Source organism: Cupriavidus sp. 05L310 (genome assembly GCF_056398185.1).
Map to the genome: position 1 here is coordinate 1 of NZ_JBFTOX010000023.1, position 57,671 is coordinate 57,671.

General features: G+C 64.8%; 48 protein-coding genes. 28 read left to right on the forward strand and 20 right to left on the reverse strand.

All coding sequences use genetic code 11. The features are described 5' to 3' along the window. Positions 1-239: 239 nt before the first annotated feature. The 8 genes from AC1DS6_RS17805 to AC1DS6_RS17840 all read right to left on the reverse strand — a co-directional run bounded on the left by AC1DS6_RS17805 (position 240) and on the right by AC1DS6_RS17840 (position 8,849). Positions 240-1,007 (reverse strand): SDR family oxidoreductase, encoded by a 768-nt coding sequence (locus AC1DS6_RS17805; protein WP_477102849.1) that lies wholly within the window; start codon positions 1,005-1,007, stop codon positions 240-242. Between the two features lie 52 nt (positions 1,008-1,059). Further along, a complete protein-coding gene (locus AC1DS6_RS17810; protein WP_441626080.1) occupies positions 1,060-2,196 on the reverse strand; it encodes an ABC transporter substrate-binding protein in 1,137 nt (378 codons plus the stop codon). Between the two features lie 240 nt (positions 2,197-2,436). Next, positions 2,437-2,949 carry a DUF1269 domain-containing protein gene (locus AC1DS6_RS17815; protein ID WP_441626082.1) on the reverse strand — a complete coding sequence of 171 codons (513 nt, stop codon included), beginning with the start codon at positions 2,947-2,949 and terminating at the stop codon, positions 2,437-2,439. A gap of 244 nt (positions 2,950-3,193) precedes the next feature. Further along, complete coding sequence (locus AC1DS6_RS17820) at positions 3,194-4,636, reverse strand: acetate kinase (protein WP_477102850.1); 1,443 nt, start codon at positions 4,634-4,636, stop codon at positions 3,194-3,196. Positions 4,637-4,742: 106 nt separating this feature from the next. Further along, a complete protein-coding gene (locus AC1DS6_RS17825) occupies positions 4,743-5,984 on the reverse strand; it encodes a hypothetical protein (RefSeq protein WP_477102851.1) in 1,242 nt (413 codons plus the stop codon). A 10-nt stretch (positions 5,985-5,994) separates the two neighbouring features. Then, complete coding sequence (locus tag AC1DS6_RS17830) at positions 5,995-6,690, reverse strand: C39 family peptidase (RefSeq protein WP_045236394.1); 696 nt, start codon at positions 6,688-6,690, stop codon at positions 5,995-5,997. Then, entirely contained in the window at positions 6,687-7,142 is a 456-nt protein-coding gene (locus AC1DS6_RS17835; protein WP_441626088.1) for a hypothetical protein, read from the reverse strand. Before AC1DS6_RS17835 ends, AC1DS6_RS17830 begins: the two co-directional genes overlap by 4 nt. A gap of 198 nt (positions 7,143-7,340) precedes the next feature. Beyond that, positions 7,341-8,849, reverse strand: a complete 1,509-nt coding sequence (locus tag AC1DS6_RS17840; RefSeq protein ID WP_441626090.1) for a hypothetical protein — start codon at positions 8,847-8,849, stop codon at positions 7,341-7,343. Between the two features lie 660 nt (positions 8,850-9,509). Between AC1DS6_RS17840 and AC1DS6_RS17845 the strand changes: the two genes are divergently transcribed. From AC1DS6_RS17845 to AC1DS6_RS17860, 4 genes are read left to right on the forward strand one after another with little or no spacing between them, the layout of a single operon-like run. Then, complete coding sequence (locus AC1DS6_RS17845; protein WP_045236396.1) at positions 9,510-10,289, forward strand: GntR family transcriptional regulator; 780 nt, start codon at positions 9,510-9,512, stop codon at positions 10,287-10,289. Positions 10,290-10,339: 50 nt separating this feature from the next. Further along, positions 10,340-11,368: a tripartite tricarboxylate transporter substrate binding protein gene (locus AC1DS6_RS17850; RefSeq protein WP_441626094.1), complete on the forward strand. Its 1,029-nt coding sequence runs from the start codon at positions 10,340-10,342 to the stop codon at positions 11,366-11,368. Beyond that, positions 11,365-12,672: a 3-isopropylmalate dehydratase large subunit gene (locus tag AC1DS6_RS17855; RefSeq protein ID WP_477102852.1), complete on the forward strand. Its 1,308-nt coding sequence runs from the start codon at positions 11,365-11,367 to the stop codon at positions 12,670-12,672. The genes AC1DS6_RS17850 and AC1DS6_RS17855 overlap by 4 nt, the downstream gene beginning before the upstream one ends. After that, a complete protein-coding gene (locus AC1DS6_RS17860; protein ID WP_441626098.1) occupies positions 12,669-13,181 on the forward strand; it encodes a LeuD/DmdB family oxidoreductase small subunit in 513 nt (170 codons plus the stop codon). Before AC1DS6_RS17855 ends, AC1DS6_RS17860 begins: the two co-directional genes overlap by 4 nt. An 18-nt stretch (positions 13,182-13,199) precedes the next feature. Here the strand turns inward: AC1DS6_RS17860 and AC1DS6_RS17865 are convergent, their stop codons facing one another. After that, positions 13,200-13,895, reverse strand: coding sequence for a phosphoribosyltransferase (locus tag AC1DS6_RS17865; RefSeq protein WP_441626248.1), 696 nt, complete (start codon positions 13,893-13,895; stop codon positions 13,200-13,202). Positions 13,896-14,458: 563 nt separating this feature from the next. On the opposite strand from AC1DS6_RS17865, the gene AC1DS6_RS17870 reads away from it, so the two are divergent. After that, positions 14,459-14,641: a hypothetical protein gene (locus AC1DS6_RS17870; protein ID WP_035875250.1), complete on the forward strand. Its 183-nt coding sequence runs from the start codon at positions 14,459-14,461 to the stop codon at positions 14,639-14,641. A 59-nt stretch (positions 14,642-14,700) separates the two neighbouring features. On the opposite strand, the gene AC1DS6_RS17875 is transcribed toward AC1DS6_RS17870, so the two are convergent. The 3 genes from AC1DS6_RS17875 to AC1DS6_RS17885 form a co-directional block, all read right to left on the reverse strand. Then, positions 14,701-14,877 carry a CsbD family protein gene (locus tag AC1DS6_RS17875; RefSeq protein ID WP_477102853.1) on the reverse strand — a complete coding sequence of 59 codons (177 nt, stop codon included), beginning with the start codon at positions 14,875-14,877 and terminating at the stop codon, positions 14,701-14,703. A gap of 407 nt (positions 14,878-15,284) precedes the next feature. Continuing rightward, positions 15,285-16,931 carry an EAL domain-containing protein gene (locus AC1DS6_RS17880; protein ID WP_477102854.1) on the reverse strand — a complete coding sequence of 549 codons (1,647 nt, stop codon included), beginning with the start codon at positions 16,929-16,931 and terminating at the stop codon, positions 15,285-15,287. Further along, positions 16,928-18,982, reverse strand: coding sequence for an ATP-binding protein (locus AC1DS6_RS17885; RefSeq protein WP_477102855.1), 2,055 nt, complete (start codon positions 18,980-18,982; stop codon positions 16,928-16,930). The genes AC1DS6_RS17880 and AC1DS6_RS17885 overlap by 4 nt, the downstream gene beginning before the upstream one ends. A gap of 379 nt (positions 18,983-19,361) precedes the next feature. On the opposite strand from AC1DS6_RS17885, the gene AC1DS6_RS17890 reads away from it, so the two are divergent. After that, positions 19,362-19,955, forward strand: coding sequence for a response regulator (locus AC1DS6_RS17890; RefSeq protein WP_477102856.1), 594 nt, complete (start codon positions 19,362-19,364; stop codon positions 19,953-19,955). Between the two features lie 142 nt (positions 19,956-20,097). Further along, complete coding sequence (locus AC1DS6_RS17895) at positions 20,098-20,541, forward strand: nucleoside deaminase (RefSeq protein WP_276286936.1); 444 nt, start codon at positions 20,098-20,100, stop codon at positions 20,539-20,541. A gap of 272 nt (positions 20,542-20,813) precedes the next feature. Here AC1DS6_RS17895 and cynS read toward each other — a convergent pair whose 3' ends face one another. Further along, positions 20,814-21,257, reverse strand: coding sequence for a cyanase (cynS, locus tag AC1DS6_RS17900; protein WP_035875095.1), 444 nt, complete (start codon positions 21,255-21,257; stop codon positions 20,814-20,816). A gap of 63 nt (positions 21,258-21,320) precedes the next feature. Then, on the reverse strand, positions 21,321-21,449 hold the full coding sequence (locus AC1DS6_RS17905; protein WP_255350710.1) for a hypothetical protein: 129 nt from the start codon (positions 21,447-21,449) through the stop codon (positions 21,321-21,323). Positions 21,450-21,960: 511 nt separating this feature from the next. Between AC1DS6_RS17905 and AC1DS6_RS17910 the strand changes: the two genes are divergently transcribed. From AC1DS6_RS17910 to AC1DS6_RS17995, 18 genes are all read left to right on the forward strand, one after another. Continuing rightward, the gene (locus AC1DS6_RS17910; protein ID WP_441626110.1) at positions 21,961-22,152 is read left to right on the forward strand and encodes an AtzG-like protein; all 192 of its coding nucleotides are present in this window, start codon (positions 21,961-21,963) and stop codon (positions 22,150-22,152) included. After that, on the forward strand, positions 22,149-23,561 hold the full coding sequence (locus tag AC1DS6_RS17915; RefSeq protein WP_441626112.1) for an AtzE family amidohydrolase: 1,413 nt from the start codon (positions 22,149-22,151) through the stop codon (positions 23,559-23,561). Before AC1DS6_RS17910 ends, AC1DS6_RS17915 begins: the two co-directional genes overlap by 4 nt. Further along, complete coding sequence (locus tag AC1DS6_RS17920; RefSeq protein ID WP_477102857.1) at positions 23,558-24,265, forward strand: GntR family transcriptional regulator; 708 nt, start codon at positions 23,558-23,560, stop codon at positions 24,263-24,265. The genes AC1DS6_RS17915 and AC1DS6_RS17920 overlap by 4 nt, the downstream gene beginning before the upstream one ends. Before the next feature lie 659 nt (positions 24,266-24,924). After that, positions 24,925-25,257 (forward strand): hypothetical protein, encoded by a 333-nt coding sequence (locus AC1DS6_RS17925; RefSeq protein WP_441626116.1) that lies wholly within the window; start codon positions 24,925-24,927, stop codon positions 25,255-25,257. A 319-nt stretch (positions 25,258-25,576) separates the two neighbouring features. Continuing rightward, positions 25,577-26,614: a GDP-L-fucose synthase family protein gene (locus AC1DS6_RS17930; protein WP_477102858.1), complete on the forward strand. Its 1,038-nt coding sequence runs from the start codon at positions 25,577-25,579 to the stop codon at positions 26,612-26,614. Between the two features lies 1 nt (position 26,615). Further along, positions 26,616-27,677 carry a glycosyltransferase gene (locus tag AC1DS6_RS17935; protein ID WP_441626120.1) on the forward strand — a complete coding sequence of 354 codons (1,062 nt, stop codon included), beginning with the start codon at positions 26,616-26,618 and terminating at the stop codon, positions 27,675-27,677. A 38-nt stretch (positions 27,678-27,715) separates the two neighbouring features. Continuing rightward, positions 27,716-28,978, forward strand: a complete 1,263-nt coding sequence (locus tag AC1DS6_RS17940; RefSeq protein WP_477102859.1) for a WcaI family glycosyltransferase — start codon at positions 27,716-27,718, stop codon at positions 28,976-28,978. Positions 28,979-29,810: 832 nt separating this feature from the next. Next, positions 29,811-30,710 (forward strand): response regulator transcription factor, encoded by a 900-nt coding sequence (locus AC1DS6_RS17945; RefSeq protein ID WP_441626124.1) that lies wholly within the window; start codon positions 29,811-29,813, stop codon positions 30,708-30,710. Between the two features lie 211 nt (positions 30,711-30,921). Next, on the forward strand, positions 30,922-31,854 hold the full coding sequence (locus tag AC1DS6_RS17950) for a glycosyltransferase family 2 protein (protein WP_441626126.1): 933 nt from the start codon (positions 30,922-30,924) through the stop codon (positions 31,852-31,854). 265 nt (positions 31,855-32,119) lie between these two features. Continuing rightward, entirely contained in the window at positions 32,120-33,328 is a 1,209-nt protein-coding gene (gene gmd / locus AC1DS6_RS17955; protein ID WP_441626128.1) for a GDP-mannose 4,6-dehydratase, read from the forward strand. Continuing rightward, positions 33,321-34,313, forward strand: a complete 993-nt coding sequence (locus AC1DS6_RS17960) for a GDP-L-fucose synthase family protein (protein ID WP_441626130.1) — start codon at positions 33,321-33,323, stop codon at positions 34,311-34,313. The genes gmd and AC1DS6_RS17960 overlap by 8 nt, the downstream gene beginning before the upstream one ends. A 49-nt stretch (positions 34,314-34,362) precedes the next feature. Continuing rightward, positions 34,363-34,941, forward strand: coding sequence for a putative colanic acid biosynthesis acetyltransferase (locus tag AC1DS6_RS17965; protein ID WP_441626132.1), 579 nt, complete (start codon positions 34,363-34,365; stop codon positions 34,939-34,941). A gap of 277 nt (positions 34,942-35,218) precedes the next feature. After that, positions 35,219-36,481: a class I SAM-dependent methyltransferase gene (locus AC1DS6_RS17970; protein ID WP_477102860.1), complete on the forward strand. Its 1,263-nt coding sequence runs from the start codon at positions 35,219-35,221 to the stop codon at positions 36,479-36,481. Positions 36,482-36,736: 255 nt separating this feature from the next. Then, on the forward strand, positions 36,737-38,146 hold the full coding sequence (locus tag AC1DS6_RS17975) for a hypothetical protein (RefSeq protein ID WP_477102861.1): 1,410 nt from the start codon (positions 36,737-36,739) through the stop codon (positions 38,144-38,146). 334 nt (positions 38,147-38,480) lie between these two features. Continuing rightward, entirely contained in the window at positions 38,481-39,626 is a 1,146-nt protein-coding gene (locus AC1DS6_RS17980; protein ID WP_441626138.1) for a glycosyltransferase, read from the forward strand. Positions 39,627-39,759: 133 nt separating this feature from the next. Next, on the forward strand, positions 39,760-40,848 hold the full coding sequence (locus AC1DS6_RS17985) for a glycosyltransferase family 4 protein (RefSeq protein WP_441626140.1): 1,089 nt from the start codon (positions 39,760-39,762) through the stop codon (positions 40,846-40,848). 410 nt (positions 40,849-41,258) lie between these two features. Continuing rightward, positions 41,259-42,569, forward strand: coding sequence for a glycosyltransferase (locus AC1DS6_RS17990; protein ID WP_477102862.1), 1,311 nt, complete (start codon positions 41,259-41,261; stop codon positions 42,567-42,569). 51 nt (positions 42,570-42,620) lie between these two features. Beyond that, positions 42,621-43,763, forward strand: a complete 1,143-nt coding sequence (locus AC1DS6_RS17995) for a glycosyltransferase (protein ID WP_441626144.1) — start codon at positions 42,621-42,623, stop codon at positions 43,761-43,763. Between the two features lie 188 nt (positions 43,764-43,951). On the opposite strand, the gene AC1DS6_RS18000 is transcribed toward AC1DS6_RS17995, so the two are convergent. The 3 genes from AC1DS6_RS18000 to AC1DS6_RS18010 form a co-directional block, all read right to left on the reverse strand. Further along, positions 43,952-44,656, reverse strand: a complete 705-nt coding sequence (locus tag AC1DS6_RS18000) for a glycosyltransferase family 2 protein (RefSeq protein WP_477102863.1) — start codon at positions 44,654-44,656, stop codon at positions 43,952-43,954. A 164-nt stretch (positions 44,657-44,820) separates the two neighbouring features. Beyond that, positions 44,821-46,176, reverse strand: a complete 1,356-nt coding sequence (locus AC1DS6_RS18005; protein ID WP_441626148.1) for a lipopolysaccharide biosynthesis protein — start codon at positions 46,174-46,176, stop codon at positions 44,821-44,823. 184 nt (positions 46,177-46,360) lie between these two features. After that, positions 46,361-47,125 carry a ChbG/HpnK family deacetylase gene (locus tag AC1DS6_RS18010; protein ID WP_477102864.1) on the reverse strand — a complete coding sequence of 255 codons (765 nt, stop codon included), beginning with the start codon at positions 47,123-47,125 and terminating at the stop codon, positions 46,361-46,363. Between the two features lie 263 nt (positions 47,126-47,388). Between AC1DS6_RS18010 and AC1DS6_RS18015 the strand changes: the two genes are divergently transcribed. From AC1DS6_RS18015 to AC1DS6_RS18025, 3 genes are read left to right on the forward strand one after another with little or no spacing between them, the layout of a single operon-like run. Further along, positions 47,389-48,567: a polysaccharide biosynthesis/export family protein gene (locus AC1DS6_RS18015; protein ID WP_441626152.1), complete on the forward strand. Its 1,179-nt coding sequence runs from the start codon at positions 47,389-47,391 to the stop codon at positions 48,565-48,567. An 11-nt stretch (positions 48,568-48,578) separates the two neighbouring features. Next, entirely contained in the window at positions 48,579-49,043 is a 465-nt protein-coding gene (locus AC1DS6_RS18020) for a low molecular weight protein-tyrosine-phosphatase (protein ID WP_441626154.1), read from the forward strand. Continuing rightward, positions 49,040-51,301, forward strand: a complete 2,262-nt coding sequence (locus AC1DS6_RS18025) for a polysaccharide biosynthesis tyrosine autokinase (RefSeq protein WP_477102865.1) — start codon at positions 49,040-49,042, stop codon at positions 51,299-51,301. The genes AC1DS6_RS18020 and AC1DS6_RS18025 overlap by 4 nt, the downstream gene beginning before the upstream one ends. Positions 51,302-51,484: 183 nt before the next feature. Here AC1DS6_RS18025 and AC1DS6_RS18030 read toward each other — a convergent pair whose 3' ends face one another. The 3 genes from AC1DS6_RS18030 to AC1DS6_RS18040 form a co-directional block, all read right to left on the reverse strand. Continuing rightward, the gene (locus tag AC1DS6_RS18030) at positions 51,485-53,347 is read right to left on the reverse strand and encodes a serine aminopeptidase domain-containing protein (RefSeq protein WP_477102866.1); all 1,863 of its coding nucleotides are present in this window, start codon (positions 53,345-53,347) and stop codon (positions 51,485-51,487) included. A 100-nt stretch (positions 53,348-53,447) separates the two neighbouring features. Further along, positions 53,448-55,781 (reverse strand): polysaccharide biosynthesis tyrosine autokinase, encoded by a 2,334-nt coding sequence (locus AC1DS6_RS18035; RefSeq protein WP_441626250.1) that lies wholly within the window; start codon positions 55,779-55,781, stop codon positions 53,448-53,450. A gap of 85 nt (positions 55,782-55,866) precedes the next feature. Further along, positions 55,867-57,333 (reverse strand): mannose-1-phosphate guanylyltransferase/mannose-6-phosphate isomerase, encoded by a 1,467-nt coding sequence (locus AC1DS6_RS18040; protein WP_441626252.1) that lies wholly within the window; start codon positions 57,331-57,333, stop codon positions 55,867-55,869. Between the last annotated feature and the right edge of the window lie 338 nt (positions 57,334-57,671).

A 57,671-nucleotide genomic window follows, 5' to 3' on the forward strand; every position in this document is an offset into this window, starting at 1 on the left:
CACTATCGACCGGTTCAGCGGCGGCATCATCTGCTCCACCACCCATTCCCGATGCTCGGTTGCATATCGTGTCATCACCTATTCGCACACCGCCCTCCATTTTGCTTCACTAAGGAAACGGAGGCGACAAGTATCCTGACATGGAGGGCAAGACAAGAAAGTAGGTCGCCCCCCGCAGGGGGGTGAAACCGCCTTTGACTTTTAAGCCTTTGAAGTTGAAGTTGAAGTTAAGGCATCCATCAAAAATGCGCCAAATACCCCCCATCCACCGCCAACACATGCCCAGTAACATAAGAAGCCGCCGGCGAAGCCAAAAACACCGCCGCCCCCGCCACCTCCTCCGGCTGCCCCCACCTCCCCAACGCAGTCCTCTGCCGCAACCACTCGGCAACGCTAGCGTCATCGACCATAGGCTGATTAGGTTCGGTAGCAAAATACCCCGGCGCAATGGCATTGACAGTCACACCATCCCGCCCGAGATCCGCCGCCATTGCCCGGGTAAGCGCATCCAGCCCCCCCTTGGTAGCGGGATAGAGCACGTCATTGGCACGCGCCACCTGCCCCGCGATCGAGCTGACATTAACGATGCGTCCATAGCCGCCGCGCCGCATCAGTTGCGCGGCGTGCCGGCACAAGGCATACGGCGCCACCAGGTTGGTCTCCAGCATCTCGCGCAGATCCGCCGCGTCCAGATGCGCCATATTGCTGCGCTTGCGCGCGCCGGCGTTGTTGACCAGGATATCGAGGCGGCCGTGCACGGCGTCGACGTGGGCAAAGGCAGCGTCGACCGCCGCTTCGTCGGTAATGTCTAGCACCAGTGGCTCGGCGCTGCCGCCGTGCCGGGCGAGCTCGGCCGCGGCGGCATGCACGCGCTCGGCATTGCGCGCCGCAACGATCACGTGCGCGCCGGCTTGCGAAAGGGCGGCGGCAATCGCCAGGCCCAGGCCTTGCGCGCCGCCGGTGACCAGCGCCACGCGGCCTTGCAGGGAAAAAAGTGAGGTAGCCATCCGGCGACTATACCGCAGCGCGCCGGCGGGGCGCTGCGGCCGGACCCTTCGCTCAGCGGATCAGTTTGCCCGTCGACGACACGATCGACATCTCCACGAATGACGACCCGGTATGCCGCGTCGGGCTATAGCTGATCAGGATCCCGCCCAGGTCAAAGTCGCGCAGGCTCTCCAGCGCGCCGACCAGCCGCTCGCGGGTCAGATCCGGCCCCGCGCGACGCAAGCCCTCCACCAGCACCTTGGCCGACATAAAGCCCTCCATGCCGGCATTGCTGGGCTCCACGCCTTGCTGCCGGGCCTGGCTGCGATATTCGCTGGCAATGCTCATCTGGCTGGAATTGGTGCCCGGCACCACCTGCGTGATGATCAGCCCGCGCGCGTCCTCGCCCAGCTCCTTGATGAAGGAATCGGCCGCGTTGTTGGACAGCGTGACGAACTGCGCCTGGCTGCCGCCGCGGCGCAGTTCCTTGATCAGGCGCGCGGCCTCGGAGCCTGAGCCGATCACCAGCACGGCCTGCGGATTCGCCTTGTTGATGGCGGTGACGCCAGCCTGGATATCGCCCATTGGGCGGGCAAACGAGGCGCTTGCGGCAGGCTGTACGCCGCGCGCCTGCAGCGCGGTGCTGAAGCCCTCGAACACGTCCTGGCCAAAGCCGTCATTGGCGTAGAAGATGGCGATGCGGGTCATGCCCGTGGTGGCAAGATGGTTGATCGCGCGGGCGACTTCATCCTGGTATTTGGCGCGCACGTTGAATACGTAGCGGCTGACCGGACGATGCAGCGTGATGGCGCCGGTAAGCGGTGCCACCAGCGGCACCTTCTCGGCCTGGATGATGGGCAGGATGCTTTCGTTCTGCGGCGTGCCGCGCACCATGAAGAGCGCGAACACCTTGTCCTCCTGGACCAGCTTGCGCACATTGTCGGGGGTGCGCTTGGCATCGAAGCCGTCGTCGTAGGTCACCAGCTCGATCCGGCGGCCTCCCACGCCGCCGTTGGCGTTGACCGTCTTCAGGTAGACCTGCGCCCCGGCGATCTGCTCCTTGACCGAGCCCGCCACCGGCCCTGTCACGCCGGCCGACTGCCCGATCCGGATCGCGGTCTTGCTGACCCCCGGCTCCGCCTGCGCCACCGGCGCGCCCAATCCCAGCGCCGCGGCCAGCAGGCCGCACGCGATCCATTTTGTTTTCATCTCCGACCCCTCGTTCGCTTACGAATCTTTTGCTTTGTCATGCGCGCCACGAATGGGCGCGGCGACAAGCAAATTACCTCAAAGCGGCGCCATTCTGCAAATCGCTGTTGCAAAAGTCATCACAGCGGCATCGAACGGCAGCTCGGGAAGGAATCGGGTATGGCAGGGAAAAGCAGGGTCGGAGCGCACAAGGGCAGGCGGCCCGCAGGCCGCCATGCCCCCGCATTGGCCGGTCCCCGTTCAGGGGAAGGCGGGTATGGCCGGGTCCATCCCGGCGAAGCGGGCTTCCGGATGGGACTGTTGCAGCAGCGCTTCGATTTCCTCAACGCGGCCACGCGGTACGTCCACCATCAGCAGGATCTTGCCTTCCTCAATGTCTTTCTCGAAGGTCTTGTGCCGGCTGTTGGGCGCTGAGCAGCCGATCATGCTGGACGCCCAGGCGCCGAACACCGCGCCGAGCACTGCCAGCACACCGACCAGGCCCCATTGCGGGGTCTCGCTGACGATGGGAAACAGGGCGACCAGTGCCCCGGCCACGATGCCGATGCCGCCGCCAACCATCAGGCCCATTTCCGCAGCATGCACGATGTCGGAAGTCTGGAACAGGTTGGCTTCATGCAGGCCAGTCATATCGGCGCCATCGCGCGCGATGAAGTGGATATGACTGTTCTCGACGCGAGCCAGCAGCAGATCGTCCATGGTGCGGCGGGCGCTCGCCAGATCGGGCAACAACCAGAAGATGCGTTTGCGCATGACTCTCTCCTCGCTTCAGGCCGTTTCGCGGCCATTTCGGGTCATCCCGGCAGCGGTGTGCATGCGGAGTCGCCTTCACGCAGTCACGGAAAACATGGAGGTGGAGGTGCATCCGTATCCGCCCAGGGGACGGGGTAACTCATTTGTACGCCAGTCGCGCGGCAAGCGCAAGGCGATGACCACGGCATGCCTACCGCGCATCACGTGGCGTCTCATCCGTCGAATTCGCGCATGTCACCAGCCCTCAGAAAGTGATTGGCAGGCGCACCGTGACCTGCAGATCCGGGGTATCGCGCGTCAGTCCCGCGCCGACCGATACATTCAGCGTATAGCGGCTGTTGAAGCGATACGAATAACCCACCAGCAAGGTGCCCTGCGTGATGCGCACCGAGCCGGGCACGGTCTGGCCATTTTGCTTGGTCGGCCAGATGATGCTCTGGTCGTAGCCGATACTGAACGACGCATGCTCGTTGAGCGACAGGCCCATGCCGAAGTTAAAGCCAAAGATATCGCCCGGCGCGATCTTGCCGAGATTCTCCTGCTGCCCGTTGAGCACGGTGCGGCTGACATTGTCCCGCGCGAAGTTGTGCAGGTAGCTGAAGGTACCGAAGAACACCGCCGGATCGGTGGGCAGCAGCCACGTAATGCCCGGCTGTATCGCCTGGAAGCCGGTGCCGGTGGGCAGCCCGAGCGGCAAGCCCGTGCCGGTTGTATTGCCCACGCAACGTGTCACGCAGTCGGTCACGACGTCGAAGGGGCTTTTGCCGGTATTGGACTTGTAGCGCAGCCAGCCGATGAAGTACGGCATTTTCTCGTTGCCGTAGTTGAGCTGGTAGCGCACGGTGGCTTCCACGTCGCCCAGGCCCTGGCCACTGGCATTAAAGACGTTGTCGACCGCTGTGCCGGTAAAGACTTCGCGGCTGATGGTGGAGCCCGAGGTCTGCACGTAGGGCACCTTGACCTCGAGTTCGAGCCGCTTGGTCACGCCATAGCGCAGCGCAGCCTGCTCGATATAGGTTGAGGTCTTGACCTCGCGGACATCGATCAGCCCGATCAGGATGGCGGGAATGATCGTGTAGCCGACCAGCGCCACACGGTTGTTCGACGAATAGCCATACTGAAAGCTCGGCTCGAGCACGAACTTGCCCGCGGGCGTGAGTACGCCAGGCTGGTCGAAAATCGGTGCAATCGCAGGTGGAGCGGTGTCGGCCTCGGGCGGTTTGCCCACCGGCTGCTCGTCGCCGGCCTGCGCAACCTGGCTGTCGGCTGCTGGCTGTGCCGGCGTTGCGCCTTGCTGCGCCTGCGTGGCGCCTTCCTGCGGCACATTGGCGGTATTAGGCAGGGCTTGCGTGCCTGCCGCGCCGGCGGCGGCCGCCGCGGCATTGGTGGCGGTGTCGCCGGGTGTCACGCCGCCGGTGCCTGGCGCGCGCTGGCCGCCGCGCTTTCTCGCCAGCACTTCGGGACCCAGCACACTGCGCAACTCGCGGATGGTGGCCTCTTGTTCCGCCATTGCCCGCTTCATCTGCTCCAGTGTCGCGGCCTGCTCTGTCACCTCGCGCTTGAGCGCATCCAGCTTCGCCGCCGTTGGTCCCTCGTCAGGCGGGGTCTGGCCGTGTGCCATCCCGCCCAGCAACAGCAATGTCGAGCACCCTGCCTGCCGGATGCCGCGCAGCGACTTTTTATTCATTTCGCCTTCCTCCCCCGGACGGCGGACTGCTTCGTACAGGAGTCCGCAACCTGCTTAACGCATACTGCCCCTCTCGTTGCACGTACTACCAATCGCCTGCAGGTATTCAGTGCCGGCTCGCGGCACTCTGCAATGCACTGTTCAATGCTGAATTAGCCACCTGGGCGCGGAATGCCTGCAGGGTGTTCACGCCTGCATTGATGGTCACCAGGTTCTGGATCGACTGGTTGTTCAGCGAGTTTTGAATCACCGTGGCAGGTGTGCCTGCCAGCATGCTGGAGGCGACGCTATTGCCCGGCCCGTTTTGTATCAGGCTTAGTGCGCCGTTGGTTGTCACCACGGCGCCACCAGCCGCTATCGCCGTGGCTGGCAGGCTGGTCACCGATGCGCCCGGACTGCCGGTCGCGCTGGCGCTGGTGCCTGTACTGCTACTACTGCTTCCCGTGCTGCCGCTGCCATTCGCGCCGGTCGCGGTTACCGGGTTGCCGGCCAGCGCGTTGTTCACGGCTGCGCTGGCCATGGCCGCCGCACCTGCAGCCCCACCGAGCGCCGTGGCCAGGCGGCTGGCCTGGTCGGCGGTGATGCGGCTCACATCGGGAATAGTAAGGCTGGTTGCCACCACCAGGGCACCGTTGATGTACACGGCGCGTTCGATACCGAACGAAACTTGCAAGCCGGCGCCCACGTCGAACCCGCCACGCAAATCGTCAAGCCGCTCTTGCGCGACCGGCTTCCAACTCGCCATGGTGCTGCGCGCGGCATGTGTGGGCGATGTTCCGGCAGTCGCCAGCGTCACGGCAGGCGTTGCCGGGGCAGCGGCGCCGGCTGCATCTGGCGACTGGCTCGCGGCGGCGAAACCGCCCCGCAGGTCTTCCAGCCGTTCCGGCGCTACCGGCTTCGGCGCGCCCGCGCTGCTGCGTACCGCAAGCCGGCGTGGCGCGCTGGCGGCAGCCAGGACGGGATTGCCGGTTTCGGCCTGCCGCTCCACCGGCGGCGCCAAGTCGGCAGCATCGGGGGCATCGGCCGCGCCGAGGGTGGCGCGGCCATCTGCCGGACGGTCAGCCGGCTCCGCCACGGCGAGGGGGTCTTGCGAGACCGGCGTCCGGCCGGCCATGCTGCCAAGTGCCGCAGCCAGGTAAGGGTTGTGGGTTTCCGCCTGCATTGCGGGCGGTGCCGTGAAGCCGGCAGGGTCGGTCGCACCGAGCGTGCCGAGCGCCTCGATCCCCGTGCCTTCGTCGGCCCGCACCGGCCCGGCGCAGGCAAGGCCCGCGCCGAGCAACATGACGGCAGTGGCCGAACCGGCGCTACTGCGGCGATGCTGCGCGGACTTTGAGGATGTCTGGAACATGGTACGTTCCTTAGAAGTCGCTACCGCCATGCGAAGGCATGACGGTGAAGAACAGACTATCCCGGTTGATACCCATCGAATAAGGGCCGCTCGGCGCTACACGCCAGTCGGCCGCCAGGTTGAAGCGAGCGGATTCCTCGCGGTTGTGGATGACGAACAGCAACTGGCTGTCCCAGATCCGCTCAAAGTGCTCACGCGACAGCGCGCGCGTGCCAAGCGCCGGGTCGCCGACCAGCACACGGTCGCCGTGCACCCCCTTGACCACGACAAAATGGTGATACCCGTTCTCCACCACCAGGACGATGGCGGGGATCTGGGTTTCCTCCAGCTTGGACAGGGGCAATTCATAGCCATCGGCAAGAAAGCCGCGCGACTCCAGGAAGCGCTTCATGTCCAGCAGCGAGAACCCCTCCTGCCGGATCTTGGCCTGGTCGCCGTTGACATACATGTTCTGGAACACCGTCTGCTCACTGACCGGAAAGCCATACTGGTAAGTGAGCAGCGTTGCTACCGCGGCAGAGCCGCAACTGAAGTCGTATTGCTGGCGGATGGTGGTCTTGTACCGTGCCTCCTTGAGGCTGGTCACCCGCACGTTGTAGTAGTTTCCGCCATCGCCTGGCACGTATATGTAGTCGGCCCACGCCACGGACACGCCGGCCGAAGCCAGCAAGAGCGTAGCCTGCAGAAGCAGCTTTCGCAGCATCATGGCTTGAACTGGATATTGACGATGGTAGCGTTCTGGATCAGCACGTTGGCGCCCGAGTTCTGGATGACAGTGGGCAGACCCGCGGCGCTGGCGAAAGAGCCTTCGGCAATGCTGTTGGAGCCGCTGATCATGCGGTTCACGCTGTTATCCGCCACGGTGCCGCCGAGGCGCATGTCGTTGACCACCAGTTCGGATCCGCCGCGGATACCTTCGAGCTTGTCGCTGGCGACGGGTTTGCCGAGATCGGCAAAGATGCCGCGCCGAGCGCCACCCACCACGGCAGCGGGAGTCTGATCCGGCGCCGCCGCGCTGGTGTTCATGGCGGTTCCGGTGTTGGCCGCAGGCACTGCGGCTGATGGCCCGGCGGGCTGCGGCCCGGCAAAGGCTTGCAGGCCAGGCCAGACCAGGATTGCTGTCGTGACCAGGGTGACAGCGGAGCGGACCGATCGCATGTTGGTGTCTCCTTCAGCCTCTTGCGTGCCGTCCCCATCCAGACGATCACACCGGAAGCGAGTGGACGCTTCGTCGAATGGGCACCCCGGCAGCGCACGATGCGCCGGGATGCCCTGAGTTGCCGGAGTCAAGCTGTGCCGGCGGGACGTGCGCGCGGGCCATCCACCCGCAGCGCACACCACCACCACGCACGCGCCTTACTTGCCGACCGCCAGGTTGGCCTGGACGTTGACGCTTTGTTGCACCAGCGAAGCGAAGCCGCTGTTTTGGTTGGCGATCATGATGCCCGCTGCCGACTGACCGACGCTGGTCATGGTGTTGGACATATTGAAGGTGCCAGCATCGACGTAGTTGGTGCCGCCGGCGCCGCCAGCTCCACCCACTGCGCCATTGCCGGTACCGCCAGTGCCGCCATTGCCCACGCCGCCAGCGCCACCGGCGCCGGAAGCCGCGCCAACCGCGCCAGCGCCTGCCGTTGCGCTGCCGTTGGTGGCCTGGGTGGTAGCACTGCCGTTGGCTGCGCTGCCGCCGCCGCCGCCGCTACCGGCCAGGCTGGTTTGGGTACCACCCGCGCCACCCGTGCCGGTGCCTGCGCCGCCGGAAGCCGTTGCCGCGCCGCCTGTGCCCGCACCACCTGCACCGCCAAGCCCGGTACCGGCACCGCCGGTCGGGCTGGATGCGCCGGATGTCGCCGCACCGCCTGCACCGCCGGTCGCGGTACCTGCGCCTGCCGTGGCTGTGGTCGTGCCGCCAGTGCCGGCACCGCCTGCACCTGCCGTGCTACTGCCACCGCCGCCACCGGCGCCAAAGCCCCAGCGGCCACCGTTGCCGCCGCTGCCGGCAGCCGATCCGCTGCTGCCGCCCTTGCCGGCACTCAGGCTGCCGGCGCTACCGCCGGCGGCACCTGCGCTGCCGCCCTTGCCGGAGCCTGCGAGGCTGGCACCCAGCGAGTCGCCGCCGGAGCCCTTGGCACTGCCGCCGCGGGCACCCACGCCGACGCTGGCGCTAAGCGCATCGCCGCCAGAGCCCTTGCCGTTGCCGCCGTCTCCGGCCCAGCCGATGGCCTTGCCGCCATTGCCGCCGTCACCAGCATTGGCGCTGCCGTTGCTGGCAGCACCCGCGGTGGCGCTGCCGTTGCTAGCGGAACCGCCGCTACCGCCGCTGCCGCCGTTGCCGCTGTTGCCACCGTTGCCGCCAGAGCCACCGTAGCCGGCGCCGCCATGACCGGAACCGCCCTTGCCACCGGCGCCGCCATTGGCGTTACCGTTGTTGGTGGCGACATTGCCGATGTTGCCAATCGAAATGCCGCTCACCGAGCCCGAGAGCTTGCTGATGGCAATTGCCTTGCTGGTATTGAAGGAGTTGGTGAAAGCGGCGTTGGCCGTGCCGCCGTTGTTCGCGCCGGCATTGCCATAGCCTTCATCGAAAGTGACCCGGCCCCGGTTATCGGCGTTGTTCTTGGTTGTGGTATTGGTGGTGTTCCTGGTAGAAGTTTTGGTGGATGTCCTCGAGTGATAGCTGTTGTCTTGCGAGGCCGATGAGTTTTCGTTCGCCGCCGCGCCGCCGCCGGACTGGGTGGAAGTTGCAGTGGCTGTCTGCGTGGTACTGCGCGTTTCCTCGCCATTGTTGTTCGTCGGGTTAGCCATCGCCTGACCGCCTGCCCCAAGGGCCAAAGCAATCGCCGACGCAAGTAAGGTCTTTTTCATACAAAGCTCCCAGGAGAATTTCACAGCGGCTCAGCCTCTCGCCAGCGCTCGGGGAGAACGATGGCTGGAGGCCCGGGTCCGGCACTCGGCCAAACCAGCCTCTCTTTCCGCATAATCGGTGCCAGGCAAATGTCTCAAACTTGTAAACCCTTGCAATACAAGGGCTACAAAGGCATGCCCTCAACCTTTATCTGGCTTGCAGAGGACGCGCGGCGGTGCCGCCGCTGTGAACCGCACACGACATGTCACATGGCTGTGACAAGGCCCGACGCGCTACATGGCAGAGAGTTCCCCATGGCAGCGAAAACTCCGCCTGCTATCAGGCCTTTAGCGCGGTTCCCAAGGAAAACCCTAGGTTGCCCATGCTGTATCACGAGTGAAACACACGTCCCGCCGGTGCACTGGTCGTCGCTCGTCGCCACGTTCCCTACTTCGGATGAGACGCTGCGTGATAGCCCCGCGCGTCCGCCCCGGCGCGGTGGAAAGAAGACATTGCGAGGGATCAACACGCCGAATGCTGCATATCCGCTGCATGCACGCAACGCCCCAGGGCCATTCGGGGATCGAATAACGCACAACTGGCGACATGACTAGGCTCTATGTCTGATTTAAAGTACATTAAGGCTATCTGAGACTTGTCACCTATTCGCAAGGGAAACCATGAGTGAAGCCGTCGTTCCCCTGTATCACCAGATTTACGTGGTACTACGCCAACAGATTGTGGAAGGCCGTTTCGGTCAAGGCCCTTTGCCGGGCGAAATCGACCTCGCCAAGCAGTTTCACGCATCGCGCGTGACCATGCGCCGCGTCTTCGACCGCCTGGTGCAGGAAGGCCTGGTACGCCGCCATCGCGGCCTAGGCACATTCGTCAATCCGCACCCGATCAAGCCGGTTACGGTCGGCGACCGCCCCGGCAGCCTGCTCGACAACATCATCGACATGGGGCAGAAAACCTCGGTCAAGGTTATATCGATCGACGACGTCCACGCCACCCCGGAAGTCGCCGAAGCGCTCGGGCTGCAACCGGGCGACCCGGTGGTCAAGGTGGTGCGCGTGCGCCACTATGGCAGCCGCCCGCTATCGCATATCACCACCTATCTTCCTGCCGACCTGGGGCGCGGCCTCAATCGCAAGGATCTCGAAAGCACGCCGATGCTGCGCCTGCTCGAAGGCTCGGGCGTGCAGCTGGGGCGCGCCAGCCAGACGCTGTCGGCCCGGCTGGCCGACGTGGTGGTAGCGCCATTGCTTGACGTGCCCGTGGGCGGCGCGCTGCTGGCGGTGCGCCGCGTGGTGCTGGACAAGGCTGGCCGCCCGGTGCAGTTCCTGCTCGGCCAATACCGGCCGGACCGCTATGAATACCGCATGGAGCTCTCCCCCGCGGGCGGCGACAGCGCCAATGTCTGGGTGGAAAGCGAAGCGCGAACAGGGCTGCGCGAGTAAGAAAAGCGAGCGATACTGCACGTTCACGATCTTTCCAGAAGGAAACCGCGATGCCTGCTCCCAGCACGGGCCGACCTTTCTCCCATGCGCTTGCCACCCCCTCGCGCCGCAAGGCGATGTACGGCCTGCTTGGCGCCGCCGTCAGTGTTGCGCTGCTAGCGCACGCGCCGGTAGCGCGCGCCGAGATCGCCGGCGGCAAACCCATCCGCATCCTGGTGGGGGCGCCCGCCGGGGGCACCACGGATACGCTGGCGCGCACCATCGCCCAGGAGATGTCCCGCGAACTGGATCAGTCCGTGGTGGTGGAGAATCGCCCGGGTGCGGGCGGCAATATCGCCGCCGACCAGGTGGCCAAGAGCGCGCCCGACGGCACCACCCTGCTGATGAGCTTCACCAGCCACACCATCAACGCCACGCTGTACAAGAAGCTGCCCTTCGACCCGATCCAGGATTTCACGCCGATCACGATGGTGGCCACCGTCCCGAGCGTACTGGTGGCCACGCCCAGCCTGCCTGCCAACAACATCCCGGAACTGATCCAGCTGGCCAGGAGCAAACCCGGCAAGCTGAACTTTGCGATCGGCTCGGTGGGTTCGTCGGTTCACCTGGCTGGCGACATGTTCAAGATGATGACTGGCACCTATATCGTCAACATTCCTTACAAGGGCACCGCGCCCGCCATCACCGACCTGCTATCTGGCCATGTCGACCTGATGTTCGCAAGTACCTTCAATGTGCTGCCGCATGTCAAGACCGGCAAGCTCAAGGTGCTGGGCGTGACCAGCGCCGCGCCGCTGCCGCAGTTCCCCGGCGTGGCGCCGATCGGTGCCACCGTCAAGGGATTCGAGTCGAGCGCCTGGTTTGGCCTGTTCGGCCCCGCCGGCCTTACGCCCGACGTGCTGCAGGCGCTTTACCAGGCCGCCCGCAAGGGTCTCGACACACCCGCGGTGCGCAAGCGCCTGGAGACCGACGGCGCGCAGCCGGTCGGCAATCCGCCGGAAGCCTTTGCCGCCTTCGTGCGCAATGACGTGAAGCACTGGGCCAAGGTGGTCAAATATTCGGGAGCCACGCCGGAATGAAGCCGCTAGCCGGGCCCGCCCACGCACCCGCCACGCTGGCGCAGAAGCTGGTTGCGCGGGCTGCCGGGCTCGATGCGGTCACGCCGGGCACGGTGGTGACATGCCGGGTCGACCTTGCCATGTCGCACGATTCGAGCGGCCCGCGCCGGGTGGCGCCGCTGCTGCGCGAGCTGGGGGCGAAGGTCTGGGATCCGGAGCGCTATGTCATAGTGACCGACCACTACCTGCCCGCGGCCGATCCCGAGGCCGAGGCGATCGTCCGCTTCACCCGCGACTGGGTGCGCGAGGCGCGCCTTCCCCATTTCATCGACGGCGAGGGCATCTGCCACGTGGTGCTGCCTGAGCATGGCCACGTGCTGCCGGGACGCTTCATCGTGGGCGGCGACAGCCATAGCCCGACCGGCGGCGCCTTCGGTGCCTATATGTTCGGCATTGGCGCCACCGAGATGGCGGGCGTGGTGGCCACGGGCGAGATCTGGCTGCGCGTGCCGCACACTATCCGCCTGCAATGGGACGGCAAGCTTGGCGACGGCGTCTGCGCCAAGGACATCATGCTGTTCCTGTGCGGCCAGCTTGGACTCGACGGCGGCCGCTACGAGGCGATCGAATACACCGGCACGGCCGTGGCGGCGCTGCCCATGCAGGAGCGCATGACGCTGACCAATATGAGTGCGGAACTCGGCGCGCAGACCGGCCTGATCGCACCGGATGCCACCACGATGGCCTGGCTGGCGGAAGCGGGGGTGCCCGCCGCCACGCTCGACGCCATCGCGCTTGCGCACTGGCGCACCGAGCCCGGAGCCGCCGTGCTGGCCAGCCACCGCTTCGACGCGGCCGCGCTGGAGCCGCAGGTGGCCGCGCCGCATTCGCCGGCCAACACCGGCCCCGTCGGCCAGGCTGCCGGACAGCCCGTGGACATCGCCTACCTGGGCGCTTGCACCGGCGCCAAACTGGAAGACATGCGCATGGCCGCCAGCGTGCTGGGTGGCCGGCGCGTGGCGCCCGGCGTGAGCCTGCAACTGGCGCCCGCCTCGCTGCGCGACCAGCGCCAGGCCGAGCGCGAGGGCACGCTGGCCATCCTGCTGGATGCCGGTGCGCAATTGCTGCCCAATGCATGCAACGCGTGCGCGGGCTATGGCCCGTCCCGCTTCCCGGCCAACAGCCGCGCCATTGCCTCCACCGCGCGCAATTTTGCCGGCCGCATGGGCGACAGCGGCAGCGCGGTCTGGCTGGCTTCGCCGCTGACCGTGGCGGCATCCGCCGTCACCGGCAGCATCTCCGACCCGCGAGCATTGTTGCCATGAGTCCGGTACCCGTCCCGCCCCTGCCCGGTGGCCGCATCTGGCGCTTTGGCGACAACGTCGATACCGACCAGATGGCGCCCGGTATCCATATGAAGGGGGGCGTCAAGGAGATCGCCCGTCATTGCCTGGCCGGGCTGCGTCCCGAGTTTCCGGCCATGGCGCGCCCCGGCGACCTGCTGGTGGCCGGGCGCAATTTCGGCGTGGGTTCCTCGCGCGAGCAGGCGCCGCAGGCGCTGCGCGAGCTTGGCCTGGCCGCGGTGATCGCGCCGTCCTTTGCCGGCCTGTTCTACCGCAATGCCATCAACCTCGGCCTGCCGGTGCTGACCTGCCCCGACACCACGCGGCTGGTGGATGGAGGGCTGGCGCGGCTCGAGCTGGACGGGGCTTGCCTGCTGCTGCCCGACGGCAGCCGCGTGGCGTGCGAACCGATTCCCGATTTCCTGCGTACCCTGCTGCGGGCCGGCGGGCTGGTGCCGCACCTGAAGGCCAGGCTGGCGGCGCAGCGTTGAGCCGCCGGCGGCCCGGGTTCACGCCGGGCGCCCGCAGGCGCACTGGCGCAGCAAGGCCATGACTTCCTCATCCGTGGTCTGGCGGAAATCCAGGTAGAAAGCGCTCACGGCGCCAAAGCTGGCCGGCACGTTCAGGCAGACCACCTGGTCCGCCGCCGCGCGCAGGCTGTCCAGGCCTTCCTCCGAGGCAACCGGCACCGCGGCCACCACCTGCTTCGCGCCCGCGCGGCGCACACCTTCCAGCGCTGCGCGCATGGTCGCGCCGGTGGCCACGCCATCGTCCACCACGATCACGGTATGGCCGGCCAGGGCAGGCACGCTCGCGCCGCCGCGATAGCGTTGCTGCCGGCGCGCGATCTCGTCGAGCTGGCGCCCGCGCTCGGCGTCGAAGGTGCCGCTATCGAGGGCGCGTCGTGTCCAGCGGTCGTCGTTGGCCACGGTATATGGAGCGTTACCGGCGGCGTCGCCCTCCACCACGGCACCCAGTGCCAGTTCCGGGTAGCCGGGCGCGCCGATCTTGCGCACCAGCAGGATATCGAGCCGCCCTTCCAGGATGAGAGCCACCTCGAAGGCGACAGGCACGCCGCCGCGCGGCAGGGCCAGCACCAGCGGCGGCTCGCACTGCGCGGCGGCGCCAAATCCGAGCCCCGCCAGGTGCCGGCCAAGGAAGATCCCGGCTTCGCGGCGATCGGCAAAGCATGGCGGCAACGGCATAACGCTGGACATGGCTGGCTCCTGCAGTGAGTCGGTCGGGCCGGGTTGCGGCAGGCCAGTGCCGTGGCAACGCTACCCGCGGCGCACGGCTTCGGGGCAGCGCGGCAGTGGCGTGCCCTAGCCAAATATAGACGGAGAAGGCGGGCGAATCGAGGTGTCCGGCGAGGTGTCCAGCGATACCGCGCACGACGCTGACATCGCCCCGGGTGCGGCCTGGCGTCCGCCTTGGCGGCGAAGGGCGAGGAGCGCACCTTTGCCTCGGCAAACAATCGCAGCACGGGGAAACGGCGCGTGGGACGGAAAAGGCACCACGGTCACATCACGGACGCCGCGAAGGCGCGCCACGTGATGCCAGCGTCCCCGCTGGCCCGTGGGAGGGTGCGATTGGGCGCGATTCCGCAACAGTGTATTTTGCCGGGCCTGGATTTTCTTTCGCGCGCATCTGGATAAGATGGCTCGCAACGATGGCAGCCAGCCGGCTCGCCATTTCACCAGCGCCAGCCATGCCGGTTGTTTACCGCGCGGCGCGACAGTCAGGACAGCCAGGATCAGCGAGAACGCACATGAGCACGCACCACAAATCCAGTCACGAAACCCAACGCACGGATCACGCCGCCACGGATGCGAGCAGTCTTGGCCTCGACATCCCTTTCGGCTCGCTTGATGCCGCGGCGCTGGCCGAACTGCCATATACCTTCCGCCCGGCCGGCACCTTCACGCGCTACTACAACGAGTGTTTTAGTTAAGCCCGGCTGTGCCCCGGGCCGGGCGACCTGCCCGGCCCGGCAGGCGCGGACTCCCGGTATCAGCGGGTACGCTTGGCATCTTCCTTGGCGTCACCGTAAGCGGCCTGCGTCTTGCCGGCTATCTGCTGCGCCTTGCCCTTGACCTCGGTAGTGGCGCTGCCCGTCACCTTTCCGGCGACCTCCTTCATCTTGCCCTTGGCTTCCTCGATACGGCCCTTCACTTGATCCTTGTTCATTGTCGGCTCCGGTTAGCGACGATACGGGATTAAGCCGCCCCCAGGCATCGGACTAAGGCTGGCTGCCGTGCCCGCGCCGCGTCCACATGCATGGACCAGGGGGCGCTGGTACCAGCTTAGGCAACCGCAGCCCCGTCGCCTGTCAGGCGGTGGCTGTATGCCATGTAGGACGAGTGCCCATCCATCAGGCAATCGCCTGGAAATGAAAAGAGGGAAGAGGGAAGAGGAAAGAGGAAAAGAGCGCCTCGCGTTGCGACGCGAGGCACTGGCCGGCAAGGGGATTCCGGCAGGGAGTCGCATAGCCCGACGGGGAAGTGAGGCTATGCCCGAATTCTATATCATTTTTATCATTTATTGGTATGCAATATGTTTCATATTTGCACTAAAAATAGTCTGCCGGTGCCAGATCACGTGCGTTCCGCCACGCCCAATACCTCGCCACGCGGGCCTGGTGGCGGCGTGACGCGTTCCAGGTGCGCCGGCAGCCAGTCGCGCAGCGCAGCCAGCGTTATCGGCCGCGCGAAGTAATAGCCTTGCCCCAGGCGCACGCCCTTGCCGGCCAGTTGCGCGCGCTGTGCCTCGCACTCGATGCCTTCGGCCACGACCGCAAGGTCAAGCGCATGGGCAAAGTTGAGGGTGACGTCGACAATCTGGCCACTGACCTTGTCGTCCTGATCGGCTTGCACAAAGATGCGGTCGAGCTTGAGGAAATCCACTTCGAACTGCTTGAAGTACGCCAGGCCGCAGTAGCCGGTGCCGAAGTCGTCCACGGCCAGCTTGATGCCGCGTGCCTTGGCACGCTGGATCGCGCTGCGCTGATGCTCCACCAGCGAAACCGCATCGCGTTCGGTGATTTCCAGCACCGGGGTGATATTGGCGCGCAGCAGCGCGAACAGCGGCGCATCGTCGGCCCAGAAGCCCACATCGTCGAAATGCTCGTTGGTGATGTTGAACGCGAGATGGAAGGCCGGGGGCAACACAAGCGACTCGAGGTCGCGCAGGACGCGGGGAATCAGGTCCAGGGTCAGCGCAACCGCCAGGCGCTGTTGCTCGATCGCCGGGATGAATTGCTCCGGCTCAAGCAGGCCGCGCCGCGGGTGTTCCCAGCGCGCCAATACTTCCACCCCCGTGCACAGCCTGCTTTCGAGATCGACCACTGGCTGGTAATAGGGGATGAATTCACCGCGGCGCAGCCCGCGCCGCAACTCCGCGGCGAAGGAGCGGCGCGCCGCGCGGCGCGAATGCAGCGCAAACACCGCCAGCGCGGCAAAGCCGGCGGTCAGCGGTAGCAGCACCAGGTATTTGAGGCTCTCATGCAGCACAAGACTGCGCGACGCGCTGGCGATCACGGCGATCGGGTGTCCCTCCAGTCGCCGGATATCGACGATACCGCGCGCGGCTGCCTGCGCGGCATCCCGCCTGACCAGCGTTGGCGCGCCGGCTGCCGCGGCCGCCTCACCCGCCGCGGGATCGCCGGCGTTGAGCATGAAGCGCGTGCCCGCCACCTCGATCGCGATATCGGGAAACCCCAGCTTGCCGGCCGAATGCACCATGTCGGCCAGGTAGCGTCCTTCCACCCAGACCAGCACGCCGTTGCCGGGAGCAGTACCAAAGAACACCGCCAGGGCCGTGTTGCTGCCGCGATAGGGTCTGGCGAGCCGGTATTGCAGGCCGGGCTGCCAGTTCAGCAGCTCACTCAGCGGCACCGCGATCTCACCCTGCACAGCCGAGCAATAGCGCATGCCGCGCGACACCAGCACGACGTCGCGGACATAGGCGGTATAGGCGCCCTGCTCCTGCAACTGGCGCGCCACGCTGTGGCAAGGCGCGCCCACCAGCGCACGATCCTGATAGGCGACGCCAAGCGTATCGGCAAGCGCAAACTCAAGGTTGTCGCGCACCGCCGAGGACACTCCCGCCACGCGTTCGCGGGCATCGTGCGCAGCCAGCAGCGCGATCAGCCATAGCGCCAGGCAGGCGCCCAGCAATGCCGCCAGCAAAGCGGCCCGGCGTCCTGCCGACTGGCCAGGTTCGCCCCACAGCCAGCGCCTCATGTTGCCGCCGGCAGGCTGAGAGTGACCACGGTGCCCTTGCCCAGTTCGCTGCTCAGCGTGATCTGACCCTGATGCACGGCCACGATTTCCCGCACGATCGCCAGGCCCAGGCCGTTCCCCGTTGTATTTCCCTGCCGGTTGGCCCGGTAAAAATTGTCGAACGCCAATCCGGCTTCTTCCTTCGTCATGCCGATACCTCGATCCTCGACCCGAACCGACACCTTGTCCTGACCTTGCGCCAGCGGTGCGACGGTGACAGTGACTTCTTCTTTGCCGTCAGAATACTTCAGCGCGTTCTCAATGAGGTTACGCACCGCCTGCGTCAATTGCGCGCGGTCCGCCAGTACATGAAGCGGCGCGTTGGCAGCGATCACATGCACCCTGCCCTGCTCGGCGAACTCGGCCGCCACAGTCTCGCGCACAAGCGCGGCCACCTCCACGCGCTCGCGCTCCAGCAAGCCTCTGCTGCGGGCTTCGATGCGGGCCAGGTCGAGCAGGTCGGACAGCAGGGCATTGAGCTGCCTGGCCCGGGCATGGATGGCGTGGTAGATGCCGCTGCGCCGATCCGGCGCCACGACACCGGCGCTCAGCAGCTCGGCGTAGCCGGCGATGCCCGCCACCGGCCCCTTGAGTTCGTGCGCCGCCGCCGAGACGAAATGCGATTTCATGCGGTCGTGGCGTAGTTGCGACGTGACGTCGCGCAGCACCAGCACCAGGCCGCCGCCGCTGGCGGCATGCACGATGCGCACCTCGTAGGCGGGCGACACCGCCATGTCGAACTCGACAATGCCTGCGAACTCGCCGCCTGGATGGGCCCGGTCCAGTTCAGCCAGGAGTTGTTCGGCATGGCATGCCTGCCCCGCCGGCCGCCGGCCCCGGTAAAGCCAGTGGACGAACTCGCGCTGGGTGGCGCCGCGCAGTTGCGGCAACGACACCCCAAGCAGTTCGCATAGCGCGGTATTGGTCTCGTCGATCACGCGATCGCGGCCAAAGACGGCCACCCCGTCCGGCATGGCCAGGAACAGACCGCGCAGGTGTTGCTTCTTCGCGGCCAGGATGTCGCGCACCACGCTCTCGCGATCGGCCAGCATCGCAAGCTCGTGCAGTGCGGAGAACTGCCTGACCTGGAAGAACATCACGAGTAAGGTGACCACGGCGGCAATCACGATCACCAGGCGCAAACGGTGGTGATAGCTGGCCAGCGCAACCTCGCTGCTCATGCCCACCAGCACCGCCAGGTTGCGGCCTGGCAGGCGCTGGATGGCGTAGATGCGCTGGCTGTCGGCGCGCCCGCCGGCGTCCGTGACGAGGCCGCCGCGCGCACCGGCCAACGCCCGGCGCAAGTCGGACCCGGGCATCAGGATCTGGCCAGGCTGGCGACTGTCCTCGCTCCAGCGCGCGCGCACCACGAAGTCGTCGGTGCCCGCCAGCAGCACGACGCCGGATGGCCCCAGCGCCGCCCGCGAAAAAACCTCGGACAAGTAGCCCGGATCGAGCGATATCACTACCGCGCCGGCGAAGTGGCCGGTCATCGGGGCTACGATGCCCCTGGATAGTTGCACGGACCAGCACCCGGTGACGCGTCCCACCAGGGGCACGCCGACGTATAGCGTCGGCAGCGCGCGTTTCTCGTGCACACGAAAATACTGGCGGTCGCTCAGGTCCAGCGGTTCGAAGCTGGCGTTGGTGGACGAGCGCAGCCCGCCCTCGCGGTCGAGCACGGACACTTCCAGGAAGGGTTTGGTGGAGAAATAGCCGCTGCGCATCCATTGCGCCAGCGGCAGCACGGGCCCGCGCTCAACCACCACGCCACCGACCAGCGATGCGATCTGGTCGGCTTCGGCCAGCGTGCGTTCGGCATGTTCGCCAAGCAGCCCGGCAATGCGCGCCAGAGTGGCATGAACGTGCCGCAACTCGGCTGCGCGATCCCATAGCGCCCAGCCAGACAGCGCGCCCCAGATGCCGATCAGGATGACAAGGCTTGACCAGAACGGACCCCCCACGGAGCGATGCGCGCCTGCCAATGCCTGTCGGTAGATTTCCAGCCTCATGGGAAAGCTACCAAAAAACGAATATATTGTTCATCACAGCCGTGAATCGCAGCCTTCCATCTAGTCCGCTGTCCGCGCGTGCGGCCGGCGCCCCCGGTGCCGCTGCCCCGATGGCAGCCTGCCCGCGGCGAAGCTTCACAGTATGATCTATTCGGCTGCGCCAGTCCGCACGTCCTGGCCTATCGTCGCGGTACGCCAGGCGCTGCCGGGCAGTTGCATCACGCGGCATTCCCTTCGACAGATCAGCGATGCTTTATCATAATTGCGTGTTTTCCTGGCATTAAGTTGCGCTTTGGCAGCTTTACGAAGAATAATGAAAACAATACGATGCGTAACGCCCCGACCGTACCGGGCGCGCCGCGGCAGTTGACAAGACTCTATGACCGATCTGCGTTTCTATTCCACCAAGACCGCCGCCGAAATGCTTGGCGTGTCCTTGCGCACGGTCCAGCTCTGGGTCGAGAACGGCCGGTTACCCGCGTGGAAGACCGACGGCGGGCATCGCAGGATCCCGGCCGACGCCGTCGACCGCATGGTGGCCGACCAGCGCAACCAGGCGGCGGCACCCATGGCGACTGCCGCAAGACCATTTCGCGTGCTGCTGGTGGAAGATGACGAACACCTGCTGCAGATTTACCGCATGGCGCTGGAAACCCTCAGTCCGCCGGTCGAGATACTCGACGCCACCAACGGCTACGATGGCCTGTTGCTCATCGGCAGCAGCAAACCCGACCTGGTCGTCCTGGATCTGATCATGCCCGGCATCGATGGCTTCCGCCTGTGCCGGACCATCGACGCGCAGCAGGAATTTGCCGCGACCCGGATCGTCGTGGTGACTTCTCTCGACAAGCACGCTATCGCGGACCGCGGCGGCATACCCGCGCACATCCGCGTTTTCTCCAAGCCGATCCCGATGTCGGTACTGCAGTCGCTGGTCGTGACGTTGCAGGTCAGCCCCGGCGCGACAGCTTAGGATAGGCGATGGTGGGCTTCAGCCCCGGCATTGTATATCATTTTTTTCACAAAATTTTATAGGGCAGGTTTCATATTTACGCATTCCGCGCCCCGCGAAAACAGTTAGGCAAGCCGCATCGCCCTCACCCAGGAGTTCCCCAATGTCTATCCATGAGCAATATCTGCGCGAAGCGGTACGCCTTGCCCAGGCCAATCGCGCGCGCGGCGGCAGGCCGTTCGGCGCGGTACTCGCGATGGATGGCGAACTGGTTGCGACTGGCGTCAACGACATCGTGCACAGCTTCGACCCCACCACCCACGCCGAGATGGAGGCCATCCGTGCTGCCTGCCGCAAACTTGGACGGCCGAGCCTGAAGGGTGCGGTGATCTACGCCAGCGGCCATCCTTGCCCGATGTGCCTGGCCGCGCTAACCATGACGGGTGTGGAGGCGGTCTACTACGCGTTCGACAACGCCGACGCGGCCCCTTACGGACTCTCCAGCGAAGCCGTGTACCAGGCGCTGCGCCTGCCGTTGACGCCGCCGCCACTGCCGCTCACCCGCCTGCCGGCGGGCATGACGGCGGCCGAACTCTATGGTGCCTAAGGCGGCCACGCGCGGGCATCCCCCCGGCCATCACGTGGCGCGAAATCAAAGCGTACCCGTTTCTGCGTGAGTGCCCGGACCCTGCCGCGTACCCGTTTCTGCGTGGATTTTGCGCGCCCTGGAGGCTGAGCGTACCCGTTTCTGCGTGACATTTTGCGTGGCCCGGAACCCGGGCGTACCCGTTTCTGCGTGATGGAATCCAGGCGGCAATCCGGCCCGCAAACCCGCGGCAGCGCGCGGGACGACCGGTGCCGGACCTCTCCGGAGGATCCTCAGTAGGTCTTGTAGGGCAGGAATTTCCCCGACATTTCAATACGCACGCGGTCGCCGTTGGGGTCGGCCTCGCGTTGCAGGTCCATGCGGAAATCGATCGCGCTCATGATGCCGTCGCCGAACTCTTCGTGGATCAGTGCCTTGAAGGTGCTGCCGTAAATGCTGACCAGTTCGTAGAAGCGGTAGATCAGCGGATCGGTCGGCACCGGGGTCGGCAGCGAACCCTTGTAAGGCACTGTGCGCAGCCACGGTTCGGCCTCCGGCGGCAAGCCGAAGATCTCCATAACGGCCCGCGCGCCTGCCGCGTCGAAGGCCATCTGGCCCAGGCAGGCGGCAGTCGTCCACTCTTTGCTCTTGCCGACCTTCCCAGCTACGTCGGCCCACCGGATGCCCTTGGTGACCTTGGCTTCGATGATCAGGTCGGTTACGTCGCTACGGTTCATTTGCAGTCCTTTCGGTTGAATGTGTCAGGTGTCGCTGGCACGGACGCTTCCCGCTGCGCAAAGTCAGGGAAGCCCGTCCGGCCCGGTACAGGCGGCGGCGCGCGCGCTGTCGTATCGCGCCAGCGCGGAGAACGAGGTGGCGCCCGGCACAAAGGCCTGCAGCGCCAGCACAACAAGGACAATCGGCATCATCACGCCTCCGGCGCTTTCGTGCGCACGACCTCGAGACCCGGTGCGGCCGCGCGCGAATCCGCGTCACCACGCGCACCCCCGATGCGAAAGCCGCAGGCAATGTGGCGATCGCAGCGTCATGCCGGAAGCGGACCGGCATGGGGACGCTCCCGCCCCCGGCGCAAGGTTCGTGCCACTGCGCACGGTCGCTTGCGCCGTGCACCGCTCCGTCCCCGGCACTATCGGGCGCGCACTGCCACGGGGAATATCGGCGTGGATACGCACCCGCGGCCAGCCGCCGCGCCCCCATGCGGTGCAGCGCCGGGCACGGCCTCCCACGCGCGCGCCGCGGTCTACGTGGCACAGCCATTGCTTGCATACAAGACCGCATGCAAGCAAGAGCGCAACATGCCACGCGCGTGGATGCATCGCCTTTCTCGGCAATCTCCGTGCCGCATGGACTTTCGGATCCCAGCCTCCGCGCGCCTCTTCAGTCCCCGGCCTGGGAACGGCGAAACCCTGGAGAAATGCCATGACCAAGCTTTGCGACGAGACGCTGGCGCACTACGCCCGCAGTGCGCTCAGGCTGCACGGCCTGGAACTGCCGGCGGACGCCGAGGCCCGCGTGATCGAACAGTTCCTGCGCGTCGCCGCGGTGGCGGGGCCGATGCTGGCGCACCCGTTCGATGCGCATGACGCGCCGGCCCCGGTATACAGGCCATGAACGTCCATGATTTCCGCTTCGAGTCCGCGCTGACGATCCGCAGCGACATCGATACCGGCGCGCGCAGCGCACTGGATGTGGCCGTCGCCACGCTCACGCGCATCGAGGCCTGCAATCCGCTGCTGCATGCCTTCACGGCCGTCACGCGCGAACGCGCGCTGGCCGAAGCGCGCCGCATCGACACGATGCGTGCCCAGGGCGCGCGGCTGCCGCCGTTGGCGGGCGTGCCCTACGCCGTGAAAAACCTGTTCGACGTGGCGAATGTCACCACGCTGGCGGGCTCGCGCGTGCTGGCGGGCAGCGCTCCCGCACGGCGTGACGCGGCGTTGGTGGCCCGCATGCGCGAGGCAGGCGCGGTGCTGGTGGGCACGCTCAACATGGATGAATTCGCCTACGGCTTCACCACCGAGAACGCGCATCGCGGCACCTGCCGCAATCCGCACGATCTCGCCCGCGTGGCGGGCGGCTCCTCGGGCGGCAGCGCGGCTGCGGTTGCCGCGGGCCTGGTGCCGCTGTCGCTCGGCTCGGACACCAATGGCTCGATTCGCGTGCCGGCCGCGCTCACCGGCATCTTCGGCCTGAAGCCCACCTACGGACGGCTGTCGCGGCGCGGTAGCTACCCCTTCGTGCACAGCCTGGACCACGTCGGTCCCTTCGCGCGCTCGGTGGCGGACCTGGCTGCGGCCTACGATGTGCTGCAGTATGCCGACAGCCGCGACCCCGCCTGCGCGCGCCGTCCCATCGAAACCGTGAGCGGGCAGGCGCCGCTGCGCGTGCGCGCCGCGCGCCTTGACGGCTACTTCGATGACATGGCCGGTCCCGCCGCCCGTGCCGCCGCCCGGCGCGTGGCCGAGGCGCTCGCGGCAGCGGATGTCGTCAGCCTGCCTGGCGCGGCGGCCGCACGCGCGGCGGCCTTCATCATCACCGGCACCGAGGGCGGGCACCTGCACCGCGAGCACCTCAGGCACAGGTACGCAGAGATGGAGCCGCTCTCGCGCGACCGGCTGGCGGCCGGGCTGGTCCTGCCGGCTGCGTGGTACGTGCGCGCGCAGCAGGTTCGCGCAGCGTTCCGCCACGAAATGCTCGGCGTCTTCGCGCGCACTGACCTGCTGATCGCGCCGGCCACGCCGGTGGCGGCACCGCTGGCCGGGCAGGAGAGCATCGAAATCAATGGCCAGGTGCTTCCCGCGCGCGCCAGTCTGGGGCTACTCACGCAGCCCGTCTCCTGCGTCGGGCTGCCGGTGCTCACGGTGCCGCTGGCGGGACCGGATGGCCTGCCGCTCGGCGTGCAACTGATTGCGCCGCCATGGCGGGAAGACCTTGCCTTCGCCGCAGCCCATGCGCTCGAAGCCATGGGCGTCGCGGCCTGCCCGCGGCCGTCGGCGTTGCTGGCGCTGGCTGCCGCATGAGCAGCGTGGAAATCCGCGCCTCCTCGCGCGCCGAAGCGGTCTACGCGCAGTTGCGCGACGATATCTTCGAGTTCCGCATGTTGCCTGGCGACCGTTTCACCGAAGGCGAGATCGCCTTGCGGCTCGGCGTGTCCCGCACGCCCGTGCGCGAGGCACTGCAGCGGCTGCAATCCGAGGCGCTGGTGCAGGTGTACTTCCGCAGCGGCTGGGAAGTGGTGCCGCTGGACTTCACGCGCTTTGACGAACTGTACGAGCTGCGCAAGCTGATCGAGGTCAACGCCGTGCGCATGCTGTGCACGCACGCCACGCCGGCGGTGGAGCACGGCGCGCTGGCGCCGCTCGCGCAGTTCTGGCGCGCGCCGCAAAAAGAGCGGCTGGAAGACGGCCGCCTGGTGGCGCAGCACGATGAAGCCTTTCACGCCGCGCTGGTCGCCGCGGCCGGCAACCGCGAGATCGCCACGGTGCACCGGCAGCTGACAGAGCGCATCCGTATCATCCGCCGGCTCGATTTCACCTGCGCCGCGCGCGTGACCGCCACCTATGACGAGCACGCCGCCATCCTGGGCGAGATACAGCACCAGTGCGCGGAGCGGGCCGTGCTGCTGCTGTCCGGCCATATCGAGGAAAGCCGCGCCGAAGTGCGCAAGATCACGCTGCACCATTTGCAGACGATACGCACCGGCGGCAGTAGCCCGCATCCATAGCGGAAGCCATCCCGGGCGCCCGACGAAGCCCGCCCTCCTCAAAGCGTACCCATTTCTGCGTGGGTCCGGAGACCGCCGAAGCACGCCGACCGGCCCGCGGCCAAGAGAGTCGACTGCGACCTGAGACGGCTCCCCCGCTCAGGCTGAACGCCAGGGTTCCGCCACGCAAAGACGCCACCGCGCGGGCAAAATCTTTGCGCGAGTTATTTCCGATGTAACGCCACATTACGGGACCGGCCACGGTCCCGTTTTATTTTCAGCCTGCGACGGGCCGCTCGGCAAAGTCCGCGCGACCAATGCAGGCAAGGGCTGGCGGGGCGCGTGCAAGGGCAGTCGAAGGCATGCGGCGCAGGATGCGGCGCCTTGCGCAAGTGTGAGCAAGCCTTACAAGTGCAAGCACAACGGCGCCGGCCCGATGGCTACAGTGAGGCCATGTTCAACGCGAAGCCAGTCACGGAGTCCCCGACATGAAACGCGCCATCGCCCTGGTTGTCTTGCTCTCATCCGCAGCGGCCCTGCTGTCCGCCTGCATCGTGGTGCCCCCGCGCGGCGGCCCGCCGCCGTACCGCTACCACGACCGCTATTGAGCGGGCCCCGGTAATCCACACTGAAAGCGCCGACCATACCCAATGCATCGTTCGCATCCCTGGAGCTGAATCATGAAACGCCAACTGCTGCTCGCCCTCACCACCCTCGCCGCCGGCGCCGCGCTTGGCCTGATCTCGCCGGCCCAGGCCCAGGCTTATCCGCCGGGCTATCACGGCAACCCATACATGCGCCCGGCCCCGCCCCCTCCGCGCTATGAGCCACGTCCGGCCGCTCGCCCCGGCCAGGCCTGGGTCCCGGGGCACTGGACAGCCAACGGCGGCCGCTATGACTGGCGCGGCGGCTACTGGCAACACGCGCGGCCGGGCCAGCGCTATGTGCCCGAGCGCTGGGTGCAAAGCCCGCGCGGCGGCTGGGTGATGCGCCCCGGCTACTGGGTACGCTAACGCGGATCCCGCGCCATCGCGCAATCGTCCCCGCCGAGGCGGGGACGATTTCATTTCAGGGCGCGCGGTCTGCGCGCCTGCCCGGCCGCCGCCAAGTGTGTGCTAGGGAACAGTCCCTCCCGGGACCGGGCATTACAGTCACCTCACTACCCGTCACTCGGCTCGCCGCGAGGGCGAGCCAGGCCTCGTGCCGTGTGAAGGAGACGTGCCATGCCAGACGACATGCAGATCGTACCGCTCATCCTTTGCGGCGGCACGGGCGCTGCGGCACGCCGCGATGCGTTCGGCAAGCTGGCAGCCTTCCAGGCCCGCCACCATCATGCGTGAAGCCGACACCGTAGTGCCGCCGGACGCACCGCCATCGCCGCTGCCGCGGCGGCCACGCGTTTTCGTGGCGGGACATCGTGGCATGGCCGGCTCGGCCATCGTGCGTGCGCTCGACGCGCGCGGACAAGCGGAGACGATCACGCGCGACCACGCCGAACTCGACCTGGCCGACCAGCACCAGGTGCGCCACTTCTTTGCCACGGAAGCCGTCGACACCGTCTACCTGGCCGCCGCCCGCGTAGGCGGCATCCACGCCAACAACACCTATCCCGCCGAGTTCATCCATCAGAACCTGATGATCGCGGCCAACGTCGTGCACGAAGCGTGGCGCGCTGGCGTAAAGCGCCTGTTGTTCCTCGGTTCGAGTTGCATCTATCCGAAGCTCGCACCCCAGCCCATCGGGGAAGCGGCGCTGTTGACGGGCCCGCTTGAGCCCGCCAACGCGCCCTACGCCCTGGCCAAGATCACCGGCATCGCACTGTGCGAGAGCTACAACCGCCAGTACGGCACCGACTACCGCAGCGTGATGCCGACCAATCTCTACGGTCCCGGCGACAACTACCACCTCGATAACAGCCACGTGATACCCGCGCTGCTGCGGCGTTTCCATGAAGCCGGCATGGCGCACGCGCAGCAGGCGCCGGTGTGGGGCAGCGGAGCGCCGCTGCGCGAGTTTCTCTACGCCGACGACCTGGCCGCGGCGTGCCTGCATGTGATGGAATTATCGGAAGACACCTACCGGAAAACCGCGCCGGCCGGCTTCCTGAACGTAGGCAGCGGCGAGGAAGTCAGCATCCGGGAGTTGGCGGGACTAGTGGCAAAGACGGTGAGCTTTCGCGGCGAGGTTGTCTTCGACAGCGGCAAGCCAGACGGCACCCCGCGCAAGCGGCTCGACTGCACGGCGCTCTCGGCGACAGGCTGGCAGCCAGCCGTGTCGCTGCGCGACGGCCTCCGGCTGGCCTACCTCGATGCATTGCAAAGCGGCACGCTGGCCCACGGCACGGCACCGGCGCAACCTGGGGAGGCCTGACATGAAACCACTGCTTCGCCATTTCGCAAAACGTGACCCGTCCCCGCTCGCCGCGGCGAACGGCCCGGCAACAAGCACTGGCGCGCTATGGCCGGGCCAGGTGGTCTTTCCCACCGGCAGCGCGGAAGCCGGAACCTGGCGGCGGCGCCTGCAACTGGTGCGTGCCATCACACTCAGTCCCGGCGCGCTGGTGGTACTGGCCGGTCAGAGCCGGCTGGACAACTGGGCCATGTTGCTGGCCAGCATGGTACTGGGACGGCGGCGCGCTGCCTTCTTCCACGGCGCTGCCTTTGCCAGCATGCCCGGCCGTTTCGGCGCGCTGGCCGACGCGGTGCTGCTGCGCCATTGCCATGGCGTCTTCGTCGGCAGCGAGCGCGGGTGCGCGCGCGCCATCGCCGCCGATGTGCCGCCGCGCAGGATCTTCGCCTGCCGCCCGCCCGCGGTACTGCCGGACCGGTTCGATGCCGGCACCGCGCTGCGCGAGCGCATCGAGCATGCGCCAGCGCCACATGCGCCAAATTTCCTGCACATCGGCACGCTCACGCACGCACCGGCCTTGCTGCTGCTGCTACGCGCCTTCGCCGCCGCGAGACAAACGTGGCCGGCCGCCACGCTGTCGCTGGTCGGCACCGGCCCGGGCTACGGGCGGCTGCGCGCCACGGCCAACGCGCTGGGGCTGGGCGCATCGGTACGCTTCCTGGGCACGATGGCGCAACCGGATTTCGCGACCGAATATCGCAAGGCGAGCTGCCTGGTACTGCCCGATGCGGCCCAGCGCTGGCATCCGCTGGTGCGCGAAGCATTGAGCTACGGCTGCCCGGTGGTGGTCAGCGTCAACAACGACGATGCCGGCGAACTGGTCCGCGATGGCGTTACCGGCCTGTACTTCAAGGCCGGCGATACCGCCGCGCTGGCGGGAAGCCTTGCGCAAGTGCCCAGGCAATTCGGCGATGCCGCCGCTACCGCCGCCCGTTGCCAGGCGATCGCGCTGGAAGACACGCCCGCATCGGCGGGCAGGGCCATCGCCGCCGGCTGCATGCGGATCATGGCTGCCGAGGAATAAGTGCGCACCGAACCCGAGCACCGAGGCAACCCGATACCATGAAGATACTGATGTACTGCCTCAACTACGCGCCGGAACTGACCGGCATCGGCAAGTACACCTGCGAGCAGGCCGAATGGCTGGCCGCACGCGGACATGAAGTACGCGTCGTCACCGCGCCGCCGTACTATCCGGCCTGGCGTGTCGGAGAGGGTTATCGCGCGTGGCAGTACCGCCGCGAGCAACGCGGCCCGGTGGCGGTGTTTCGCGCGCCGGTCTGGGTGCCGCGGCGGCCCGGCGGGATCACGCGGCTGCTGCACCTGGCGAGCTTTGCCTTGTCCAGCCTGCCCAGCGTCATGTGGCAGCTACGCTGGCGCCCGGACGTGCTGTTTGTGGTGGAACCACCCCTGATGTGCGCGCCGGGTGCGTTGCTCTTCGCCCGTTTGAGCGGCTGCAAGACCTGGTTGCACGTGCAGGACTACGAAGTGGACGCGGCCTTCGCGCTGGGGCTGCTGCGCCGGCCCTGGCTGCGCCGCCTGGCACTGCGCGTGGAGCATCAACTGATGTCGCGCTTCGACCGGGTCTCGTCGATCTCGCAAGCCATGGTCTCGCTGGCGTGCGGCAAGGGTACGCAAGCAGTGCGTACGGCACTGCTGCCCAACTGGATCAACCTGCAGGAAATCGGCGCCGGCAACGCCGCGATGGCCCGGCGTGCGCTGCAAATCCCTGGCGAGGCCATAGTGGCACTGTATTCCGGCAACATGGGGGCCAAGCAGGGCCTGGACGTCATGGCCGAAGCGGCACGCCTGCTGGCGGGCCACGAGCGGTTGCACTTCATCTTCTGCGGCGACGGTGCCGGGCGGGCGGGGCTCGAAGCCGCCTGCGCGGGGCTGCCACGGGTGCGCTTCCTGCCCTTGCAACCGGCCGGGATGTTCGCGTCGCTGCTGGCCGCCGCCGATATCCACCTGCTGCCGCAGCGCGCCGGCGCCGCCGATCTGGTCATGCCGTCGAAGCTGACCGGCATGCTGGCAAGCGCTCGCCCGGTCGTCGCCACTGCGGAGCCGGAAACCGAACTTGGCCGCGTGGTCGCCCAATGCGGCGTGCTGGTGCCACCCGGCGACGCCTCCGCGCTCGCCGACGCCATCGACTCGCTGGCCGCGCAACCCGCGGTGCGCGCGCATCTGGGTGGCGCCGGCCGCCGCTGGGCCGAACAGCACCTGGATCGCGAAATGGTGCTGGGCGACCTGGAAAGCGCACTGTTCGCGCTGGTCAGCCACCACCCCGCGGGCGCGGCCAAGGCGGTCGGGCTGGGCGGCGAATAGCGCGCGCCGCTCCGGCGTTCACGTCCTTCCACGGAAAGTGCCTGCCGGTACGCCGGGACAAGTGCGCTTTCGTACGTCCCGGCGGCGGCACGCTTCACCCCGCCTCGCCGGCCCGGGTTGCCGGGCCTTCCGAACCACATTTACCAGAGCAGCCCCCGACGTTCTCCCCTGCGAGTCGGTAGCAAATCCGCCGGCCGTCCATCAGACCTCCGCCACTCGTCCAGAGGTAGGAAACCGGACTCATCCTTTTGCATTAGTCCTAATTGGCCATCCTCCCAGCCATTGGCGCAAGACCAGAAAAATTACGCCCGCAAGCCAAGTTTCAATAGTGGAGCAAAGCGGTATCAGGTGATATTCAGCCAACCCCCGAAAGGGTGAAATAAAGTCGAAAGTGGACCTCCCGGCGAGAGTATCCGTTTCACCGCTGAAACTTTCGCAAAACGATTTGTTTCACCTCTGAAACTCGGTCCGGAGCTATTTGAATGACGCTTGACTAACACCGCCAAGCCAGTCCCATCAACGCTTTCCGGATTGTAAAAACTCTCTCAACCATCCTTTTGACAGGTTGAGAAAGGAGCGCTTGCATTCCCTCCAACCAGCCCATAAGATGATTTTAAGCCTGTTATGGGGCGAGATTTCTCGGGGTAGGGTTCGGGTCCTTCTTCTGGCTGCGCTGACATAGTTCCACCCAAAACGGAGCACAATGCAGCACGGAAGCACGGGGTTACAGCGTACTTTGCAGGCGCCGCCAGCGTGCGCCATGCAGGCTGGCATTCCGTAACGCAAAAGCGTCCCGCACTCCCTGCTCCGATTAACGGGGAGTCATAAAAGCATGAACGCGTTGCTGATAGAGGAGCATCCTTTGCTCAGTCTCGGGCTGTTTCAAATGCTCGAGAACATCCACGGTACCGGGCACGTCGTCAACCTCTCGCCCACCGACATCGCCCACCTTGATGGTAGTCATCGCAACGCCGACCTGATGGTGTTCGGCATGCCCGCCGATACCGTTTCCGGCTGGCAGCAACTGGACCGCGTACGCGAACTGATCGCGCCCAAGCGCATCCTGGTGCTGGCCGACGCACTCCCGCTGTGGGTACCTTCCGCCGACAGTGCGCGCAATATCTGCGGCTGCCTGCCCAAGTCGGCATCGTTGCCGGTAATCGAAGCCGCCATCCGGATGGCGGCTTCGGGTAGCCATGGCCTGCTGCTCGCCACCGAGCCGGGTGTGGGAGCGGCCCCTGCCGCATCGCGCTCAGCCCTGCCGGCAACGGCTTCGCTCGCATCGGCAGCGCCCCTGCCGCTGGCTGTCGCCGTGCAGGCCGATCCGCACGCGGTCGCCGCATGTGCCGCTACACCGCGCTCGGCACTGCGCAGCGCGCTGGCCAGCGCGCAATCGCTGTCGTCCCGCACCGACGACGCGGAGCCCAGTTACGACGAAGCGGAAATGCTCAAGATCACGCCGCGCCAGTATGAGGTACTGGTACTGCTCGCACGCGGCCATCCGATCAAGACGGTCAGCCGCATGCTCAATATCTCGGTGGCGACAGTCAAGAGCCACGCCTGCACGCTGTACCAGCGGCTCAAGGTCCGCAACAAGGGCGAGGCTGTCTATGCCGCCCTGCAGCGCGGCGCGACGCTGGATTGGGTCAGCGGCGACGAGCGCGTGACCACCATGGCGTCGGCAAGCGCCCGGCGCACCGAGGCGCACAGTGCCGGCAGCGCCGCGCTCTGACGACGCCAATGATACGGCGGCCGCGCCAGCAGCGCGCGTCGCCGGCCATCGCGGCGCCTGACGCCGCGACGGCGGAGACAGCACGCCGCCTCTGAGAACCGCTCGGCGAGGAAATCGGCAAACGCAACCGGTCCATGGCAAACCTGCACCGGCCATGGCGTGCGTTGCCGCGAATCGATCGGCCCGCCAAGTACCTGCCATGGAGGGCATCATGCCAGCCAGCACATCCCTGCCGAGCTTCTCGCTCTGCATCTGCACCCGGAATCATCCGGCCGGTCTGCGTCGCGCGCTGCATTCCGCGCTTGCGTCCTCAGTGCCGCCGCACCAGCTACTGGTATCCGACGACAGCACGAACTATGACACGCGCCAGATGATGCGCGCCGAGTTTCCTGCGGTGAGATACCTGGAAGGGCCGCGACGCGGGAATGCCGCCAACCGCAATCGCATGCTCCCGGTCATCACGGGCTCCCACGTGCTGTTCATCGACGACGAGACGGTGCTTGGTCAGACGTTCCTGCAGCAGGTGGCCGAACGGATCGCGGATGACGATGTCTATCGCCGCGGCGGCACCGGCGCCGCCACACCACTGATCGTCACCGGCCCCAGCCTGAGCGACGGGCAGAAGTGCAAGCCGAAGAAGAGTTCATTCCTGGGGTACCCTTCGCTGAACTATTGCCACGGCGAGCGCCTTTGCTCGGTGATGCTGCACAGCACGGTGTTTCCATCCGAACTGTTCCGGCATGTCGCATTCGACGAGAGGCTGGCCGGTGGCTATGACGTGATCGACCTGGCCAGCCATGTCGTGCTCGACGGCGGGTGCCGTATCGAGTGGCTGCCGAGCGCCGCCAACCAGCATATCCCCGGCGCCGAACCCCTCGACGCCGGCCACCTGGCCGAAGCCTCCCGCATCTATGCGACGCTCCACCGCTACAGCCACTACCAGCACCGCCGGGTAAAAGCCGGGATCTTCCTGCTGCTGGCACTGACGCACAGTCTCGCATCCAACCTGCATCGATCCGGACTGCGTGGCGCGACCGCGTTTTGCGCCACAGCCCGGTCGTTGTGGAACCATCTGCGCAGTCCCGCCCGCGCTGGTATTGCCACCACATCGGGCGACATCGGCGCAAACCTGACGCAAGGCTGAGGCCGCTGGCCGCGGCGGCCCTTGCGTACCCGTTTCTGCGCACGCCTGCGGCAGGCTGTTCCCGCACCGGCCAAATGCGGCACCGCACTATGTGTGCTAGCAAACGGTTATCCGTGCACACCGGCAGTACAGTCCAAAAACCGGCCCTCGTCCGCATTGCACGCGGCACGGCAGGTCGCCCTGGCATCGTGCCGAGATCCGGCTCGCCGCCCGGCGCGCTTTGGGTTGCTTGGCAAGAATCACACTCATCGGACATCGGAACGCTATGGGCGCAAACGAAGTGGAACCTCTCGGTCATGTGGCGGCAAGCAGCCAGGACAAAGCACAAGGCTCGCCACGGGATGCGCGCCGGCGGCGCGCGCTGATTACCGGTATCACCGGCCAGGATGGCTCGTATCTGTGCGAGTTCCTGCTCAACAAGGGTTATGAAGTGCACGGCATTAAACGGCGCAGTTCGCTGTTCAACACCGACCGCATCGATCACCTCTATGAGCATCCGCAGGCAGAAGACCGCCGTCTGGTACTGCATCATGGCGATATGACCGACACGGCCAGCCTGGTCCGCGTGGTGCAGCAGTCGCAACCGGACGAGATCTATAATCTGGCGGCGCAAAGCCATGTGCAGGTCTCGTTCGAGGAACCGGAGTACACCGCCAACACGGACGCGCTCGGCACACTGCGTCTGCTCGAAGCCGTTCGGATCCTGGGGCTGGAAAAACAGACTCGCTTCTACCAGGCGTCCACCTCCGAACTGTACGGCCTGGTGCAGGAGATTCCTCAGAAGGAGACCACGCCCTTCTATCCACGCAGCCCCTACGCGGCGGCCAAGCTGTACGCCTACTGGATCACCGTCAACTATCGCGAGGCGTATGGCATGTATGCCTGCAATGGCATCCTGTTCAATCATGAGAGCCCGGTACGCGGAGAGACCTTCGTGACCCGCAAGATCACGCGCGCGATCGCCCGCATTGCGCTCGGCCTGCAGGACACGCTGTACCTGGGGAATCTCTCGGCGCTTCGTGACTGGGGCCATGCGCGCGACTACGTGGAAATGCAGTGGCTGATGCTGCAGCAAGCCGTGGCGGAGGACTTTGTGATTGCCAGCGGCGAGCAGCATAGCGTACGCGAATTTGTCGAGCGCTCCGCGGCCGGACTCGGCATTACCGTGCGTTTCGAAGGCGAAGGCGTGGACGAAGTCGGCGTGATCGCGCATGTCGACAAGAGCCGGCCGGAGCTGTCCTCGCATTGCAAGGCCGGAGACGTGATCGTACGCGTGGACCCACGCTACTTCCGCCCGACGGAAGTGGAAACCCTTCTGGGCGACGCCACCCGCGCGCGCGAACGGCTGGGCTGGTCGCCGCGCATCGGCTTCGAAGAACTGGTGCGCGAGATGACCGAGTCAGACTTCTCCGCGGCGCGCCGCGATGCCCTGGTCAGGATGGCCGGCTTCCGTGCCTACAATCATCATGAATAGGAACACACGGCGTATCTTCGTGGCGGGCCACCGCGGCATGGTGGGATCCGCCATCGTCCGGGCCCTGCGCGCTGCCGGCGAAACCGACATCGTCACCCGCTCCCACGCGGAACTCGACCTGACCGACCAGCAACAGGTGCGCGAGTTCTTTGCCACCGAAGGCATCGGGCAGGTCTACCTCGGCGCGGCACGGGTCGGCGGTATCCACGCCAACAACACTTACCCGGCGGAGTTCATCCAGCAAAACCTGATGATCGCGGCCAATGTCATTCACGAGGCCTGGCGCAGCCATGTCGAGCGCTTGCTGTTCCTCGGCTCGAGCTGCATCTACCCCAGGCTGGCCACCCAGCCGATCAGGGAGACCGAGCTGATGACAGGCGCGCTGGAGCCCACCAACGCGCCTTACGCCATTGCCAAGATCGCCGGCATTGCCATGTGCGACAGCTATAACCGGCAATATGGCACCGACTATCGCTGCGTCATGCCCACCAACCTGTATGGTCCCGGCGACAACTACCATGCCGAAAACAGCCACGTGATACCGGGCTTGATCCGGCGGTTTCATGAGGCGCGGATCGCCGGCGCCGCCACGGTGGCGGTCTGGGGCAGCGGCACGCCAATGCGGGAGTTTCTCCACGCTGACGACCTGGCCGAAGGCTGCCGCCACGTGATGGCAATGTCCAAGGATGCCTATCAGGCCTGCGCCGCGCCCACGGGGATCCTCAATATCGGCAGTGGCGATGAACTCACGATCCGCGAACTCGCGATGGAGGTGGCCCGGGCGACCGGCTACCGCGGTGAAATCCGTTTTGACGCGACCAAGCCGGATGGCACGCCGCGCAAGCGGCTTGACTGGAATGCACTGGCGCAAACCGGCTGGAATCCGCGCGTCAACCTGGCAACCGGTCTGCGCGGGGCCTACGAGGACGCGTTAGCCAGCGGCCTGCTGGGCCCCGCGCAGACCGAGGCAGTTCCCATAACGTAAGAGGCCAGCGGTGCGACCTGTTGCCACGCGATGGCCCGAGGAGACCGACATGATGCAAGATCTGTCATCGTTCAAAATGCCAGAGGGCTTCCGGGGACGCTCAGCGTTTATCGTACAGCTGTGGTGGATCGTCGAAGCGACGCTGTTCCGCCACTCGCTCCGCCGTGCCGACGGCTTCCGGCGATGGTTGCTAAGGCTCTTCGGCGCGCGGGTGGGCAAGGAGGTCATCATCCGTTCCACCGTGCGCATCACCTATCCGTGGAAGATAACGATCGGCGACCATTCCTGGATCGGTGACGATGTGGAGCTCTATTCCCTGGGCGAGATCATCATCGGAAGCAACACCGTGATCTCTCAGCACAGCTACCTCTGCGGGGGCGACCACGACTACCGCTTGCCGGACTTCCCGATTCGCTCCCGCACGATCCGGGTGGAAGACGAGGCGTGGGTTGCCTGCCACGTCTTCATCGCACCCGGTGTCACCATCGGCCACGGAGCCGTCATCGGTGCCCGTAGCGCGGTGTTTGAAGACATGCCGGCAAAGATGGTCTGCGTAGGCAGCCCGTGCCGTCCGATCAAGCCACGACTGCCGGAACCGGTTCTGAAGTTCGTGGAAAGCGCGGCTTAGCCCGCGCCTTTTGCCGTCATTCCCATGCGGTGTCGCGCGGCCGGCAATCTCGTTACCGAGCCAATGGAATGCCGCGGCCTGCCGTCGTCGCCCGGGACCCGCATGGGCGCCCCCCGGACGCACGGACCGGTTCAATCCATCTGTGCGCTCCCACACAGTATCGGCAAGACATAGTTCTTGCCTGAAGAAATGCTGCACTGCTACATTCTTTACTGGCCAGGGTAATTCCAGAGCCGCTACAAAAGCCAGCAAATCAATCGTCGCCTGACATTCCGCGATGGCCAAGCGCAAGCTTGCGTCGTTGCAACACAATGCCATGCCGACTCAGTTGATATTGGTCCGCAATGGCATCGGGGTGAACGGCATAAGCCGCGAACTCAGACCGGGGATGCCGACTTTCATCTGTTTTCTCGGCAACCACAGGCAACCAGGCCTGTGGCGGACTTCTTTTGCGCGTATCTCGCCGTGGGACAGGTATCTGAAAATCGTTATTTTCATGGACTCGACCCCGCCGATGAATACCCTATCCTATCCAGATATCGCCCACCCGACGGACAGCAGCACACTGGCAAAAAGGGAGCCGTCCGAATTCACTTGGTCGCCAGGCCATCGCGATGACGAAGGTGCGGGCACCGCCGTCAAACCCTATTTCGAGCAGCTCCGCCCCTACCTCGCCGCCAACACCATGCTGCGCGGCACAATGATCCCTGCGGTGGATATTCCGCACGCAAGCGCTGGCATGAAGGCGAACGCACACTATTTCAGCCATCCCCGGTGGATGGAGGACTGGCTTGCAGCCGTACACCGCTACCCGGAACTGCGCGAGCGCTGGCATGCCGCCGTGGGTACGCTGGATGGAAAGGTGCTGATCGACATCGGTTGCGGTCCGGGGAATTTACTCGCCACGCTGGGAGGTCGGCCGCGCATCGCAATTGGCGTCGATATCGCGCACGGAAGCCTTGTGCACGCTGCCAGGGTCGGCTACGTGCCACTGCTGGCGGACGCGCACAATCTGCCGTTAAGGTCGAGGGTGGCGGATATCGTTGCCATCAATGGGTCGCTGCACCATTGCGATGACATGCCAACGGTGCTCAGGGAGGCGGCACGCCTCGTGCGGCCCGGCGGCACGCTGATCCTAGACCATGATCCCCAGCAGTCCGCCTGGGACTTTCGCGGCCTGGCGTTGATCCTCTGGAACCTGCGCCTGCCAATCTACCGCTGGCTCAAGCGCGGGGGGCATTGCGCCGAGGACGATGAGCAGTCCTGGGCGCAGGCAACGGAGTTGCATCACAGGCCGGGCGACGGCATTTCCGAGCAACTACTCCGCTCCACGCTGGAAGGCCTCCGGTTCCGCATCGACATCTATCCGCACAACCACTATGTGGGCAAGGAAAGCCTGGACGGTGTCATGGGCCGCCAGCCGCTGAAAATCAGGGTGGCGCAAAGACTATCCGGCATCGACCCCAAATCCCGAGCCGCTGCGCTGAGCCTGCTCTGCGTGGCCAGGCGTGAGTTCGCAGACCGCGCCGCGCCGGGGTAAGGCGACGCCCCCGCCAGCCAAATGATGGCTGGTGTGTCCTGCCGAACATACGCCCTCCCGCACCAAAGGCAACACTTGGGACCATTGCGAAGGCCTGGGGCGAGGCGCCCCAGGCGCTTCATCGGGAGAACGCCCGCAGGCCAGGGGACGCGGGGCGCTGCCTACGGCCCGCCGGACAACATGCCGGCTTTGTCCCTCCCATCCGCGAGCAGGCTGCCCGGCGGTCTGCCTTGAAATAGTGAGAGGAGTCAGCACATGCGTATCCCGCTCAACGCGGTGTGGGACATGGTAATGATCGCGCTGATCGTCTCGCTGGTCAGCATCTGCCATTCCGTGTCGCACGTCAGCACGCCCACGTTGCTGGCTTCGTCGTTCATGCTGGCGGCCGTCATCGCCGCACACTGGGTGATGCACAACAATGAGCGGCTCCCGTCGATGGCGGACGCGGCCGTTCTGCTTTTCGAGTTGATGTTTCTGCTCCTTGCGCCGAATGTCCAACTGGCCTTGCTAGAGGAGAACCTTGTCAACACCTCGGTTCTCAACGAGACGTACGCCGTCATCACGAACCTGCTTTGCATGACCTTCGTGCTGAGCTACCTGCTCGCCAGGCGTTACATCCTCATCCGCACAAGGCGCCATTCCGTTCGTCCGCCGACGCGCCATCCCTCCACCCGGCTATCGGTGCGTCGAGCGCTCTTGCTGGTACCGGTTGGCCTTCTTACCGTCTACTTGTCAACGCGGTCCATCGAACTGGTCACGCTGGGGACGTTCGAATCATCGCCCGCCTACCTCCTCGAGCAAAAGTTCTTCTGCTTCATCCCGGTGCCGATGTTGTTCATGATTGTCGCGGCAAAGCGGACCCGCTTTCTGAAGGAACCGGTCTGGATTCTTTTCTTCCTCTTCTTCCTCGCCTGTGTACTGGTGAACCTGAACCCCGCAATCGAGAAACGCAATACGCTCGGTCCGGTCTATTTGGGGCTGCTGTTTCTGCTGGTTCCCGGGCTGGCCCGCACGTCACGCGTCCAGATCACCGTGCTCCTGCTTCTGATGGGGGTGTTCTTCCCCTTGTCTTCGGCCTTCACGCACAATCAAGTGGAGTCCTGGGATCTCAAGGCTATACTCGATCCCGATCTCTACTTCTCCCACTTTCTTCAGTTGCACTATGATGCCTGGGCGAATCTCCACACCATGGTGGAGCTCGTTGACCGCCAGGGAATTCAATTGGGCAGGCAGCTGCTTGGCACGTTCCTGTTCTTTGTTCCACACACCCTCTGGGAAACCAAACCGCTGGCCACGGGCATCGTAATCGGACAGTACTTGTCAACAAACTACCAGATGGATTTCGACAACTTGTCGGCACCTCTGGTCGCGGAAGCCTATGTCGACCTCTCCGTGTTTGGCGTCGTCATCGCAGCGGTGGCGCTTGCATGGGTAACGCGCTTGCTTGATAAGTTCTGCTACTCGGACAATCCTCTGGCGCAGGCCGCGGGAATCTATTTTTCCCTCTATCTGATCTTCCTGCTGCGCGGTGCGTTGATGGTCGCCGTCGCCTACGGCTCGGGCGCGGCGCTGGCCTTCTTTGCGGTAGACCGTGTGATGCGTTACCGCCGAAAGCGCGCGCGAGCGCGCATTGACTCGCTGCCGGCACACCCGGTCACATCCTGAGCAGCGTCGGTCTCGCTGATCGACTCCCGAATGCCGCCGTGGCCCCTGGACCGCGGCGGCGACACCGCGCTACCGCCATCGCCAACGTCGAGCAGTGACTCGCCACGCGAGTCGGTTCCGCGTCATGCCGCAGCTGGCGCGCGCCACGCCGCAGCCGTCGTCGATGCAGATGCGCGGCCCGCGTTCCGCCCCGAAGCCGCGCTGAATCTGTGTGCTAGCAAACGGTGCCGACAGCATGGCAGCCGTACATTGGCGTCAAACCGCCATTCCGGAGTTGGCGCCACTCGCGTTGCAAGTGGATATCCGAGGCTGAGGGAACTGAGAGGCAGGCAGGATGATCGACATCTATCACAACATGCTATGGCCCAAATACAAGGGCGCGGTCTTCAGCGAGGCGTTCTCGCATGCACGCCAGCTTGGCCGGAGCGTGCGCTTTTCTCACGTAGTACCGACTGACGGCGGCCGCACGTCAATGAGTAACGTCGACGCGAGCTATCACAAGTATCCGCATCGAGTGCTGTTCGACCTCCCCTATGAAGCGATCCCCCGCTGGAAGCTCTGCCTGCGGCTGGTGCAGGAGGTGTGGCGCTCGCCGGCTGACATCGTGGTGATGCCCGGATATCACCTGATCGAGTACTGGGCCATGCTGCTTGCTTGCATGGTGCGCGGCAAACGGCGCGCCGTCTTCTGCGACGCCACGGCCATGGATCAGCCTAGCAATCCGATCAAGCATCGCCTGAAGGTATTCTTCTTCCGACACTGCGACGGCGTATTCGTCTACGGACAGCGCGGCTACGCCTACGCCGTGTCGCTAGGGGCCGAGCCGTCGCGGGTATTCGACCGTTGCCAGGCGGCGGCCCTGCCACATGGGTACCGCCCGGAACACGCAGAGAAGCGTCGCCTGGAACTGGCGCCATCGCCTTCGTCGCCCAGGTTCCTCTTTGTCGGACGAATCTCGGAAAAAAAGGGGGTCAAGGACCTTCTGCGCGCCTTTGCCCTGGTCCTGCGCGAGCATCCGCTCGCCACCCTGGTCCTGGCCGGCCCGTGTGATGACAGGCCATCGCTGGACCGGCTCGCCGGCGAACTCGGCGTGACAGCGGCAACGGAGTTTCTTGGCCCGATGGCCATTGACAAGCTGGCCGCGGAGTATGGCCGTGCCACGTGCCTCGTGCTGCCAAGCCATAGCGAGGCGTGGGGCCTGGTGGTCAACGAGGCATTGAGCTATGGCTGCCCCGCGGTGGTCAGCGATCATTGCGGCTGTATTCCGGAACTGGTGCTGGAAGGAGAGACCGGCCTGACGTTTCCGGTTCGCGACATCCAGGCACTTGCCGGCGCCCTTGGGCAGGCGGTACGGATCTTTAGCGATGTCGAAGTCACGGCCCGCAGGTGCCTGGAAGTCATTGGAGAGTTCACGCCGGCGGCGGCTGGACGCACCATCGTGGACGGGTGCATCACGATCCTTGAGGAGGCACGACGCTGAACGTTGCCGCGCAACGCACCGGCGGGCTACGCCGCGTGGTGCCGCGGCCCGAGCAGGCGCACCTCGGCAAAAGCCGCAACAGCGGCGCCAGGCACGCCACGGAAACACAAGGCTATCGATGCTGAGGAACAGCATGTCCAATCGAGTTATCTTCCTGGGTCCACTGCCACCGCCCGTGCATGGCTATTCCGCGGCCTGCCTGCGCATGCTGGAACACTTGCGCAAGCAGGCCAGCGTCATCACGCTGGACACTGGCTGGGCGGGCACCGGCAAGCTCGCGCTGGCAGGTAGCCTCTGCCGGCGGTTCATGCTCTGGATCCGGCTCCTGTACGCCTGCCTGTCGCAGCGGCCCCGCTCTTTCTACATGGGCATATCAGGCGGGCTCGGGCAAATGCTCGATATCCCCTTTGCACTCACGGCACATCTCTTTGGCTTGAGGATCTTCATCCATCACCACAGCTTTGCCTACATCAGCAGGGCGCGCTGGTACACGCGCGCGCTGCTATGGTGCGCGCCGGGGGCCACGCATCTTGCGCTGTGCGACGGCATGGGCGAGAAGCTGATGCAGATATACGGCCTGCCCGCCACGCAGGTACGCGTTCTGCCCAATTCGAGCCTGGTTGACTTCGAGCAGGAGGATGTCCCCCAGCCATCGCAGCGCCACAAGCTCACGATCGGCTTTCTTTCGAATATCACCACGGCCAAGGGCATCTTCACCTTCTTTGCCCTGGTGCAACGCGCCCAGGAACTGAACCTGGACATCGATGCGCGCATCGCCGGGCCTGTCGCGCAGGAAATCCTTGCGGATTTCAACGCGGAGCTCGCCCGGACACCCGCCGCCCGCTACGTCGGCGCGGTACATGGCGAAGCCAAGCATCAGTTCTTTTGCGGCATCGACGTGCTGGTGTTCCCCAGTACATATGCGAACGAGGCCTCTCCGCTTACCGTGCTTGAAGCCCATAGCTATGGCATTCCGGTCATCGCCAACGACCGCGGCTGCATTGCCTCGATGATTCGCGGCGACGGCGGACTCGTAGTCGCCCAGGGAGCCGACTTCGTAGCTGGCGCGCTTGCGTTCCTGCGCAAGCAACAACCCCAGCTTACGCAAATCACTCACTTGCAGGCATCGCTGCGCGACCAGTTCCGGATCGATCGCGAGCACGCGGGAGAAACCCTGGGTCAGATCGTCCAGATGATATGCCACGCTGAACATGCACGCTAACGGTCCTGAATCTGAAATTCGTTGAGTAGATAAGCCTGCCGAGACGGCGTGCACGCCTGGGCATGAAGCGCGGTAAGGCTAGAGCCCTGCGAGCTAGCGCTGCAATAGCAGTTGGACTCCATGGCACCCACTGCAAACCGCCTATGTGTGGCTTGCCGAACGGTGCAAGCATCCGCGGCGCGGTACGTTTGTGTAGAGCAATAGGAAGTTCGTGCCGGTTGTGCAGTGTTCGATGCGATGGCTGTAGAAATGGCAGCCCACGGGAAACGCGACCAACGCTCCCCAGTGGACACGATCGACACCTCCACCCAACTAGATCCTGACCTATTGCCCAAACTATGCGCCGGCACCGTCCTTGCATTTGAACGTCCTGTGAGAAGCGTCAAATCCGAGCTTTGGGGTAACTGTTAATGCCGCTCATTCAAGCCGAAAAGGCGCCGAAGTCTCTCGCTCGGCTTTCCTCATATCTCTTTCTTGTTCAAATCGCGGCCTATGCCTTGCCGTTGGTGACAATACCGTTGCTGACGCGCGCCCTGGGCAGCGATGGATACGGTCGCCTCATTGCTGAGCGTCTGCCTTCTTCCAATTATGTTGCGCGCCAACGGCGCCGAAGGCGCAGCGATGAATTGGCTGATTGTGGAAACAGGAATCGCCATTTGCATGATTCTGATGGTGAACAAATCAAACATCCCAAAATTGGCTCCAAGATGAAGATCTCCATCATTATTTGCTGCTTCAATTCCGCAGACCGGATCACGCAGACGTTGAAGCATTGCGCCTATATGGCGCAATCTTGCCTGCCCGCAGACCAGTGGGAGATAATCGTTGTCGACAATAATTCCAGCGACAATACTCAAATGCTTGCCAGGCTCGCGTTGAATGAGCCTGATTGTTCCGCACTTAGAATTGTCAAGGAAGGACGACAAGGATTGGCATATGCGAGGCGGACGGGCGTCTTGGCATCACGCGGCGAATTCATCTGCTTTATCGATGATGACAACCTGCCCTCGGAGGATTATTTTCCGGAAATTATACGGATCTTTGAAAATGAGCCAAATATCGGACTGATCGGCGTTAGTACGCGATTGCCCACTGGCTCACGATTTCCCGACGATGTTCAGGTACATGCCACGAGCTATGCCGTGGGACGGCAATACGATCAGAGCGGCCGCCTCGATCATGGCTCTCCAGTCTGGGGCGCCGGAATGGCTTGTCGAGCAGCCGTTATCATCAGGCTCTATTGCTTTGGTTTTGTTCCCATTCTCAGCGGGAGAGCAGGGAAATCACAATTGGCTGGCGACGATACGGAACTATGCTTGGCAATTAATTTGGCGGGCTATGACGGATGGTACCAGGATAGCGCGCAAATTGTACATGCGATCGATCCTCGCCGGATGAACCCGGTCACCCTGAGGAAGATGATTTCCGGCTTCTGTGCAAGCCGCCCGATTATTTCGCGATACGCGAAAATTGCAAATGGGATGACGCTGGCAAGAACCATCGGATTTGTTCCGCTCTATTATCTTTCGACCGCCATCCAGATAACAAAGCTTACTTGCATCTCTCTGAGAGAGCGAGCGAAAAAATCATCAGACATGGATCTCTTATGGCCGAGAGTCAGAGGGCTATTTATTGGCTGCTTGCTACTCGCAAAAAAATACCGAATGCAATCCGTGAACGTGAAGAGAATTGATATAGTCAAAGCGACATTCAAAGAATGAGTGAGGAGTTTCTTGTTTCAATGCTGCCTGCGACGGCGACGGAGTAGTGAAATGAATATACTTCATGTTACCCCAACACTCAATCCCGCCACTGAAGACGTTTCGGCGTACGTATCTCAGTTCTGCCTTCAACTTGAATCGATGGGGCATACATGCAACGTCATAACCCTCGATAGCAGCAAGGAAGCGCGCCATTGGCCGCCAGATATCTCCTGGGAGGCGGTTGTCGATAAAAATTCCAAGTTCGGTTTTTATTCAGATCTCTGGCACCTACTGAGTCGGCGTGCAGCCGCGGCCGATGTAGTGCTGATTCACGGCCTTTGGCAATTGCACTCCATCATTTCCGGGCATATTTGCAGATCGCTTGGCGTCCCATACTATGTTTTTCCACACAGCACGCTGGACCCGATCATAAACAAAAAATACCCATTAAAATACATAAAGAAAATAATATATTGGCTCGCCTTTGAATGCAAAAATCTAAATTCGGCCAACGATATATTTTTCACGAATCCCGAAGAACAGAGAAAGGGAATCACCGCTTTCCCATTTACAAAATTCCAGGGAAAAATTGTTCCGACAGGAATTAAAAATTCCGCAAAAGATTTGGAGCAGCTCGCCGACTCCCTGGCGCAGCACAGACCGAACGGCACTCATGCGAGAAGGCTCTTGTTTCTCGGTCGGCTGCACGAAAAAAATGGCTGCGATATATTGATAGATGGATTCTCCAGAGCACTCTCCTCCGTGGAGGATATCGAACTCGTTTTCGCGGGCCCGGGGCCGGAGGAATATATCAAGGAATTGAGAGTCCGCGCGGACGCCGGCGCCGGCCTGGGGAGAATACATTTCACTGGATTAGTCGAAGGCGATGAAAAGTGGGGACTCCTGTCAAGCGCGTATGCCTTTATATTGCCGTCACACCAGGAGAACTATGGCCTGGCCATTGCTGAGGCATTAGCCGCTTCAATACCCGTAATTATTACCAACCAGGTAGATATTTGGCGAGAAATACAGAGTAGCGGTGGAGGAATTGTGAGTTCGGACGATGCAGAAGGGGTCTGCTCGGCAATCATCCGCATGATGCTATTGCCCCGGGAGGACTGGATAGCGATGCGTAATAGTGCGCGACGCTGTTTCGATCGAAATTTCGATATCTCCGCTGCAGCGTGCAGGCTCATCGAGGCTATGGATTGAGGAAGATTCCGATATACGGAATCAAACGACGGAGAGGGCACTCATTTTTCCGAGTCGACAGATTCCAAGGAAAGCCAGTTCCGCTGCGATCGCGGGCATGCCGCACGGAGCGGGTATCCTGAGCACGGCAGGCCGGTCATCCGCCCGGCCGCCCCGAATCGCGCCTGGCACGACAAGGATCGTCCTTCCTACAGGAACTTGCGCAGCACCGCGCTTCCAAGGGCGCGCAGCGTCGCCAGCGGGCCGAGCCTGGTCAGCAGGATTCCGAATTTCTCCAGCCGCTTACGGTGCGGGTGCGCTGCGCTCATTCCGCTTTCCTCTGTCGACGACAGCGTCACGCCGAGATAGTAGAACGCTTGTTTGGAGAAGCGGAGGTAGTACTGCAGCACAAAGTCCAGGTCGGCGTAGATCGGCCAGCGCTCGTCATACCGCAGATCGCAGATCCAGAATGCCATCGCCTGGTGGCAGGCATGGATGATCCCGGCCTTCAGCACATCGACGACATCCGCGGACTCGTGCCCACGCACGCTGATATTGTCGCCATACACGAGACGGCATTCCGGCTTTTCCCCGACCGCCTCTGCGATTCTCTTCAGGGCGAACTCATCCGCGAAACAGTCGCCCGAGTTCATGAAGTTGACCCAGTCCCCGGTGGCATGGCACAGGCCCTTGTTCATGGCGTCGTAGATGCCGCCGTCCGGCTCGCTGATCAACACATTGATTTCCTGCCGTCGCGCCTGCATGAGTTCGACCGACCCATCCTTCGAGCCGCCATCGATCACAAGGTACTCCAGGTCAAACCCAACGCGTTGCTGACTGGCCACGCTGTCCATGGTGCGCGCCAGACCATCGCGATTGTTGTAGTTCACGGATATGACGGAGATTCTTGTCATCTCGAACCCTGAAAAAAAGCGGCAAAAAAATAATCGCTGCCATCAGGAAAGGGCGGCCCGGGTTGCGGGACGTCTCCAGACAGACAACGACATGCTCTCCCGGTTTCCCGCCGGCGTCAGGGTTTCGGCTGCGCACGAGCCGGCCGCAGCCGAGCGCGGTACAGTTACCTAGGCTGACGAAGAATCCGTAGCGCGCCCCTTGGCAGCATCCATAGCGTGGTGACTGAATTGGCGACAATCAGCGCGATCACAACGTACTGGAAATTGATGTTGCCCGTGAGCAGAAGCAGCGCACCCAGCACGCCAGCAACCATCAGCTCGGACATGCCCACCCTACTCAGACTTGCGAACGCCTTAGCCCCCATTAACACCGGAATGCCCGCCTGCGTTGACACGATGATCGCAAAATATAGCGCGCATAGCGATGCCGTGGCATTTGAGATCACAAACTCGGACGATGTCCAGAACGTAATGACATAACCACCGAGAACCGCTGCCCCGGCAATCACCAGGACGCCGTAGGCGGTATAGAGCAGGCTCAGCTTCTTGTAGAGCGCAAGGAGCCACTGTGTATTCCCGTCGAGAAGATGGCGATGGGCTATCGGCCAGAGCGGCTGGTTGATCATCCATACCGCGCTGCTCAGCAGCATGTTGGCCCTGAACATCAATGCAAGCAGGGCCGCATCCTGCGCGCGTCCGGACTCATAGCACAGAAGCACCGCGCCCTGCTGCAAGCAGGCGCCAGAGAGTTGCGCCAGCAGGAAGGCCCTGGAATTCACAATCAGTTCCCTGGCCAGGCCCGGCGCACGAACCCCATGCGGCAAGCCAACCCGTTTCAGCACACTGGCGAAGCAGCCGAATTTTGCCAGGATGAAACCCAATTGGCTGGCGACGAACAGGGACACCACATCCGCCGTGGCGTCCGACTGGGACGCCACGTAGATGAAGAGGACATTCAGGATGTTGGACGCGGCACCAATGAGGTTGTTGACATGCTGACGGTTTTGTCCCTGGTTGACCGACTCTCCGAGCGAGAATACGAAGATCAGCGCATTGCAGCACAATGCGGCAACCAGCAGATTGAAATACTCCGCCGAAAACAGCTTGGCGCCGCTGCCCTCCAGCACCGGCCGGAACGCCAGCGCCAGCACGATGACCGCACCAAGCAGTGCGCTGAGCCATAGTGCCGACTCAAGCACCACGGCCGGCAGTGTGCCTTGTTTGCGTTTGTCCGCGGCATGCGCCGACACCGTCGGCCATACGCCGATCGCCACCAGGGTCAGCCAGGTCGTGATGCCGTAGTAGACCATGATCGCGCTGAAATCCTCAGGATTGAGCACTCTCGCGAACAGCGGGATGCTGATCACCTGATAGGCAACGCTGGACCCCTTCGAGACAAAGGAGCTCATCACGGCGAGCCGGATCGACCTCATATCCTGCTTCTCTTCCGCGTTCGCCATGGCATCGCCGAACTCAACGGCCGTAGCGGATTGGGCGTCCGTGGCTCCCTTTCCTTGCATCGTTCATTTCCTCGTGATCGGCTCGCCTGCCGCGCATCACTGGCGCTGATTCCGCCATGGTGCGGGATGCCGTTGAAACTAAAAATGTGCGCCAGCAAACAATGCGCGCGGCGGGCCCCATGGCGCAGCGGCGTGCCACACGAGCCGTGTTGGCATGGCGATCAATTCGGGCGCGGGCGATGTCCTATAAGTCTCCATAGCGCCGCAGCGCGATGCCGGCGCTCTTGAGCTTCGCAGCCAGTTCGGCGGGCTGGAGCAACGGCGCGGACTCGTCCCGCCGCCAGGGTTCGGCGAAGCCGGGATGAACCGACATCTCTGTCACGCCATCGCGCAGGATTGCCGGCAACCGCAATGCCCAGCCGGGCTCGCGCGGGTCCGCCGCGATGTAGTAATCGGTATGCCGAAGTCCGGAAAAGTGATGCAGCAACCATACGTTCAAGGCACCGCGTATCGCATTCTTCTGGAAATAGCAGTTTTGCGGCCGGCGGGCCCATTTGATGCCAGCCTGCAACATCTCCTGTTTGATCGCGCGGATGACCGCGGGGTACTTGTGCAAATGCCCATGCCCGTCGACATGCGTGACCTGCACGCCGTGATCGCGCAATTCGGTGAGCTGCTGGCGAAACGCCTCTCTTATATCCTTCTCCGCGAGCAGGCCTGCCATGGCGCGTACCCGCTGTGCCTTGCACGGCCGAAGCATGCCGTCGCCGCCGCAAAGGGACGACTTCCCAGCCTGTGCTGCAAGCCGCCCTTCGACGATATTGAAATGCAGGCCGAATGACAGCTGCTTGCGATGCTGCCTGGCGTAGTCATAGGCCAGCCTGGACGCGGGACACCCGGCCAGGATGGTCGCGCTGGTGAGAAGACCGCCTTCGAAGCAGGAAATGGTCGCCTTGACGGTGTCTTCGTCATACCCGAAATCGTCGGCGTTGATGATCAAGCTTCGCATCGTCTTCTCCAGCGCTAGCCGGGTTGCAGGAAGGGAGAAGGCGTGGCCCGAGGGCAACCCCGAGCCATGACACGCCCCTGCACGCAGGCTACGCAACGCTACTGCCTCAATCCGTGCGGCCGCCCACACTCCATCCCGATTCCGGCCACGCGGCGCAACCCCGCGGCCAGTGTGCGACAGCGCACCGAATCTGAACGAGCGGCTTTCTAAGATGCGATCATCCGTGGACATGGCATGCCTTGCGATGTCCGTTTGGAACAAGCATGGAGAATACCGTGAACGCATGCAATGATGAGCCAGAATTCCGCACCGGCGCTTCGCTTCGCAATACGATTCTCTCGCGCCTGACCTTGCTCGGCGCCTCCGCTTTGCTGGCAGCCTGCGTTGCCGCCTCGCCAGGGATGACGATGAGTTCCCGGGCCTCTACCACCGCGATGGGGTCGGACGCCGAGGTCGACGTGACGCCGATCACCCTGGACCTGGTTCGTGAACTGAAGGGCAAGAGCAGGCCGACCAATCAAAGTGTGGAAGAACTGTACGCGACACCGCAGCCTTACCGGATCGGTCCCGGAGACATCATTTCGGTGGTGGTCTGGGATCACCCTGAACTGGTGTTCCCGACGCAGACGTACAGCATCGGCGCCGCGTTCGAGATTCCGACCTCCAGCGGCGGCTCCAATGTGCCCGGCTATGTGGTCAGCGCCCAGGGCGATATCCAGTTCCCGTATGCGGGCGTGCTGAAGGTGGCCGGGAAAACCGCCAACGATGTGCGCGACCAGATGGCGCGCATCCTGTCGCGGGTGGTGAAGGATCCCCAGATGACGGTCCGCGTGCTGGGCTTCCGCAGCCAGCGCATCTATGTCGACGGCGAGGTGAAGACGCCGGGCATGCAAGCCATCGACGACGCGCCGATGACCCTGGTGGAGGCGCTCAACCGCGCCGGCGGCGTATTGAACCTGACCGGCGACAACAGCCGCGTGCGCGTCACGCGCGGGGAGCAGAGCTGGTACGTCAACATCCCTGCCCTGCTCGCCAAGGGAGTAGATCCCGCACGCATCATGCTGCGCTCCGGCGACATCGTGCGCGTCGAGCAACGCGAGGACAGCAAGGTCTTCGTCACCGGTGAAGTGGTGCGGCCGGTTTCGCTGCTGATGCGCAACGGGCGCATGTCGCTTAACGAGGCGCTGGGAGACGCGGGCGGCGTCAACCCCGGATCCGCCAACGCCGAGCAGATCTTTGTGATTCGCAAGTCGGCCACCGATGAACCGAAGGTGTTCCACCTGGACGGGACCTCGCCGATTGCGCTGGCCATTGCCGAGGGCTTCGAGCTCGAACCCAAGGACGTGGTCTATGTCGACGCAAAAGCGGTGGTGCGCTGGAGCCGGGTCATGAGCCTGCTGATCCAGCCGGTCGTGGGCACGGCAAGCATCGCTCGTCCGTAGTGGAGACGGCGATGATCCGCTCGATCCTGGTCGTTTGCCTGGGCAACCGGTGCCGCAGCCCGATGGCGGAGAGCCTGCTGCGGCGCGCCTTGCCCAACTGCCGAGTGCGCTCGGCCGGACTCGACCCGCCAGTGGGCGCCACCGCCGATCCGCGCGCCACCAGCCTGCTGGCGATGGAGGGCTGCACCCTGGAGTCCCATCGCGCCGTTACCGTCGACGAATCACTGATCGCCGTCTCCGACCTGGTGCTGGTGATGGACAACGAGCAACGCGACGAGCTGGAACGGCTCTACCCGCAGGCACGCGGAAAGACATACAGGCTGTGCGAGTTCTCACATGTCGATGTACCAGACCCCTACGGTGGCTCACAAGGCATGTTCGTGCTCGTGTTGGGGTTGATCAAGCAAGGGGTTGAATCGTGGTCGGCTCACATACAAGCGATCACGCCGGCAAACAGCTACGGGGAAGCGTCATGAATATAGTCAATTCGCGGAATCAGGCTCCGGAGACGTGGGACGATGGCGGCAAGCCGATCGACTTTACGTCCTATGTCGATGTGCTGGTCCGCTATCGCCGCACATTCCTCGTCGTCGCCGGGGGGGTGATCTGCGCCGGGCTGGTTTATGCGATGCTGGCCAAGCCGGTCTATCGCGCGGACATCGTCGTGCAGGTCGAGGACAGCAATGCCGGCGCTGGCGCTGCCGGCAAGCAGACGGCAAACGTCACGCCCGTGTTTGACGTCAAGCCGGCTGCCTCCGCGGAGATCGAGTTGCTGCGCTCACGCATGGTGGTGGGCAAGGCGATTGACAGTTTGCATCTCGACATCAAGACCTCGCCCCGTTACTTCCCCGTCGTTGGGCAAGCCTTCGCCAGTTTCAACAAGGAGTTGTCGACGCCCGGGCTGTTCGGCTGGGGCGGCTTTGCCTGGGGCCAGGAAAGCATCAGCGTGGCGAGCCTCGAAGTCCCGCCCAAGCTGGCCGACAGGACGATCCAGCTGACCGCGCTGGGCGGCAAGCAGTACCGCGTGAGCTTCGCCAGCAACGATGTCAAGTCGACCGGCACCGTGGGACAGCCGCTAACCATCGACACACCGCAAGGCAAGGTCAGCATGTTGGTCAGCGAGCTTGATGGCCGACCTGGCAGCGTCTTTTACGTGCAGCAAATACCCCGCGCCGCGGCCATCGAGGAGTTGCAGGAGAGCCTCATGATCCTGGAGCGCGGCAAGCAGAGCGGCGTGATCGGCATGACGCTCGAAGGCAACTCCGCCGAGAAGACGGCCGCCATCCTGAATGAAATCGGCGCGGAGTACGTCGAGCAGAATGTGCGCCGCAAGGCTGCGGAAGCCGAAAAATCCCTGGCTTTCCTCGATCGTCAGCTGCCCCAGCTGAAGCAACAGGTGGAAACCGCGGAGTCGCGCTACAACGCGATGCGCAATCAGCGCGGTACCATCGATCTGAGCGAAGAGTCGAAGCTCATCCTTGGCCAATCCGTGCAAATCCAGACGCGCCTGCAGGAACTCAGGCAAAAGCGCCAGGAGCTGATTGCGCGTTTCACGAGCAATCACCCGACCATCGAGATCATGGACTCCCAGATCGCCAGCCTGAATGCACAACTGAATGGCGTGACCGGGAAAATCCAGAAGCTGCCGGATGTCGAGCAGAACGTGTTGCGCCTCATGCGTGATGTCAAGGTCAGTACCGAGCTCTACCAGTCGCTGCTGAACGACACCCAGCAACTCAGGCTGGTGAAGGCAAGCAAGGTCGGCACGGCACGCCTGGTGGATACCGCCGAGGTACCGCTCAAGCCCGTGCGGCCCAACCGCAGCATGATTGCCGGCGTGGCGCTGGTGCTGGGCTTGCTGCTGGGCCTGCTGGCGGTTGTCGTGCGGCGCTTGCTCGACGGTGGCGTCAGCGATGCCGACGAGGTGGAAAAGTCGACAGGACTGACGGTGTACTCCACCATCCCCTTCAGTGCGCAACAAGCACGCCCGGAAGCCGCCAGGAAGGCGGGCGGCAAGGACGGCGGGCGCTGCGATGTGCTGGCTCACCTGGAACCCGGCGACCCGGCCATCGAGAGCTTGCGTAGCCTGCGCACCGCCCTGCAGTTTGCCCTGGCCGGCAGCCGCTCGCGCGTCGTGGTGGTCACCGGTCCGGCGCCGGGCGTCGGCAAATCGTTCGTCTGCGCAAACTTCGCGGCGGTGCTGGCCTCCGGCGGCAAGCGCGTCGTGCTGGTTGACGCCGACCTGCGCCGGGGCAGTCTCAATCATCGCTTTGGCGTGGCGCGTAGCCCGGGCCTGTCGGAGGTGTTGACCGGCACGCCGCTGAACCAGGCGATCCGCCGTCAGGTCCTGCCTGGGCTGGACGTCATCCCGACCGGCACCGAGCCGCCGCACCCGGCGGACCTGCTGCTCAGCGAGCAACTGGATACCCTGCTCGATACCTTGAAGGCACAGTACGACGTTGTGCTGATCGACACGCCCCCGGTGCTTGCCGCTTCCGACGCGGGCATCCTGGCAGCCAGGGCGGGCGCGGTCTTCATGGTGACCCGCGCCGACCAGACCACTGTCGGCGAGATCACGGCGGCGGACAGGGCCATCCAGCAAGCCGGCGGTGAGATCAAGGGGGTACTGTTCAACGGCCTGCGTATCGATGGCCGCTGGTACAGGGCGCACTACCACTTCGGCAAGTATCGCTATCTCAACCAGTACGGCACCTCACGCATCAAGCGCGCCTGAACCGCCGCTACGCGCAAAGGGCCGATGCCGTGAGGGCATCGGCCCTTTTCCTTTGATGGCCGTGCGCAAGACAAGCCTCGCAATGGCAGTCGAAAACAATGACTGGGGGACAGGGCTTCCGGCGCTCCCGGCTGGACGAAATCCAGCCCTCGCGGCAGCGCCAGGCGGTCTGCCGCGGCAGCCCTATGGATTCGCGGAGTTGAACAGCCCCGCGGTGCGGTAGGCGGGCTCGGACGCGAGGGGCGGCGCTTGTGGCGATTCATCCGTGGCCGCGGTGTCGGCCGCCAGTTCGGCTTCGTGCCGCATGACGTGCCGGACCAGGAACTCTGCGAATGCCTGGCGGCTCTCGGGCAGGAACAGCGAATGGTCCAGGCACGGCAGCGTGTGCAGCTTCACCCGCTCCAGCTCGCTGAGAGCCTTCATGTCGCCCCCGAAGCAAAACGCTGCTTCCTCCAGGCCGAGATCGCCCGTGCCATAGAGAAAATCGGTATACACGCCACGCCGGTTCAGCTCGCCCATGGCATGGCAGGCGAAACCGCTGACCGTGGCGATGTCGGCCGCGCCGCGCAGCCGTGCCATCAACCTGGCGTGGCGCTCGGCGGCACGGCGCGCGACCCGGCCAGCCAGGCTCGACACAATCGGCCATGCGTGAATCTCGCCGCTCAGCAGGCGCTGCCAGTTTTCCGGCTTGCGTGCCGCCACGAGGTAGCCTCGTATCGATTGCAGCTTGCTTCCGGCCGCGGCGTCGTCCGCAAGATCCCAGCGGAACTTGACGAGATTCGCCATGACCAGCCCACTGACACCCGCGTTGGCAAGCGCCGCGTGCAAGCTGAGATAAGCGCCCGAGCAGACGCCCGCAAGCACGATGCGCCTGAAGCCCCGGGCTCGCATCCACTCGACCGCGGCGCATACGTCCGCGCACGGCGGCGGCGAATAGATGGAAGGAATGCTCATCTGCCTTGCCGCTGCCGGGCTGTCGCCAAGCGCGGCTACGTCGAGCCGCAAGGCAGCCACGCCCAGGCGGGCGAGCTGGCGCGACAGCGTGACGAAGATCCTGCCATCGCCAACATGATGGTTGCCACCGGTATTCGGGAAAATCACCGCGGTGCCGGCCGGCAGGCGCTCGCGTGGCGCGCAAAGGATGCCGAACAGGCGCCCCCCGCCCAGCCAGACCGGCTGTTCGAAGCCGCCATCCACCTGCAAGCCCTGTGTCTGCCTGACGCGCGGTTCGCCGCGGTGCGGCCGCAGCCGTGCGGGCGCGGCGCCGGGCCGCAGCCAGTCGAGCAGTCTCCGCCAGGCCCGCTCGGGCACGGTGGCATACTCGGCCGACTGCATCATGGCGGGGTATTCGTCAAACCCGCCAAGTTCGACTTGCACTCCCGCCGCTTCGTAGCTCGCCGCCAGCGACGCCACCGCCGAGGCCGTGCCAGGCCAGGCATCCAGCATCAACACGCGCGGCGCCGGGCAAGCCCGCCGGCGCGCCAGGTTCAACGCGCCGATCCGGGCCACGGTTTCCGGTACAAGGCGGAATGCCAGGACTTGCTGGGCGCCGTCCTGCGCAGGCGCCACGGCGAGATCGGGAATCGCCCTGCTCAGCCAGTTGCCGTGGAGTGCCCGCAACTCGCGCAGGTAGGTACGGCCATTGGTCGCGGGCGCCAGCAGGATCAGGCCAGCGGCAGCCGTGCTGTGGTGGGTAGCCATGGCTTCAGCCGCAAGCACCGCAAGGGTTGCCCCGAGGCGCAGGCCGCAAAGCACTACCCGTTCGACGCCGGCCAGTTCGCGCAGCCGTGCCGCGGCCGCGACAATGCTCGCCACGGCCTGCTCGACGAACCTGGGGTCATCGTCGCCGCCGCCCGAGTCCCCGCTGCCCGGATAGTCAAAGCGCAACGCTGGCAGGCCCGCGGCGGCAATATCATCAGCCAGGTGGCGCCAGGCGCGATGCGACCACATGGCTTCGTGCCCGCCCGGCGCGCAGAGGACCACGCCGGTTCTCCCGGTCTCGCCGTGAAGCCAGCCGGCACAGCCATGCAATATGACGCGCTTCATGCCGACTCCCCGCTCGCGCCCGCCCGGGCGCTGCTTTCGCCTCCGATTGCGGCGCTGGCAAAGCCCACGCAGAAACGGGTACGCTCGCCAGCGCCAGGCACTATGCCATCCGCTCCACGCCGGCTGCGCGCTCCAGCTTTGGCACGCTGGGCGCGGGCTCGGGCATGCCCAGATAGGGATTGATGCTGTTGAACTCGGCACGGTTGCTGCGGCGGGCCGTCACGCCGTTCAGAATGCCGCCCAGAAGCCGCGCATGCGAACGGGCCAGGCGCTTGAGCGTCTCCTCGACCTGATCCGGCGGTGTCTGGTCCGCCCGCACCACAACCAGTGTCGAACCGGCAATATTCGCCACCAGCGTGGCGTCGGCCACGGCCATCACCGGCGGCGTATCGACGATCACAAGGTCAAAGCGGCTAGCGCACAGGCGCAGGCATTCCGCCAGGGCGGGACGCATCAGCAGTTCCGAGGGATTGTGAGGCGTCGCCCCCGTAGTCAGGATCGACAAACCGCTGACGACGGTGGGACGCACGGCGGCAGCCAGCGTGAGCTGGCCCGCCAGTATCTCCGCCAGACCGCCTTCAGCCCCCTGGTCGAACCAGCTCGCCACCTTGCCCCGGCGCATGTCGGCGTCGATCAGCAGCACACGCTGGCCGGCTTCGGCAAACAGCACCGCCAGGTTGATGGCGGCGAAGGTCTTGCCCGCGCCCGGTGCGGGGCTGGTCACGGCCACCACGCCATCGGCCGCGCTTCGCAAGCCGAAATGCAGCGCGGCGCGCACGCTGCGCAGGCCCTCCACGGCCAGGGAATGCGGGGCGCTTCGCGCCAGCAGATAGCGGTCGTGCAGACCCTGGCGCAGCAAATGCTTGATGAAATCGGGATAGGATTCGTCGAGCGCCTCCAGTGCCTGCCCCGGCTCGGGCCCCTCCAGCCGAGCCGCGCCCGGCGCCGCGAAGCCAGCGGCAATACCCAGGCGGACCTTGGCCTCGATGAGACGCTCCAGCTCTTGCTGCTCGCGGCTGTACGCAATGTCCCCGAGCATGGGCATGCCGAGCAGCGCTTCCGCTTCGTTGGCGCTGGCGACGGTCTGCTTCGTGCGCTGGCGCACGCTCACGCAGGCAATGCCAAGGCACAGGCCAAGCAGGCCACCGCCGGCGGTCAACGGCCAGGGCCCGGGCCCCACCGGCGACATCGGCACCACCGCATTGTCGACGACGCGGACCTGACTACTGTGGTCCGAGACAATCAGCGACAGTTCCTGGACCTTGTTGCGCAAGGTCATGTACATGTCCTCCGCCACTTTGACATCACGCGTGAGCGACACCGACTCACGCTCCGACATCGAAAGATTCTGCATGCGCGCATCCAGCTCTTTGCGCTCACGCATCATCTGGGTAATCTTGTTGTCAACGGTGCGTACCTCGTTGGATTCCGTGGTGAAGCGCTGCAGCAGTCCGGTACGTTCCATCTTCAGCGCGGCGATCTGCTTCTGGTAGTCGATGCTGCCATTGAGGTAGGACTGCGCGTCCTGCGAGGGCTGCATCGACCCGGAGCGCGAACGGTAACGCGTCAGCGCGGCTTCGGCGCGCTCAAGCTCGCCCTGTACGCGCGGCAGCTGGCTGGAGAGAAATGCCAGCGTGCTGGCCGCGTCGTCGCTGCGCTGCGCGGTCTGCCCCGAAATGTAGGAATTGGCAACACCATTGACCAGCGCCGCGGCCAGTTTCGGGTCGGGATTCTGCCAGGTGATTCGCGCCGTACCGGCTTCGCCCTCCTCGCTGCTGACCTTGAGCTCCCCGGCGATCGTGCTGACCATGGCCGCCAGGTCGTGCCGCGTAATGGTGAAGCGCGTGCCGGGCAGCGCATCGACGCGCGTCACCAGCAATTCCACACCGTTGCCGGTGGCAGGCTCGTCGACCTTGCCCTCAAGCAGAACGGCATCCGCCGAGCGCAGCACGAAGCGTTGCTCCGGCAAGACCTCGAACATCAGCGGCTCGTTGAACAGGCGCTCCGGCACGGTCATCTTGTCGACCACGAGCCGCTGCGCGCCCCATGCATAGCCAAGGTTCGCCGGCCAGGGCGCGCCAAACCTGCCCGGTGTCGCAAAGCGGGCCGCCAGGCTGCCCAGCAGCGGCGCCCGTAACGGCTCGGCGGAGATATCGAGATGCAGGTTCTCCACCACCGGGCCGACCATCGCCCGGCTCTTCAGCAAGCCGATATCGAAGGGGGCGGGCTTCGCACCGCGCGCAACCCCCTGTGTAGCGGCATCCCTGGCGCCAATCTGCACCAGCGCCTCGGCGCGGAACTGCCGCGGTGTCGACAGCGCCAGCAGCGCCGCAACCGCGGCACCCGCCAGGCCAGCGGCAAGGATCCAGCCGATATGATCGAGCATCGCGCCCGCGGGCACGATGCGCTCCGGCGCGACGCCGGCAAATGACATTTTGCTCACAGCAAATTCCCCCGCTAGGTTCGTCCCCGCCTTGCCTGCGCAGCGGGCAAGCGAGGCCTGCTCCCATACCGCAGTGCTAACCGCGCCCGTAGTTATCTTCGAACCGGACGATGTCATCCTCGCCCAGATAGGCACCCGACTGGACCTCGATGATTTCCAGCGGTGTCTTGCCCGGGTTCTCCAGCCTGTGCAGCGTGCCGATCGGGATATAGGTGGACTGGTTTTCGGACAGGATGCTGACCGTGTCGCCGCAAGTCACGCGTGCGGTACCGCGTACCACCACCCAGTGCTCGGCACGGTGGTAATGCATCTGCAATGAGAGGCTGGCTCCCGGATCCACGACGATGCGCTTGACCTGGAAACGCTCGCCGTGATCGATGGAGTCGTAGCAGCCCCAGGGGCGCTGGACCTTGCGATGATTCACCACCTCGCATCCGTGATCGGAGCGAATGCGCTGGACCACGTTCTTGACGTCCTGCACATGCGCCTTGTCCACGACCAGCACGGCATCCGCCGTCTCCACCACCACCACGCCCTGTACCCCGACGCACGCGATCAGGCGTCCCTCGGAATGTGCCAGGCAAGACGAAGCGCCATCGAACAGCACGCGTCCCCGCCCCACATTTCCCGCTGCGTCCTTGGAAGCGATATCCCAGATCGCGGCCCACGAGCCAACGTCGGACCAGCCAGCGTCCAGCGGCACCAGCATGCCGCTCACACCGGGCAAGGCCTCCAGCTTCTCCATCACCGCGTAGTCGATGGAATCCGACATACAGTCGCCAAAGGCTTCCTTGCCAATGCGGAACGTGTCGCCGCTGCGTTCACCGGTCTCATATGCAGCACGGCACTGCAGGTACATTTCCGGCTGCAGCTGGCTGAGCGCCTTGAGCCAGACCGACGCCCGCACGACAAAAATGCCGGCGTTCCACCAGTAGTCGCCCGACGCCACGTAGTGCTCGGCCAGTTCCAGATGGGGCTTCTCCACGAAGCGCTCGAGCGTGAAGGCCCCGCTATCCTCGTTCACGCCGGCGCGGATGTACCCGTAGCCGGTTTCCGGCGCAAGCGGGCGCACGCCCAGCGTCACGATGGCGCCACGGTCGGCATGCTGTATCGCCGTCGCCAGTGCCTGGCGAAATGCTTGCGGATCCGCCACGCTGTGGTCTGCCGGGGTCACGACCAGGACGGCATCCTCGGTCTCCCCCAGGCCGCCGGCCGCGTGCAGCGCGGCCATCGTCAGCGCGGGCGCCGTATTGCGGCCGCAAGGTTCGGAGAGGATCCGCGCGGGCTTGCCGGCTCGCTTCATCATCTCCGCGATCATGAAACGGTGGTCCTCGCCGCAGACCACCATCGGCGCCACTTCCTTGCCCGCCGCACGGCCGGCCAGTTCCGCCAGGCCGTCGAAGCGGCGCGCGGTGGCTTCCAGCAGCGTGTCATCGGCAACCAGGTTCAGCAACTGCTTGGGATGCTGCTCGCGCGACAGCGGCCACAGCCTGGTGCCGGCGCCGCCGGCCAGGATGACTGGCTGGATCGCGGTTATCGGCATGGACTGCACGCCTGCATCGGCGGACACTGCTATTGCCGCGCCGTCCGGCTGGTACGCGTCCCGAGTCGTTGCGTTCATCTTGCCTCCTTGCCTGCCGCAGCCCGGAAAGGCTGCGGATACTCGCCACGTGCGCGGAACACGGACTGTGCATTCTTCATCCGGGGGATCACCGGCGCGCATGCACTCGCGCCGCGCAGCGCCGGGGGTAACGCTTCCGGACATGAGGCCCGCCTGGGCCGGACGGTCCGGCGCATACTGACAGCCAGTGTAGGGAGCGGGAGCGGGGGTATCTGTTCGCTGCCGCACACGCCAGCCGCCAGGCTGTCCCCGCGCAAATG

Coding starts and splice junctions, on each gene's coding strand:
- AC1DS6_RS17805 (WP_477102849.1), bottom strand. CDS start 1,007: ATGGCTACCTCACTTTTTTCCCTGCAAGGCCGCGTGGCGCTGGTCACC.
- AC1DS6_RS17810 (WP_441626080.1), bottom strand. CDS start 2,196: ATGAAAACAAAATGGATCGCGTGCGGCCTGCTGGCCGCGGCGCTGGGA.
- AC1DS6_RS17815 (WP_441626082.1), bottom strand. CDS start 2,949: ATGCGCAAACGCATCTTCTGGTTGTTGCCCGATCTGGCGAGCGCCCGC.
- AC1DS6_RS17820 (WP_477102850.1), bottom strand. CDS start 4,636: ATGAATAAAAAGTCGCTGCGCGGCATCCGGCAGGCAGGGTGCTCGACA.
- AC1DS6_RS17825 (WP_477102851.1), bottom strand. CDS start 5,984: ATGTTCCAGACATCCTCAAAGTCCGCGCAGCATCGCCGCAGTAGCGCC.
- AC1DS6_RS17830 (WP_045236394.1), bottom strand. CDS start 6,690: ATGATGCTGCGAAAGCTGCTTCTGCAGGCTACGCTCTTGCTGGCTTCG.
- AC1DS6_RS17835 (WP_441626088.1), bottom strand. CDS start 7,142: ATGCGATCGGTCCGCTCCGCTGTCACCCTGGTCACGACAGCAATCCTG.
- AC1DS6_RS17840 (WP_441626090.1), bottom strand. CDS start 8,849: ATGAAAAAGACCTTACTTGCGTCGGCGATTGCTTTGGCCCTTGGGGCA.
- AC1DS6_RS17845 (WP_045236396.1), top strand. CDS start 9,510: ATGAGTGAAGCCGTCGTTCCCCTGTATCACCAGATTTACGTGGTACTA.
- AC1DS6_RS17850 (WP_441626094.1), top strand. CDS start 10,340: ATGCCTGCTCCCAGCACGGGCCGACCTTTCTCCCATGCGCTTGCCACC.
- AC1DS6_RS17855 (WP_477102852.1), top strand. CDS start 11,365: ATGAAGCCGCTAGCCGGGCCCGCCCACGCACCCGCCACGCTGGCGCAG.
- AC1DS6_RS17860 (WP_441626098.1), top strand. CDS start 12,669: ATGAGTCCGGTACCCGTCCCGCCCCTGCCCGGTGGCCGCATCTGGCGC.
- AC1DS6_RS17865 (WP_441626248.1), bottom strand. CDS start 13,895: ATGCCGTTGCCGCCATGCTTTGCCGATCGCCGCGAAGCCGGGATCTTC.
- AC1DS6_RS17870 (WP_035875250.1), top strand. CDS start 14,459: ATGAGCACGCACCACAAATCCAGTCACGAAACCCAACGCACGGATCAC.
- AC1DS6_RS17875 (WP_477102853.1), bottom strand. CDS start 14,877: ATGAACAAGGATCAAGTGAAGGGCCGTATCGAGGAAGCCAAGGGCAAG.
- AC1DS6_RS17880 (WP_477102854.1), bottom strand. CDS start 16,931: ATGAGGCGCTGGCTGTGGGGCGAACCTGGCCAGTCGGCAGGACGCCGG.
- AC1DS6_RS17885 (WP_477102855.1), bottom strand. CDS start 18,982: ATGAGGCTGGAAATCTACCGACAGGCATTGGCAGGCGCGCATCGCTCC.
- AC1DS6_RS17890 (WP_477102856.1), top strand. CDS start 19,362: ATGACCGATCTGCGTTTCTATTCCACCAAGACCGCCGCCGAAATGCTT.
- AC1DS6_RS17895 (WP_276286936.1), top strand. CDS start 20,098: ATGTCTATCCATGAGCAATATCTGCGCGAAGCGGTACGCCTTGCCCAG.
- cynS (WP_035875095.1), bottom strand. CDS start 21,257: ATGAACCGTAGCGACGTAACCGACCTGATCATCGAAGCCAAGGTCACC.
- AC1DS6_RS17905 (WP_255350710.1), bottom strand. CDS start 21,449: ATGATGCCGATTGTCCTTGTTGTGCTGGCGCTGCAGGCCTTTGTGCCG.
- AC1DS6_RS17910 (WP_441626110.1), top strand. CDS start 21,961: ATGACCAAGCTTTGCGACGAGACGCTGGCGCACTACGCCCGCAGTGCG.
- AC1DS6_RS17915 (WP_441626112.1), top strand. CDS start 22,149: ATGAACGTCCATGATTTCCGCTTCGAGTCCGCGCTGACGATCCGCAGC.
- AC1DS6_RS17920 (WP_477102857.1), top strand. CDS start 23,558: ATGAGCAGCGTGGAAATCCGCGCCTCCTCGCGCGCCGAAGCGGTCTAC.
- AC1DS6_RS17925 (WP_441626116.1), top strand. CDS start 24,925: ATGAAACGCCAACTGCTGCTCGCCCTCACCACCCTCGCCGCCGGCGCC.
- AC1DS6_RS17930 (WP_477102858.1), top strand. CDS start 25,577: ATGCGTGAAGCCGACACCGTAGTGCCGCCGGACGCACCGCCATCGCCG.
- AC1DS6_RS17935 (WP_441626120.1), top strand. CDS start 26,616: ATGAAACCACTGCTTCGCCATTTCGCAAAACGTGACCCGTCCCCGCTC.
- AC1DS6_RS17940 (WP_477102859.1), top strand. CDS start 27,716: ATGAAGATACTGATGTACTGCCTCAACTACGCGCCGGAACTGACCGGC.
- AC1DS6_RS17945 (WP_441626124.1), top strand. CDS start 29,811: ATGAACGCGTTGCTGATAGAGGAGCATCCTTTGCTCAGTCTCGGGCTG.
- AC1DS6_RS17950 (WP_441626126.1), top strand. CDS start 30,922: ATGCCAGCCAGCACATCCCTGCCGAGCTTCTCGCTCTGCATCTGCACC.
- gmd (WP_441626128.1), top strand. CDS start 32,120: ATGGGCGCAAACGAAGTGGAACCTCTCGGTCATGTGGCGGCAAGCAGC.
- AC1DS6_RS17960 (WP_441626130.1), top strand. CDS start 33,321: ATGAATAGGAACACACGGCGTATCTTCGTGGCGGGCCACCGCGGCATG.
- AC1DS6_RS17965 (WP_441626132.1), top strand. CDS start 34,363: ATGATGCAAGATCTGTCATCGTTCAAAATGCCAGAGGGCTTCCGGGGA.
- AC1DS6_RS17970 (WP_477102860.1), top strand. CDS start 35,219: ATGGCCAAGCGCAAGCTTGCGTCGTTGCAACACAATGCCATGCCGACT.
- AC1DS6_RS17975 (WP_477102861.1), top strand. CDS start 36,737: ATGCGTATCCCGCTCAACGCGGTGTGGGACATGGTAATGATCGCGCTG.
- AC1DS6_RS17980 (WP_441626138.1), top strand. CDS start 38,481: ATGATCGACATCTATCACAACATGCTATGGCCCAAATACAAGGGCGCG.
- AC1DS6_RS17985 (WP_441626140.1), top strand. CDS start 39,760: ATGTCCAATCGAGTTATCTTCCTGGGTCCACTGCCACCGCCCGTGCAT.
- AC1DS6_RS17990 (WP_477102862.1), top strand. CDS start 41,259: ATGCCGCTCATTCAAGCCGAAAAGGCGCCGAAGTCTCTCGCTCGGCTT.
- AC1DS6_RS17995 (WP_441626144.1), top strand. CDS start 42,621: ATGAATATACTTCATGTTACCCCAACACTCAATCCCGCCACTGAAGAC.
- AC1DS6_RS18000 (WP_477102863.1), bottom strand. CDS start 44,656: ATGACAAGAATCTCCGTCATATCCGTGAACTACAACAATCGCGATGGT.
- AC1DS6_RS18005 (WP_441626148.1), bottom strand. CDS start 46,176: ATGCAAGGAAAGGGAGCCACGGACGCCCAATCCGCTACGGCCGTTGAG.
- AC1DS6_RS18010 (WP_477102864.1), bottom strand. CDS start 47,125: ATGCGAAGCTTGATCATCAACGCCGACGATTTCGGGTATGACGAAGAC.
- AC1DS6_RS18015 (WP_441626152.1), top strand. CDS start 47,389: ATGGAGAATACCGTGAACGCATGCAATGATGAGCCAGAATTCCGCACC.
- AC1DS6_RS18020 (WP_441626154.1), top strand. CDS start 48,579: ATGATCCGCTCGATCCTGGTCGTTTGCCTGGGCAACCGGTGCCGCAGC.
- AC1DS6_RS18025 (WP_477102865.1), top strand. CDS start 49,040: ATGAATATAGTCAATTCGCGGAATCAGGCTCCGGAGACGTGGGACGAT.
- AC1DS6_RS18030 (WP_477102866.1), bottom strand. CDS start 53,347: ATGAAGCGCGTCATATTGCATGGCTGTGCCGGCTGGCTTCACGGCGAG.
- AC1DS6_RS18035 (WP_441626250.1), bottom strand. CDS start 55,781: ATGTCATTTGCCGGCGTCGCGCCGGAGCGCATCGTGCCCGCGGGCGCG.
- AC1DS6_RS18040 (WP_441626252.1), bottom strand. CDS start 57,333: ATGCCGATAACCGCGATCCAGCCAGTCATCCTGGCCGGCGGCGCCGGC.